Here is a 57,671-nt window from a genome sequence, read left to right on the forward strand (position 1 = left end):
TGATCGGCACGCCGGCGGGAAGGCCCTCCAGCGTCGCCACGAGTGCGGGACCGTGGGACTCCCCCGCGGTCAGCCAGCGCAACCTGCTCAACGGTCCTCTCCCGTCCCGCCGATGCGAGCCCCGTGCAGCCACTCGACCTTGTCGTACAGGTCGTCGACCGTGTAGGAGGACAGCATCGCGTTGCGGGCGGCGGCGTCGTCTCCGGACGGGTGGTAGAGCTGTTCACCCATGGCACGGGCCACCTGCTGCACCATGGCCGCACGCTCGTACCGCTCGGAGTTGTACTTCTCCAGGCGTTGCGGGATGTCCCCGGCGGCTTCGGCGAGCAGTCGGCCGATGAGGACGGCGTCCTCGAGAGCCATGCAGGCTCCCTGGGCCGCGTACTGGAGCATGGGGTGCGCGGCGTCACCGAGGAGGGTGACGCGGCCGTCCGTCCAGCGCTCGACCGGGTCGCGGTCGCACAGGACCCATTCCTTCCAGTCGGTACCCAGTTCCAGCAGTTGCCGGGCGGTGTCGCTCAGCGCGGGGAACTCCGACAGGACATGCGTCCGCTCGGCGGGCCTGCCGACCACGATGTCCCGTGCGCCGTCGTCACGGGTGGCGGCCAGGTTGAGAAACCTCCCCCTGCCGATGGGGTAGTGGACGAAGTGCCATTTGGGGCCGGCCCACAAGGTGACGGTGTTCCATCGCAGTTCCGGCGGAACCTGCTCCATGGGGATGACGGACCGGTAGATCGTGTGGCCGGACACACGCGGCGCGCCGTCGCCGACGAGTTGGCCCCGCACGGCGGAACGGATGCCGTCGGCGCCGATGAGCGCCGAGCCGGTGAAACGTCGCCCGGTGTCGGTGATCGCCGTGACGCTTTCCGAGTCCTGTTCGTACCAGGTCACGGAGCAGTTGGTGTTCAGCGTGATGTTCCGCTCCGCGGCGCAGCCGTCGAGGAGTGTCTGGTAGAGGTCGCCGCGGTGCACGACGGCGTACGGGTTCCCGAAGCGGGTGCGGTATGCGCCGGTGAGCGGCATGCTCGCGACCCGCTGCCCGGTGGTGCCGTCCATGAACCGCAACTCGTCGATGTGGACGGCGCTCTGCCGTGCCGCCACACCGACGCCGAGCTGGTCCAGGGCATGGAAGGCGTTCGGGCCCAGTTGGATGCCCGCACCCAGTTCGCCGAAGGTGTCCCTTCGTTCCAGTACGACGACCCGGTGGCCGTGGCGCGCGATGCTCAGTGCCGCCGCGAGGCCGCCGATTCCGCCCCCGGCAATGAGTACCTTCATCGTGATCCTTGTCGCTGTGGGGAAGTTGGCCGAGAGCGCGGGGGAAAGAGCCGCCGCAGCTCCTCGTGGAATCCTGGGAAGGTCTTTCCGACGCAGGACGGGTCGTCGAGCGTGATACCGGGAACGCGGAGTCCGAGGACGGAGAAGGCCATGCCGATGCGGTGATCGCGGCGGCAGGCGATGCGGGCGCCGGTGGGCGTGCCGGGGTGGACGGTGATCCAGTCGTGGCCCTCGTCGGTGTCCACGCCCAGGGCACGCAGGTTCTGCGTGACGGCGGCGATGCGGTCCGATTCCTTGAGCCGGGCGTGGGCGATGCCACGGATGGTGACGGGCGCGTCGGCGAGCGGTGCGATGGCCGCCAGTGTCATGAAGGTGTCGGAGATCTCTCCCATGTCGACGGAGATGCCTCCGCGCAGCGGGCCCTCGCCGGTGACGCTGGTGGCCGACTCCGTGACGTCCACCCGCGCTCCCAGCCGCCGCAGTACGTCGACGAAGCGCAGGTCGCCCTGGAGGCTGCCGTGGCCCAGGCCGGGCACGGTGACGGTGACGCCGGTGACCGCGGCGGCCGCGAAGACGTAGGACGCCGTGGAGGCATCCGGTTCGACGGTGAGGTCGAGGGCACCGTAGCCGCCAGGCCGGACTTCGATGACTCCCCCCGGCCGTTCGGTGGCCTTCGCACCGAACCTGCGCATCAGGGCCAGTGTCATGGCGATGTACGGGCGGCTGACCAGGCTGTCGGCGGTGACGGTCAGCGGTGCGCTCATCAACGGGGCCGCCATCAGCAGTCCGGACAGGAACTGGCTGCTGAGCGAGGACTCGACGGTGATCGCTCCGCCGTCGATCCCCTCGCTCTCCAGTGTCATGGGCAGTCCGCCGCCCGGATCCGTCGTCACCGTGGCGCCCAGAGCGGCCAGGGTGCCGGCCAGCGGGCCCAGGGGTCGCGCTCTGAGCTGGGCGCTGCCGTCGAAGGCGAACCGACCGTGGCCTGTGGCGGCGAAGGGCGGCAGGAAGCGAGCCGCGGTGCCGGCGTCCTCGCACCAGACGTCGGCCTCCCCCGTGGGGCCGCGCCCGGCCCCGGTGACCTCCCAGAACTCGTCGTCCTCCCCCGTCCGGACCTGGATGCTGAGTTCCTTGAGCGCCGTACGGAAGGCAACCGTGTCGGCACTGACGAGCGGGAGCCGCAGCCGGGAGGTGCCCACGGCCGCGGCGGCCAGCAGCAGGGCACGGTTGGTGATGCTCTTGGAGCCAGGGATACGGGCCCTCATGGAGTGTCCTCCAGCATGTGGGTTCCGGCTCAGCCGGTGAATGCGAGGCCGAGACGGGCCAGCTGGGCGGTGTCGTAGGCGCCCTCGGTGGTGGCCTCGACGTCGAAGACGTGCCGCTCGGTGGGCGGGTAGCCGATGAGTTCGGCCGCCCTGGCCGGGATGGGCGCGTCGGCGGCCTGCGCCGACTCCCACAGGAAGACGGCGCCCCACCGGTCCGTGCGCTCGTCCGAGATCCAGACCTTCAGGCGCAGCCCCCGGACCTGGGAGAACCGGTCCACTGCCTCGTCGCGCAGAAAGTCCCGCAGCGAGGCGATGGTCTGCTCTGACCGGTCGAGGTCCCACCACGCGATCACCGCACGCACGAGCGGAGCACCCCCTCGAACGCGTCGCCGACGATGCGCACACCGCCCTGGGTGAGCACGGACTCCGCATGGAACTGCATCGAGGTGAAGCCCGGCCCGCGCAGCGCGTGGACCTCCCCGGTGTCGCGGTCCCGGCTCGCCTCGACGGTCCCGAGGCCGGGCACCTCGAACTCGTCCGCCGCGCTGCGGGCCGCGAAGGTGTTGTAGAAGCCGACCTGCTCACGGGTGCCGAACAGGTCGATCTCCCGCTGGACACCCTGGTTGGGTTCGGGCCTGCGCACCAGTTCCAGACCGAGGAGGGTGCTGAGCACCTGGTGGCTCAGGCATACGGCGACGAAGGGCCGACGCTGGTCCAGGAGCGCGTGGATCGCGGACCGCAGATGGGTGATCTTGGGCTCGTGGACGGCTCGTGGATCACCAGGTCCCGGGCCCATGACGACGAGGTCGTGCTCGTCGAAGGAGTACGGCTCGTCGAAGCGCCGGACTGTCGGCTTCAGCCCCATGGCCCGCAGCTGGTGGCCGATCATGGAGGTGAACGTGTCCTCCGCGTCCACCACGAGGACCCGGCGGCCGGCCAGTTCGGGCCGTGCGCCCGTGCCGTGGGTGTGCTCGCCGATCCAGAACCCGGCGATGGAGCTGTTGCGCTGTTCGAGAGCCTGGCGCACGCGCGGGTGTTCGGCCAGGCGCGTGGAGCCCTCGGCGCCCAGGGCGGCGAGCAGGCCGGCCGCCTTGGCGCGGGTCTCGTCGACCTCCGAGGCCGGGTCGGAGTGCCGTACGAGAGTGGCGCCCACACCGATGCTCAGTCGGCCCGTGTCGTCGATGTCGGCGGTGCGGATGAGGATCGAGGAGTCGAGCGTGCGCCGTCCCCGCTCGTCCTGTCCCATCAGGGCGAGGACTCCGCTGTAGTAGCCGCGCCCGCGGGGCTCGTACCGGTGGATGACCCGGCAGGCGCTTTCCAGCGGACTGCCCGTCACCGTCGGTGCGAACAGGGTCTCCCGCAGGATCGTGCGGGGGTCGTGGTCGCTCCTGCCCTCGATGAAGTACTCGGTGTGCGCGAGCCGCGCCATCTCCTTGAGGTGCGGGCCCACCACTCGGGGAGCGGGGTCGCAGATCCGCGCCATCATCTTGAGTTCCTCGTCGACGACCATGTACAGCTCGTCGGCCTCCTTGCGGTCGGCGAGGAAGTCCATCACGCCGGGCAGGGTGGGGCCGGAGGGCGGATAGCGGTAGGTGCCGCTGACCGGGTTCATCACGGCCCTGCCCGCCTTCAGGCTCACGTGCCGCTCGGGGCTGGCGCCGACGAAGGTGCGGTCGCCGGTGTGCACGAGGAACGTCCAGTACGCGCCCTGCTCCCGCTCCAGCAGCCGTCGGAAGAACGCCAGGGCGCTGTGCACGGTGTAGTCGGTGATGTCGGCGACGAACGACCGCTTGATGACGAAGTTCGCGCCCTCGCCCGTGCCGATCTCGTCCGCGATCACCTTGCGGACGATCCCGGCGTATTCGTCGTCGTCCAGGTCGAAGGCGCCGCCACGGAGCACGACCGGCTCACCCGGCAGCCGCCGCAGGGCGTCGCCGACCGGGAGGGTGGCCTGCTCCCGCACGGTGATCGTGATCAGGGGTTCGCCGTCGTCGGCGCAGGCGTAGCCGCGCTCGGTGACCTGGCGGAAGGGGATGACCGCCAGGACGTCGTGGCGGGCCCCGGCGTCGGGATCGGGTGACTCGGTCAGGGGGATGTGCGCCACGGTGTCCACCGTGGCCGCCGTACCCGTCAGGACCTCCAGGGTGTCCGGGGCACCGGACTCGGGGCGGTACAGCAGCGCGAAGGCGGGCGACGGCCTCGGTCCCAGGACGCGGTCGAGCAGATCGGGCGCTGCACGGTCGGAGGCTGTACGGTCGGGCGCCGGATGGGAGTTGTCCACGGTCATCGGGCGAGCTCCTCGATCAAGGACTTCGTCGTGGTGACCAGGGCGCAGCGCTCTGCGGCGTAGTCGAGGGCCAGCCGGTGGTACGCCTCGGTGAAGTCGGCGACGGCGTCCGCCACCAGGAATGTCTCGATGTCGTTGGTGAAGGCCTCCACGGCGGTGGACAGCACCCCGATGTGGGCGTACACCCCGCAGAGGATCAGCTGGTCGCGTCCCTGGGCGCGCATCCTCTCCAGCAGGTCGGAGCGGAAGAACGCGCTGTAACGCCACTTGGTGAGCAGCCAGTTGTCCGGGCCCGGCGCGAGGGATTCCACGACCTCGCGGTCGGCGGGGTCGACGCGCATGCCCGGTCCCCAGAAGTCCTTGAGCAGTCCGCGCTGTTCCTCGGTCATACCGCCGGGCTGCGCGGTGTACGCGACGGGCATGCCGGAGGCGACCGCCTGTTCGCGCAGCCGGGTGGCGTTGCGCACGAGGTCGCCACCGGGCGCCTCGCCCTCGGGGAACTGCCGCAGGAAATAACGCTGCATGTCGTGGACGAGCAGGACCGCCCGGTCCGGATCGGCCTGCCATGCCGCCGTGTTGGCGGGCAGGTCGCCGGCCTGGGGCATCGGGTAGGGCTGGATGGGGGGTATGCCTGGCATGGTCTTCGTCTTCCTCGATTGCTCGGGTCGTCGGACAGCAGGGGTGGCGCCGCCGTCGACGGGGGCGCCGGACGCCGAGGCCGCACCGATCGGCGGCCGGCCGTCAGACGCCGAGGGTCGCGCCGCCGTCGACGGTGAGGCCGTGCATCGTGATGTGTGAGGCCTGGTCGGACAGGAGGAATGCGACGGCGTCGGCCACGTCCGAGGGGCGGGCCAGCTTTCCCAGGGGGATGCCGACGCGGTAGGCGGCGGGTGAGCCTTCGAGGGTCGCGGTGCGGCCGTGGCCGTCCTGCCACATGGACGTGAGCATCGGGGTCTCGGTGGAGCCGGGGGCGACCACGTTGCAGCGGATGCCGTATCGGGCGACTTCCAGGCCCAGGCACTTGGTGAACATGGTCGCCGCGGCCTTGGACGCCGCGTACGCGGCCATGTCCGTGCGGGCCGTGCCGGCCGCGTTCGAGGCGATGGTGACGAGGGCACCTGCGCGCCTCGGGACCATACGGTTGATCACTGCACGCGACAGGAAGAACACGCCGGTGGCGTTGACCGCGAACGTCGCCGCCCAGTCCTCGTCGGTGAGGTCCGTCGCCTTCCCGAGCCGCAGCACGCCCGCCCCGTTGACCAGCTGGTCGAGCGGACCCAGGGCGTCCTCGACGTCCGCGGCCAGGCGCTCGGCCCCGGCGCTCGTGGTGACGTCGGCGCAGAACGCCCTGACCCGCAGCCCCTCGGCGGCCAGTTTCGCGGCCACCCCGGTCAACCGGTCGCCGTCCTTGTCCACGGCGGCCACCGAGGCCCCGCGTTCAGCCAGGGTGCGCACGACCGCCGCACCGATCCCACCCGCTGCTCCGGTGACCAGCGCGATCTTTTCCCGCATGGTGAACAGTCCTCCTTGCCGGCGACTTCTCAGTGACTCGTGACTTTTCAGCGACGCCAGGCGGAGGCGATCTCGACGGCCTGGCCAGGATTGAGCCGCGGATCGCAGAAGCTCGTGTACTTGTCTCCGACCGAATTCAGGCGAGTGGGGTCGGAGACGCATTCCGTGACTGCGTCCGGGGTGGTTTCCAGGTGCAGTCCGCCGAGAATTCCACGGGCCTGTAGCACGGATTTCTGGAATTCTTGGACCTCACGCACGACGGTCTTCACGAAACGGGTCTTCAGTCCGTCCGGCCCGGCCTCGGTGTTGCCGTGCATCGGGTCGGACAGCCAGATCGCAGGGTGCCCGGCCTCGCGTACGGCGGCGACCAGGGCCGGAAGCACGCCCGGTGCCCTGCCGACACCCATGCGCGCGATGAGCGTCAGCCGCCCGGGGACGCGGTCGGGGTCCAGCCGCTCGCACAGGCGCAGCAGTTCCTCGGGCGTCATGCCCGGTCCGACCTTGCAGGCCACCGGGTTGCGTACGGCCGCCAGGAGCGCCACGTGGGCGCCGTCCACCTGCCGGGTGCGCTCGCCGATCCACGGCCAGTGCGTCGAGGTGAGCAGCAGGCTGCCGTCGTCCTGCCTGTGGGTCAGGGGCAGTTCGTAGTCGAGCAGAAGGGCCTCGTGGCTGGTCCACACGGGGGCCTGGGCGCGCGGGGCGCCGGCGGCCCAGCCGAGGTGTTCCATGACCCCCCGTGCGGCCTTGTGGCCGGTCAGCAAGCGCCGGGGGTCGGGCTGCCGCATCACCGGGTCGGGGTTCGGGTCGTTCACCATGTGCCCGCGGAAGACCGGAAGTTCGACGCCCTGGACCGTCTCGGTGGGCCTGGAGCGCGGCTTGGCGTACTGACCGGCGAGCCGGCCCACGCGCACCACGGGCACGCCCGTGCTGACGCGCATGACACCTGCCAGGAGATCAAGCACGGCCGCCTTGCGGGCGACGTCCACACGGCCGTTCTCCGCCCAGTCCTCGGCGCAGTCGCCGGCCTGGACGACCTGGGCGTGACCCTCGGCGACCGCCTTGAGGTGCTCGTGCAGCTGGGTCACGTCCGCGGCCTCGACGAGCGGCGGCAGCGCGCTCAGTTCCCGCCGGACCCGCTCCCTCTCAGGATGGCTCCGCCAGTCGGGCTGCTGGAGAGCGGGCAGCGATTCAATGTGAGCGAGCTCGCTGTTCAACACGGTTCCTCTCGTGGGGCGAAGAAGGATTTCTTCGGCTGAACTCGTGAGTTGCTTTCACCGATTGTGCGGAACTGGAGAATCTCCGTGAAGGGGGGAATCGCGACTTCGTCATGTTCCGCCGCTTCACGTTCCGGCGACCCGGGATGAATTCAAAAAAGCGCGTCCCGGTCCTGTGGCAATTCGCCACAGGACCGGGACGCCTGCGCCGGACGGGGGGCGCCGATCAGCTGGTGACTCCGCCGTCGACGACGAGGTCGTGGCCGACGACGAAGCTCGACTCGTCGGACGCCAGCCACAGCACCGCGGCGACGATCTCGTCGGTCGTGGCGACGCGGGCGATCGGCACCGTCGTGGCAAGGCGGGCCGCGCGGTCGGCGTCAGCCTCCCCGGGGCGCAGCGACATGCTGGTGTCCGTGGCGCCGGGGCTCACGGCGTTGATGCGCACGTTGTCCTTGATGTGGTCCAGGGCGGCGACCCGGGTGAGGGTGCTCACGGCCGCCTTGGACGCGGCGTAGGCGGCCATGCCGGGCCGGCGCCCGTGGTAGCCGATGTTGGACGCGGTGTTGACGATGACGCCGCCGCCGTGCGCCCTCATGTGTGCGATCTCCTGCTGCATGCCGATCAGGACGCCGTTCAGGTTGACGTCGAGAACGGACTGCCACACCGACAGGTCCAGGTCGGCGACCGGGGTCGGCTTGCCGAAGACGCCCGCGTTGTTGTGGGCGACGTGCAGGCCGCCGTGGCGCTCGACCGTGGTGCGCACCAGGCGCTCCATCTCCTCCGGCCGGGTGACGTCGGCCACGACGGCATCGGCGCTGCCGCCGTCCTCGCCGACGAGGCGCGCGGTCTCCTCGATGGACTCCGGCCGGGCTCCGGCCGCGATCACGGTGGCGCCCTCACGCGCGAAGGCCCTGGCGCTGGCCCGGCCGATACCGGATCCGGCTCCGGTGATGATGACGACCTTGTCCTTGAATCGGGCGGTCATGGGGGGTGCTCCTTGGCAAGTGTCGTTGCGGGTGGAAATTCAGGGTGCCGCGAGGCGGCGGGGACCCGGCGGGTTTCGGCCGCCGGGCTCGGGGCGGTGGGGCTTTCAGACGCCGTTCCCGGGCGGGCGAGGGCGCAGCAGGAAGAGCGCGCACACCGCTGCGGCGGCGAAGGCCACCGCAGCGACCGTGAAGGCGAAGCCGTAGCCGGACGTCACGGCGGACGCCGGACCCGTGCCGGTGTGTTCCAGGTCCGCGGTGTGTCCTGCGGCCAGTGTGACCAGGACGGCGAGGCCGATGGCGGGGCCGGCCTCCAGGGCGGTGTTGACCACGGCTCCGGCGAGACCCGCCTGGTCCTGCGGGACGTCGGCGGTCGCGGAGACGGTGGACCCGGCGAAGATCAGCGCGGCCCCGGCGGGGAAGAGCACGAGACCGGCCAGGACCGCGCCGACGTACGGCGTGTCCGTGCCGATCAGGCCCAGCGCCGCGAGCCCCAGACCGGCCAGCGCCAGTCCCGTGACCAGCACCACGCGCGGTCCGAAGCGCTGCACCAGCCTGCCCACGGACCCGCCGCTGACGACCAGGGTCAGCCCGAAGGGCAGGAACGCCGCCGACGTCTCCAGCGCGGAGTACCCCCGAACCTCCTGGAAGTACAGCGCGAGCATGAAGAAGATCGTGGTGATCCCGGCGGCACCCAGGAAGACCGCGAGCAGCGCCACCGCCCGTCGTGGCGCGGCGGGGAACGACAGCGGCAGGAGCGGCTGCTCCACGTGTGCCTCGGTGACGACGAAGCCCACCAGCAGCGCACCCCCGCCGAGCAGCGTGCCGAGCGCCACCGGGGAGGTCCAGCCGCGTTCCGGCGCCTCCACGAGGCCGTAGCCGAGCAGAGCGATCCCGGTGGTGACCAGGACGGCTCCGAGGACATCCAGCCGGCCGCCCCGGGGCGGCATGCCTTCGGGGATCAGCCGGGGTGCGGCGGCGAGGGTCACCACCGCCACGGCGACCGGCACGACGAACGCCCAGCGCCAGGAGTTCCACGAGGCCACCACTCCCGACAGCAGCATTCCGGCGGTCCCGCCGGACGCCGCGAGCCCGCCCCACACGGCCATCGCACGGGCATACCGCGCGGGCTCCCGGTGGACGACGCTGACCAGCGCCATCGCGGCCGGTACGGCGAGGGCGGCACCGGCCCCCTGGACGAAGCGCGCCGCCAGGAGCATCCACAGCCCTGTGGACAGCCCCGCAAGGGCCGAACTCGCGCCGAACACGAGGGTGCCGAGGAGGAACACCCGGCGGTTTCCGTACAGGTCGGACAGCCGGCCGCCCAGCAGCAGCAGGCCGCTGAACGACATGCCGTAGGAGGCTCCGAGCAGGGCGAGTTCGGCGCGGTCGAGCCCGAACTCCACCTGGATGTCGGGGAGGACGACGTTGAGCACGCTCATGGCGAGGATGAGCACGAACTGGACCGACGCCAGCAGGGCGAAGGCCGCGCCCGCACTGCTGTCGGGCACCGCGTCCTTGGCAGGCGTCGTGTCCCGTCCCGCGGGGATGTCTTGTTGCTGCACGGCTCGCCTCACGGCTGGTCGGGAAGGGTGATGGACTGCGAGTGCCGGAAGGTGTTCCGGGGGTCGTAGGCGGCCTTGATCCGCTGCAGCCGTGGGTAGTTGTCGCGGTAGTAGAGCGTGTACCAGGGCACGCCGGTGGTGTTGACCTTGGTGTCGGTGATGTCGGCGTCCGGGTAGTTGATGTAGCAGCCGTCCGTGGCCGCTCCCGGTACCGGATATCCGCCGCTGGCCGAGAAGACCTCGCCGTACACCTCACGCGTCCAGCCGATGTTGGCGCCGTCCTCGGCGGCGTTCGACCAGAAGCTCTGGAACAGCCCCTTGAAGAGCGAGTCCCGCTGCGCCGACGCGGTGTCGCCGGAGCCCACCGTATTGATCTTCCCACCGTACGAGAGCAGGACGACCATGGACCGGGGGTTCTGGTGGTCGGTGCGCGTCAGGTGCCGGTACATCGCCGTGGCCTGCGCCTCGGTGACGTTCTTGCGCAGGTAGGCGGACTTGTGATGGCCGCGCAGCGTCGGATCGGTCAGGGTCGGGTTGCTCGTGCCCAGCAGCTTCACCGAGTGCAGCCACGGAAGGTGCTGCGGTGTGAACAGGTCGGGCAGCGCGTTCAGTTCGCCGACCGGCTCGGACATCGGTCGTACGGCCGTGTCGGACAGCGAGGAGGTGATCTCGGTGAGGAAGTCGTCGAGCACCTTCTGCGCGTCGGGGACGGTGGCGTCGATCTGGGTGAGCAGGCCGATGCTGCCGTTCGCCTGGTGATTCATCATCAGGAAGCTGCACAGGGAGGCCGCGGCGGAGTCGGCGGAGCCGTTCTTCACATGCCAGGCGCCGAACTTCTGCACGAGGGACACGAAGGAAGCCTTGTCCAGCTCGCTCCAGGGCAGCGCGACGGCGCTGACCAGCACCTCCTTCGGGGGCTTCGGCAGCAGCGCAGCGGGGTCGGTGCCGGTGGCACCCGGGCTGCGGAACCAGTACCGCGTGATGACGCCGAAGTTGCCGCCGCCACCGCCGGTGTGCGCCCACCACAGGTCGCGGTGGGGGTCGTCGGCCTCGCGCGTGGCCACCACGCTGCGGGCCTTGCCGGCGGCGTCGACGACGACCACCTCGACCGCGTACAGGTGGTCGACCGTCAGGCCGTGCCGCCGGGACAGCATTCCGTAGCCGCCGCCGCTGATGTGACCGCCCGCGCCCACCGAGTAGCACATGCCACCGGGGATGGTGACGCCCCAGCCCTTGAACAGCGAGTCGTACACGTGGAGCAGCGTCGATCCCGCACCCACCTCGAAGGCCTTGAGGTCCTTGTCGTAGCCGACCGTGTCGAGCAGGGAGGTGTCGATGACCACCCGGACCTCGGGGTTGAAGACGAAGTCCGCATAGCAGTGGCCGCCGCTGCGCACCGAGATCCGCTTGTTGCCGTCCACGGCTTCCTGTACGGCCCGCACCACCTGCTCCGTGGTGCGCACCAGCCGCACGGAGTCGGGCCGGCCGACCCAGCGGGAGTTGTTGCCGACGACGAGGTCGGCGTAGCGGGGGTCGCCGGGGACGACGGTGACGGCGTCGGGGGCGGTTCCCGTGGCGGCGGTGGCGGCCGTCACCGCGGGGCCGGTCTCCAGGGTCGTGGCGGCTATCGCTACGGCCGTGCCGGCCAGGACGCTTCGTCTTTTCATGGAACTCGCGTTCTCTTTCTGTATCGGTGCAGGCTTATGGACTGGCTCAGTCGCCCCAGATCACGCCGAGGCCGAGATTCTCAGCGAATTCCACGGTGCGGTCGACCGACCACGATTCACCGACCGGCGCCGACTTTCCCAGTTCGGTCGAATAACCGGCCTGCGAGAAGAATCTCTCGAAACCACCAGGTGTGGTGACGACATAGAAACGCGCGGTCTCGCTCTCCACCAGATAGGAGTGCGGAATGCCGCGCGGCAGGAACAGCACGCCCGCGCCGTTGACGCTTTCCGTGCGGTCGCCGACGGTGAGGCGTACGTCCCCGCCCTCGATGATGAAGATCTCGTCCTCACGCGTATGCGTATGGCGCGGTGCACGTTCTCCCAGCACGGCGCTGAAGTGCGTGATTCCCAGGGCACCACCGGTCTCCTGGGCGGAGAGCTTCGTGGTGACCACCGACCCCTTCCCCCAGAGCCGGGACATCCCCTCACCGTCGCGGCGAATTACCGGCGACCGTCCGTCAAGCCCTGCGGTCAAGGTTCCTCCAGCACACTGCGATTACTCGGTCACCATTCCGTCGGGAGCCTCACACGCCACTGTCGCCGCCCGCAACGCGCGGGGCTTAGTTTGTCAGGTGTGACCCCGCGGCCGTCCGGAACACAGAAAGCATGGAAATTCAAGCCCGCCCGACATACTTTGTCAGGTCGCCGCGACGTGATCGCGCGGTAACTGTACCGTTATCGCGACATGGACAGAAAGCGTAATGTCGGGCCCTAGAATTACGGCCGTCCTTTACGTCTCATTCGGACGCTGGAGCGGAGGCAGCATTGACCACCCAGCCGCGCTCGAAACGCAGTGGCGCCCTGGAGCAGCTCGCAGCGGAGGGGGTCGGCCTCTGGCTGGACGACTACCACCGCGGCCGGCTGACCGACGGCAGCCTGGACAGACTCGTGGCCGACGGGCTGGTCGGGGGTGTCGTCTCCCGGCCCGCGGCCGTCGCACGCGCGATGTCGGACACCACCGCCTACCGGGATCAGCTGAACCGTCTCTCGAACGCGGTCGCCTCGGCCGAGGAACGCGTCTATGCGCTCATCGCGGAGGACGCCCGCGCGGCCTGCACCGCGCTGGAACCGGTGTTCCGGGCGACGGAGGGCATGCACGGCTGGGTCTCCCTCGGCATCGCGCCCCGACTCACGGCGGATGCCGACGCGATGCTCGACCACTCCAGGCAGCTCGCGGAGATGGTGGACCGCCCCAACGTACTGATCCGGATTCCTGCGACGGGCCGCGGACTTGCCGCCGCCGGTGAGCTGCTCGCCCACCGGGTCGGCGTGCACGTCACCTCGGTGTTCTCCGTGCAGCGGTATGCCCAGGCAGTGGACACGTACTTCCGCGGCCTGGAGCGTGCCACCGCCGACGGCCACGCCGCGGCCGCCGTCACCTCACTCGTCTCGCTGGACATCGGCCATCTGGACACCGGTGTCGACACGCTGCTGGACGGCTCGGTGGACCCCAGCGCCGCCGCGCTGCGCGGACAGGCCGGGCTGGCTACCGCGCGGCTCGTCTACCGCCGCTACGAGGAAAGCCTCGGCTGCTCCCATTGGCGTTCCCTGGTGGCCGACGGCGCCCGCCCGCAACGCCTGCTCTGGACTTCGGAGAACGCGCCGGAATCCCCTCGGGCCGCGCTGGACCGGATCGAGCGGCTCATCGCCTGGATGACCCTGCACGCCCTGCCCCAGGGGGCGCTCGACGCACTGGACCGCAGCCGGGGGTTCCACGGCGACACCCTCTCCGGTGAACACGGCTCGGCCTGTCGGGTGATGGACGCACTCGAACGGGCCGGCATCGTCGTCGACTCGCTCGCGCGCGACCTGGAGGCCGCGGCGGCCGAGAGGGAACGTGCCGCGTGGGACAGGCTCCTGACGATGATTCAGGCAGGCTGAGCCGTCGGTCGAGCAAACCGGGTGTGCAGCCCGCCCCGGCGTACGGTGCCGTCGTACCCCTGCGACGCCCCGTCGGCGGAGCACACTTGCACCAGGAAGTGCTCGACCGGGTCTCCCCTGTCGATGACGACGTGCCTCCTGAGCACCCGCAGTTGCCGCCCTGTCTCCGCGGCGATACGGTGCAGCCCGTCCAGATCCCCCCTGCTGCTGAAGTGAAGCAGGGCCCGGCCGTCCTTCGTCAGCCGGCGCGGCGCCTCGTCCACGTACCTGCGGTGTGCCGCGTACGCGGGATCCACATAGGCGCGTTCCAGGGGAGTGCCGAACCGGTAGCCCTCCGGTGCACGCACGTACGGTGAACTCCAGACGATCGTGTCGAAGAGCTGCCCGGCCGGCAGCTCTTCGAAGAGGTCGCTGTGCACGGCGCGGACCCGGTCGGCGACCCCGTGGCGCCGTGCGTTGAGCGCGGCGTTCGCCACCGCCTCCGCGTTGATGTCGGAGGCGACGACCCGCTCCCAGCCCGCGAGGGCGGCCGTCACAGCGACAACTCCGGTGCCGCAGCCGATCTCCAGGAACGCGCCGCGCCGCGGGCCGCGTACAGGATCGGAGAGGTCCAGCATGTCCAGGACTATCTCGGTGGTACCCGCGTGTACGGGGGCAAAGACCGTGTCGAGCAGGTCCCAGTGCCTTCCGCGCAGCGGGAAGACCTTCGGGCGGTGCTCCGGCCGCATGGAGTCACGGCTGCGTTCGAGCGAACGTAGATAACTCTTGATCTCGGACATCCCCCGACGGTCCCCTCCTCATTGCCGGGCACCGCCTTCGGCGTTCCCGGCCACCGCCCACATCCCCTTGTGCGCGGCCCCGGCTCGATCCTTCCGCGACATCCCGGACGAGCGACAGGTGGTCCAGCCACACAGTTGACGAGGGGCAGGGGTGCCTCGCCCACCACCCCGGGAGGGAGACCAGTGCGGCCACGCACGGTAAGCGCTTGCATCCGCGGGGCCACGAACTTAGGCTCTCTAAGGACTGGCTTGCTTGATCACAGGGGAATCAACGGGGGAAACGATGACAGCGGGGCCGTACCCGGACTCGCCGGACGTGATGTCCGTACTGGAACTGCTCGCCGCGGGGGCGCCGACAGCACGGTTCGAGGAACTGCTGCGGGCCGCCCAACGCGAGGAGGCTTCCGACGGCACCCGCGCGGAACTCGAACAGGCCGTCCGTCTGGCCTCACGTGTCCAGGCGCTGATAGGCCACGCGCAGCAGCGCGAAGCCGGCCTTGCCGCACTCGTCGACACGGCCCACGACCTCACCCTGGTGCACGGCATGAACCCGCTCCTGCACGAGATCGCACGACGGGCACGCCGACTGCTGAACTTCGACATGGCCTATGTCGGACTGCGCAACGCGGACGACGACGGCAAGGCCTCTTCCATCCGCGCGGCGGAGGGCGAGACCACGTCCCGCAGCGTGGGCCTGAAGACCTCCGAGGACTCCGGCCTCGGCAGCCTCGTCCAGCGGACCCGGGCGCCCGCCTGGAGCCCCGACTACCTGGCTGACAAGGACCTTCCGCACTCCCCTGACATCGATGCAGTCGTACGGGCCGAAGGCCTGCACGCCATCCTGGCGGTACCGCTCGGCCACGGCACAACGGTCTTCGGCACCCTCTACGGCGCCGACCGGAAGATACGGCACTTCACGCCGGACGAGATCAGCCTCATGCGCTCACTCGGCAAGCTGGCAGGCGTCGCCATCGAACGGGCGCGGCTGCTGGAGGACACCCGTGCCGAGGTGACCGAGCTGGAACTGGACACCTCCCGCGCCAGGAGCAGTCTCAACGTGCAACGCCGCGTCGAGGCCGCCTACATCCGGCTGATCGACCTGGTGCTCAGCGGCTGCGATCCGCAGACCCTCGCCGAAGCCGCGGCCAAGGAGCTGTCGGGGGCACTGGTCGTCAGGGACTGCGTCGGACGCACGCTCGTCGTGACCGGCACGCCGCTCGAGCCCGCCGAAGACGACGTCCTCAGATGGACCTATGACGCCCATGCGGCGGGCCGCCCCGTGCCCCTGCCTGAGGGCGGCTGGGTCGCGCCGGTCACGGCCGGCGGCGAGAACCTCGGTGCCATTCTGCTGGTCCCCGACGAACCGCTCACGGACGGCTTCGGAGTGCGGCTGCTGCAGCTCACCGCACGGGCGGTCGCACTCATCCTGCTGCTGCAGCGCACCTCGACCGTCGCCCACGACCAGATCCGTGACGAACTGTTGGATGAACTCCTCAGCGACATCAGGCCGCAGCCGCCCCAGCTGATCACGCGGGCACGCAGACTCGGCATCGCCATCGACGAACAGCATGTGATGGTGCTGGCACGGCCCGAGGGAGGTCCGGAGGGCCGCGCCGCCGCGTGGGCATCGTCGTACGCCCATCGGATGTCCGGACTCATGAAGGTCCGTGACGGCTGCGTGACGCTGCTGATCCCCGGCGAGGACCCCCTCGCCGCGGCCACCGCGGTGTCCGGGGAGCTCACGCCGCTCGTCGGCCATCCCGTCACGATCGGGGCGGCCGGACCCGTCTCGGGCCCGGGCCGCGTGGCGCAGACCCACCGCGAGGCCCTCAGCTGTCTGGACGCGCTCACCGAGCTGGGCAACCTCGGTTGCATCGCCACCCCTCAGCAGATGGGCTTCCTCGGCGTCCTGCTCTCCGAGACCCACGGCGTCGGCGACTACATCCAGTCCGTGATCGGACCCGTGCTCGACTACGACACCCAGCGCTTCACCGAGCTGACCCGCACCCTCGACGCCTATTTCGCCTCCTCCTCGAGCCCGACGCGCGCGGCCTCGGACCTGCATGTGCACCCCAACACGGTGTCCAGGCGGCTGGAGCGCATCGCCGAACTCCTCGGGGCCGACTGGCAGGATCCCGAACGAGCACTTGAGATCCAGCTCGCCCTACGGCTGCACCGCACCCGTCGAACCCTGCAGCACCGGCACGCGGCCGCGGGGTCGGTACGGGACACCGGCAGTCCTGGTCTGTAAGGGTCAGGCAGAGAGTTGACGCGCATAGAGAAGTCGCTCGTCCGACTCGTCCGCCAGCGCCGACACCGCGTGGGCGACGGAGGCCAGGGTCATGTGACGATGCCAGCCCCGGAACGAGCGCCCTTCGAAGTCCCGGACGCCCACCTCCTCGCCGATCTGCTTCTCATCCCGGGCGACCCGCTGCGCAAGCCGGGTCAGCCGCACGAGCTCACCGACCGGCGCCGTCGCCGAGGCCGCGAGCCACAGGGCCGCCGGGGCCTTCCCGCGTTCGTGCCACTCGCCGATCAGTAACAGCTCGGGCCCGGAACCCGGCCGAGGAAGTCGTACCCGGACCGCCGCCGCGAGCGTCGTACCCCGCACCGGCCCTCCGGCGGCCTCCACCGGACGGCGCAACCCCTGCACGGACTCCATGATGTGGCGGGCCGGGACCGCCCCTGCCCGGTACCCGGGCATCGCTCGGTCCGCCACGATCAGCCGGGCGCTCTCCTCCACCCGGGTGAGCAGGGGAATCCGAGCTTCGGCGAAGGGCCGGACAACGCCGCCGAGGTCCGTCACATGAGCGTCCAGCACGAGGGGACGCCTCGGCACCGCCCACCGGCCCAGGGCGGTCAGCGCCGTGGCAGTGGCGCACTCGTCCGGTGTCTCCGCCTCGGCCCGGTCGGGAATCTCCGCCCTACGACGCCTGCGCGCGTCCCCGAGCCAGGACTCGGGAAGATGCAGCCGCCACTGGACGGGGGCACTGGTCCCCTCGGTTGCTGCCCAGGCTCCGAAGGCCAGCTGGCCGTTGACCACTTGTCCACGCTCCGGGGCGAACTGCCGGTCCACCCCCACCGAGTGCTCGCCCGCCTTCGGAATGAACAGCGGTCGTACGACCCACGCCCTTGGCGCCAGCACCCGCGTGACATGGTCGGCGAGGGCTTCGCGTATGGGCGACCAGTCCCAGGTGGAGCTGCTGATGAAGTGGTGCAGACTCTGCTCGGCCGCAGCCCCGCCCGCGAGCGCGGCGATGTTCCGGATCGACTTACGTCCCTTCGCCGCCAGCAGCCCACTCAGATACTGTCGCGCCCTCAGCCGCTGGTCGCTCCGGCGCAGCGACGCGAAGAGCTCAGCACAGAGCTCGCCACCGGGATGGGTGACCTCGTGAGCCCCTTCTCGTATTCGGTCCCAGGAGACGACTTTCGCGTTCACGGTTCCCCCCGCTTGTCCACTTCACAACTCCTCCCTCCACACTGGCCGCCCACGTCCGGCGACGGGAGGTGCACCGGGCACACTCCTTGCGAGCGACGACGGTTGCCGAGCCACCCCCGGGGGCTCCCACCAACGACAGCCGCGAAATCGCCGCGGCACCCCTGTGTGGTGCGGCCACCTCACGGCCACCTCGCGACCGCCTGCCGAGGCCGAGGCTGCTGTGCCACGTCGGCAGCCTGGCCACCACACGGTTGGTCGTCCGTGTTCAGACAGCCGGAAGCGAGCGGAACATCAGCCTCCGGCGCGCCGCGCAACCGCGGCGACGAAGAGCCTCGCGGATACCGAAACCGGGCACAGGCACCAGCCTCAGCCCCACCACCTCCGTCTGATCCGCTAACCTGTCAGGGACCGCCCACAGCGACGGTCCAGACCCTTGCCCAACGGGGGTGACTGCTCACCCAGAGCATCCATCCACGTTTCACGCAAGGCCCCGCCTTCGTGGGATGTGTGGGAAATTCCGTCGCCGCAGGTCAAGCCTGATGGTGTGCGACGCCCCAAAACGCGGCAGCCCCGATTCCCAAACGTCTTTGCAGCGTTTTCGCAGCTCATGACGTGTGCACAGGGTGCAGTGCAGCGTTCGAATTGAATGCAACCTGTTCACCGGCGGCAAGGGCAGACAGAGCGCGGCTCGCGGCACACATCTGGCACCGCCCGAGTGAATGTCACCCTGCTCCTCCTGGACGACCAGGATCGCCTGATGCTGTGCGGTGGTTGCTGCGGCGGTTGGACGGTCCCGCAGACGCTGCTCGCTGCAGGCACTGAATTCGACGACGGGGCCGCCCAGTATCTCGCCGAGCGATTTCACATCTCGAACCCTCGCTTCGGATCCGTCTATGGAGTTCACGAAACGCGAGAGTCCGACTGCTGGAACATGACCAGCGTACTGTTTCTCGCGTTTACATCGTGAGGATCGACGCGGAAGAGTCGGACTCGTTTCAGACGATGTCTCCATCGCACACCCGGTGGAAAATCAGCGACCTGAGAGCTCGCCACCGCGATGTCTCACCTGAAGGCGTGGCCCTTCTGGCGTCCGGATACGTGGAAGGTTGGCTTCCCGACGGCCCCATCTCGCTCTATTGATCTGGAGTCCTCATGCCTCTGCACGCAATTGAGATCATCCTGACCCGGACCGTACGCGGAGTAGAACTGAAGGCCGCGCGACAGATCAGCGACATGCCGATGGCGTCATCGCACGACAGACGGAGCATCGCCGTTCTCGTGTCGGCACGCGACGAGGAAGTCGCCATCAAGAAAGTATGGAGTCGGCTTCAGGACTCGCTTCCCATTGACGTACTCTGCACTCTCTTCCCGGGTCCGGAAGGGTTGCTGCAGATGAGCATTCCCTTCGCTCCAGCAGTAAAGAGGAGAGTCCGCGCATGGGCGAAAACGTCAGGGAAGAGCACTGAGGAGTTCCTGATCCAAGCGATCAAAGATGCGTTGACACGTGATCGTTCTACGGAGGTAGCTCGTCAGGAATGTGCACTGAATTTCCTGCTCCATACTTGCTCTTGGCTGGATTCACCGCTGAGCGACACGGATCGCATCCCTGTTTCAAGACTGCCAGCGTCACTTAGAGACCTTGTCCGACGGATCTCCATTTCCGGAACACGCATCGTCTTCACCGACACCACCGGGCCGATCGCCTCGCTGATCAGCGAGGCGAGAGCTGAGGAATCTCGAAGACACGCTCGCGATTGCGGAATGCGAGCAGCGGAAGGTCGGCCCCTCATCCTTCATGCCGCACGACGAAGCGGTCCAGGAGAGGCCGATCGACGACGGGACCGGGGAAGACGGGGAACAGCATGAACCTGGCTGAGCCCCGCCCGCTGGTGTGTGGCGACAGGCAATGGGCCTGACCCGCCACGGTCGCCGCGGTGTTGGACCGGCTCTCGGCGCGTCATGGTGATCGGCTCGTTATGATCGAAGGTGCCGCGTCCGTGCCGATCACGCAGCGCACCTCTGGTACGAACGGAACGGACTCGGTGCGGCGTCACCGTTGCCACCCGGTGGACAGGCAGACCGCGCGGCTTACGAGGCCCAAGACGTGGCGGCTGGCGGGGCCCGAGCGGAACACTCGGATGCTGCTACAGGAACGCTCACAGCTGATCATCGCCTTTCTCGGCACCAGCCGGTCGCGATCGACCCGCTGGCCGAGCACACGACCCGGTTCGCCATGCTGCTGCAGCTGCTGCGACGCCGAGGCCGTCGAGGACGTGATCGCTGAGGGCGCCATCACTACGAGCTTCCCCGCGGCTCGCCCACGCAGGGTCTGCTGGACTTAACGCTGGCCAACTCACCAGGTCCGTCGAGGCGTTACCGGTTCCCTGACCTACCATGGCCGCATGAGTGAGCTGACCAGGATCTCCGCCCCCGACGGTGTCGTCCCCGCCAAGCAGTTCAGCCACGTGGTGGCGGCCACCGGCCGTTTCGTAGCCTTGGCTGGCCAGCTTGCCCTGGACGAGACCGGGAAGCTAGTCGGCGATGGTGACCCCGAGGCGCAGGCCCGTCAGGTGTTCGAGAATCTGAGGCGCTGCCTAGCCGCCGCGGGGGCAACCTTCGACGACGTCGTTAAACTCACCTATTTCGTCACAGACATGGCCTACATGGCGGCCATCCGCGCCGCCCGCTCCGAGTTCATATCCGATCAGCGACCGGCGTCGACGGTGGTCCAGGTCGCCGCACTGGCGGGGCCGGAGTTCCTCATGGAGATCGACGCGTTCGCGGTGGTGAGCAAGTCAACTTAAGGCACTGGCTCGTCAGCAAGGCGTAAGCCAGGAGACATACTCGACCAGCTCATGCGGGACATCGGCCATGGAACGATACGGAACCAACGGAGCCCCTTGGTCGCCGGGGTGACGAGTGAGATCACCATGCCAACGACGAGGGGCTCCGCCATGTCACCGACCCGCTGACCAGCCCATTCACCCCGGCAGCACAGGATGCAGCACAGGATGAAAGAGGCTCAGTGAGGGTGGGTGAGGAAGCCGCTCGTCAATGTTGCGACAGATGGAGGCGTAGGCTTCCCATGCCCATCAGCGGGAGTCTTCCTTACAGGGTGGACCGATGCGATGCACATGGCGTCGGGACAGCGGGACTCACATTTCGTGCAGCAGGAAGTCGTACACCGCCTGGCGGCCTGGATCGCTGGTGGTGTGGGTCTGCACCGAGTGGGACGCCCCGGGTCCGAGGCGCCCATCTGCTCCTGCAGTTCGGGGCACTGGAGCACACCTGCGCCGGTGCCCCGCTGGTCAACATCACCAGCCGGTACTGCTTGAAGAGCGGTGCGAGCTTGGTCAGGACGTGGTTCACCAGTGGTACGCCTGGCTGCCCCAGCCCGCCGGTGAGGAAGACCAGATCGCCCTTAGGCTCGTCGGCGTTGTCCGACACCGCGACCTATAGGTTCAGGCTGCCCGCGGTACCCCCACTGTGGTCCAGCGGCATGGCGAGGGTGGCGCAGGTGAACCCGTCCGGGCCAGGGCAGGATGCCTGCCCGTTCAACGCCCCGAGCATGTCCGGGCCCTCACGGGACGGTCAGGGCAGGCGTCAGCCCAGAGAGTCCACGTTGGAATGTAGAGGCGTTCGCGCGCACCACACCGGTCACGCGAGGGTTTGCCAGAGGCCGGAGGAGACACGGGCCCCGTAGCGGGCCCCGGCGGGAAGTGACGCACGAGTCTCGGCCAGCTTCGCGGCATTGTGCTCGACAGCCTGCTCCGGCTCCCAGGGCCGGGTTCCCAGGGCGAGCGCCCACAAAGGGGTGATGTGGGCACCGCGCAGTACCTTCGCCTCGTAGGCCGAGGTGCCCAGATGGAGGCGGCGCAGCCCGGAGCGGTAGGCGTGTTCGATCGGGGCGTAGTAGCCGAGCGTGAAGTATTCGGCGCCGTCGCGGAGCCGCTCGTAGTCGAATCCGACGGCCCTGCCGTAGATCGTGTCCCCGGCTTCATAGGCCAGGCAGAAGCCGACTACCTCCTCCTCGTCGGCGCAGGCGTACACGAAGCCGGTGTTTCCGGTGGCCTCGTTCTGGACCTTCAGCAGGTTAGCCATCGACTGCGGTGTGACCTCGAAGCCGTACCGGTTCTGCGTCTTGCTGAGCAGGACCCCGGTGATGGAGAGCAGTTCACTCAGAGGGCGGCGCCGGACCGTGTATCCGGTGCGGTCGAACCGCCGGCGGTCGCGCATGATCTGCCGTCGTCGTCCGGTGGCCTCAAGGTAGTCGTCGAACGAGTCGCCGGGCAGGTCGATGGCGCAGTCGCCGCGCAGCACCCGGGGAAGGGTCGACGCCCACGGGCGCAGCAGCTCCATGTCCGCATCGGCGAAGTAGAGCCACCATGACACGCCGCCGGCATCCTGCTCGGCCATGGTCTGCACCTGTTCGACGAGCAGCCCCATCGCGATCCCGCGCCGGCTCGCGTCCAGGGTGTCGTCCAGGAGGATGCGGCTCTGGTAGCCCCTGGTACCGCCGACGAGCAGGACCTCGCTGCCGTCGGGGACGGCGCCGGGAAACATCTCGGCCACGTTGTAGTGCTTGTTGGCGGGCCGGGGGGTGAGGAAGGTCGGGACGCCCGCGACAAGCCGGTCGTCTTCCCAGAGGGTGATGAACCGGCAACGTTGTTCCGGGTTCATCTTCTCCTGGAAGCGCAGCCACCCTGTCGTCATGTAGAAGGACTTGGGGGAGGCCAGCGCGTCCCAGGCCCCCGTGTCGAGGCTGTCCACGCTCTCGTACACGTGTATGCGCATCATCGTGCTCCCGAACCGGGCTGCTCGTTGAGTTCGTCCACCGTGGTCGCCAGCGTCGGCCGGATGAACGCCATGGCCCGCACGTCCGAGTGCCACCACCCGAAGGGCGAGCCCTGCGAGTACGTCATTCCGCCCAAGGCCCGGCTGATGTGCTGCAGGGCGTTCTCGGCCTGCTCGCTCACGGCCAGTTTGGCCAGACGGGCCATGTGCCCGAAGCTCTCGGCGGACTCACCGGTCTCCGTGGCGCGGAGGACTCCCTCGAAGGCCTGGTCGACCAGCCAGCCCGCGGCCTGTGCCTGTGCCCATTCCACCGACTCCAGGCCGGACCGCGTCCCGCCGCGGGTTCGCAGGCGTTCGGCGGCGGCTGCCACAGCGGCCCGGACGATGCCGACGAACGGCGCGAGGCGGCAGCCGATGGTCGGGCCGGACGCCATACGGTTGAGCAGGTCCTGGCGTCCGGGCCAGGTCACTCGCCGCACGGGGGCGTCGCTCAGCACGACGGCGTGGCTTCCCGACGCCGTCATGCCGTGGCCGTCCCAGGTGCGGCTGACGGAGACGCCGGGCAGGTGCTGCCGGTCCCGCAGATCGAGGACGAACAGATCCGGCCGGTCCTCGCCCTCCGGGACGGCGTTGGTCAGCATGAAGGCAACATGGTCCCAACCGCTGCCCGAGGACTTCTCCCCGGAGATCGACCAGTCGCCGTCCGGGCTCTGCTTCGCGCTGCTGCGAATCACCCCGTCCCGCTCCGAGAGCAGGACCCCCCACGCGCCCGCGCCGGACGCGAGCAGGCCGACGAACTCCTCACGTTGACGCAACCAGGTCGGGTCCGCCTCGTCCACGTGGAAATCGGCGAGCCAGCCGGTGACGAACATCGCGACCGGCTCCATGGAAAGGATCAGCGCGAGCGAGCTGTCACCGGCGGCGATCAGGCTGATGGCATGCGCGACAGCACGGGTGGACTGTGCGGTGGATGCCCACAGTCCGCCCATCGCCTCCGGAACCAGCAGCTGGTGGAAGCCGGTTGCCGCCACCGCGGCGAAGTCGTCTGCCGACAGTTCCCTGGCTCCGGAACGGCGCTCCGAAGCCAGGCGGTGCGCCAGGATCTCGACGTTCTCGAGCACACCGTTGGTGGACAAAGTCATGAGGCCTCCTCGGCCGGGACGAAAGGGAGCCTCATCAGGCCAGGCACCAGTCGAGTACGGCCATCGCGCTCGCCAGCTTCATCTGCGCCTGCGCCCAGGCGATCGACCGCGGCCCGTCCAGTACGGCGCCGGTGACCTCCTCACCGCGGCGGGCCGGCAGATCGTGCATGAACACGGCCTCGGGCCACCTCGCCATGAGGCGCTCGTCGACGGTGAAGGGCTGGAAGGTTGTGCGCCAGTCCGGATCGCTCTTCGTGGTGCCGGTGGTCTGCCACTGGGTGGTGTAGACGACGTCCACGCCGTCGCGGATGTCATCGACGTCGTGCACCTCGACGACGTTCGCGCCCGTCTGCTCCGCCGTCTTGTGGGCACGCGCGAGGACCGCGGGATCCAGCCCGTAGCCGGCGGGGGTGGCCAGGGTCATGGAGGCTCCGGGTATCAGTGCCAGGCCGTACGCCAGGGCCGCGGCCGTGTTGTTGCCCTCCCCGACGTAGGCGAGATGGAGTCCCTGCAGCGATCCGAAATGGCGGGCGAGTGTGGAGATGTCGCTGATTCCCTGGGTGGGGTGTTCCTCGCGTGCCATCGCGTTGACGACCGGGATGGACGCCGACCGAGCGAACTCCCTCAGGTCGTCCTCGCCTACGGCACTCCGCACCACCAGGGCGTCCAGCATGCCGCCCAGAATTCGGCCGGTGTCCGACAGGAGCTCGCCCGTGGCCAATTGCAGGTCGTTCGGGCCGAAGGCGATGACCGTTGCGCCGAGACGTGCGGCACCACTGGTGAACGCGGTGCGGGTACGGGTCGAGGTGTGGGTGAACAGTGTGCCCACCACGCGGTCGTGCAGGGGCCGCTCCTGGGGCCGCCGGTCCTCGTACCAGGCGCACGAACGGTGGACCAGTCCGAGCAGTTCTTCCGTGCTCAAGTCGTACAGGGAGATGAGGCTGCGCGGAGGACACGTTCTGGGGTCCAGCCGCACCGGCATCTGTTCTGTCATGGTTCCGTCTTCACCTTCCTCGGTGTGCGTCATGTGCCCCACCGTGCTCACGTGTGGGCCCGGCCGGGGTCGCCCAGGAGGTCGACGACGACCCCGAGGCCGGCCTCGGCTGCCTGGACCGCCACCTCCTGGCAGATCGCCACATCGAGAATCGCCATGCCGAAGGGATTGCTCACCACGAATCCGTCCCGTGGCCGGACCGCCTCCGCCCTGCCGAGCAGAACGTCCCCGTACCGCCTGGCCAGGGCGCGTCCCTCGGCGGTCGCGGTTCCGGGGTCGGCCACCACGTCGCCCGCCTGCATCACCGCCCCGAGGATGCGGCGCGGGTTGTCGCGGACGAGGTCGACGTCGTCCACGTAGATCGCCTCCGCCTCGCGGAAGACGGCGGGGAGCACATCGTCGAGCGAGACGTGCGCGACGAAAGCGCCGGACGCGAGCCAGTGCGGCGGGATGTACGGCTCCGATGAGACGGTCAGAGTGACGACCACGGGAGATGCCTTCACACAGGACTCCAGGTCCTGGTGCTCCGTCGCCTTCAGTTCCGGGCACTCGGCGCGGATCTGCCGGGCCAGGGCCGCCGTCCGGTTCGGGTCGATGTCGAACAGGTGGATCTCGCGGACCGCTGGAAAGTACTGGCCCAGGAGCCTGGCGTGCATGGCCGCGATGGTTCCGCACCCGATGATGCTCACCGCGTCGAAGCGCACAGGGCCGAGATGGCGCAGGGTCGACATGGTGTAGGCGGCGGTGCGCAGCGCGCTGATGTGACCGGCTTCGACCAGGGTGACCGGGCGTGCGGTCTCCGGATCGAACAGCACGCTGAAGCCGCCCGCGCGCTCGATGCCCAGGGACGGGTTGGTGACCGAGGCGTTGATCAGCTTCATGCCGTAGGCCGTGCCCGGTCCGTGTCGCACCGCGCCGAGCATGGCGACCGAACGGGTATAGGCCCCGGCCGAGTTCTCCCACGCCATGTAGCCCTCGGCGGGCAATTCGGAGTGGCCCTGGGTGTGTGCGCACACAGCGGACTCGACCACCGTGACAGGATCGATCTCGTCCAGGCAGCGCGTCACGGTGGCGCGGTCGAGGATCCTGATCTGGTCTGGCTTCACTTGAGCTGTTCCCCTCGCAGGTGTGGGACGGGCAGTGGTGCGCCGACGGCATCCGGCTGCGGGAGGACCGCGTTCAGGAAGGTCAGGCGATCGGCGATCTCGTTGTCCAGCTGGCTCTTGGTCGACCCCACTCCGTGGCCGGCGTGCTCCTCCACGCGCAGGAGCACCGGATGAGCCGAGGTCGAGGCGTGCCGCAGATGGGCGACGAGCTTCGCCGGCTGGAACGTGGTCACCCGGGGGTCGTGCAGGCCCATGGTGACCAGCACCGGCGGATACGGCGCCGTCGTGACACGGCGGCACACGTCGGACACCAGGAGGGCCGCAAGGCCCTCGGGAGTGGTCACGGTTCCGTACTCGGGGATGTTCGGCGGACCGTTCTCATGCATCTCGAGCCGCAGTGTGGTGGTGACCGGCACCCGCAGCACCACGGCGGCGAACCGGTCCGGGGAGCGCACCATGGCGCCCGCAGCGGTCAGCCCGCCGGCACTCGTGCCCTCGGCGGCCAGCCGGTCGGCAGACGTCCAGCCCGCCTCGACGAGATGGTCGGCGCAGTCCAGGAAGTCCTCGATGGTGCGCTCCTGCCCGGTTCCGTGACCGGCCCGCGCCCACCACTCGCCCCCCTCTCCGCCGCCGCGGACGTGGGCCACCGCCCACACCCGGCCCGCCGCGACCCACTCGACCACCGCCGCGTTGAACGCCGCCCGGAGGGTGATGCCGAAGAACCCGTAGGCGCTCAACAGAGCGGGCGCCGTGCCTTCCGGCAACTGGTCCACGCGGTGGACCACGGTCACGGGTACCTCGACCCCGTCCGACGCGACGACCGACACGGTGCTCGTCGTCACGTCCTGCCGTTCGACGCCGGAAGGCCGAACCCAGCCCGTGTCCGTGCATTCCGTCGAGTCGGCGGACACCCGTAGCAGACGCAGTGATCTCGTCCACGACGACAGACCGATCAGGCATTCCCCGGTCGCCGGGTCGTGTGCCCATTCGGTGACGCTGCCCAGGTGCGGAAGGCGGACGGTTTCGCGGTCGCCAAGGGGGCGTCGCACCCGGACGACCGTGGAGGAACCCCCTTCGAGACAGCGGAGCAGCAACGCTCCGTCCACCGCGCAGAAGTCCTCCACGACGGGGCCCTTGTCGAAGACGACGGTGAGCGGTGCGTCGTCGTCGGTCAGAGAACGGGCGACGATGCGTCCCCGGCCGTCCTCGCCCGGATCCAACACGTAGGCCTCGTCGCCTGCCACTTGCCAGGCGAGGGCCGCGTCGGACACCTGCTGCCACGGTCCCCCGGGCGCGTCCGCCGAGCGCACGTGAACCGAGCATGTGCGCTCACATCCGGGACGTATCCCCGCCACGAGCCACCGGCCGTCGTCGGAGAACGTCACCACCGGGGTGTCGTCGGGCCCGGTGGTGAGGTCGCCGATGTCGCCCAGCGGGCGGGTGGTGGCCTTGCCGTCCGCGCTGTCGATCTCACACAGCTCGGTCCGCACGTTCTGGTACTTCGCGGTGCCCGAATCGGCGCCGAGACGCTGGTAGACGAACCGGCGTGAGTCCGGGTGCCAGGAGATGCCGGGATGGCGCAGCCTGGTCATCCGGCCAGGGGCGGCACCCGGCACCGCCACGGGGAGCCACGTTCCCCGCACCACGTCGACGACGTACATCGTGGAGAGTTCGGAGCCGTTGGCGGAGACGCCGTAAGCCACGAAACGACCGTCCGGGGACGCGCTGTACCAGTCGATCGAGACATGGTGGGCCCCGTCCTCGGCGTGCCGCACGGCGGGATCGACCACGACGCGCTCCTCACCGTCCGGGCGGACCCGGGCGACGAGCCGGTGTGTCGGTGCGTCCACGTCGCGCCGGAGCAGGAACACCTGCCCACCGCCGTACTGCACGTTGACAATGTGGGCATCCGACGCGCTGAGACGAGCGCACAGCTCCCTGGCCTCCGCCTGCCCGGGCTGTGCCTTCAGGAAGTGCTCGAAGTGGCGGGACTGCTCCTCCAGCCAGGAGCCGAGTGCGTCGCCGTCCGTCTCCATCCACCGGTAGGGATCCACCACCGTGATCCCGTGATAGGTGTCGGTGACCGGATCCCGGCGCGCGACCGGCAGCTGGGGAATGTCGGGGTGGAGAAGATCAGTCACCGTTGCACCTCGACCCGGGCGCCGAGCCGGTCGCCGAGGGCGGCGGCGAGGGTCGGCAGATGTTCCGGAGCCCACATGCTGTAGTGATCACCCGGCACGGTGTCCACGGTCACGTCCAGTCCGGCGCGGAGCCAGGTCAGATGCGGGCTGTCGGCGCCCTCCGGCTGCGTTGCCGCCTGGATGAGCCGCACGGGGCCGTCGTACGGGCCACCTCGATAGCGCGCGATGGCGCGGAGGTTGGCGCCGTACAGGGCGCGCAGCCGCTCCCAGCTCTCGTACGAGATCTCCTCGGGAAGGACCCCGCGACGCCGGAGCTCGGTCAGTACCGAGGCGGCGTCCAGGAGCGGTGCACCGACTTCCGGCTGCCCGGGCTGCCCTGTGAGGTCCCGTATGATCCCGGCCAACACCTCACGGTCGGAGAGTTCCCTTCCAGCGGTTGCCGGATCGGGCAACTCCGCGTCGATCAGAACCAGTTGGGCGACCTCGGCGCCCTGGTCCGCAAGCTGGCGCGCCATCTCGAAGGCGATCAGGCCGCCCATGGACCAACCCCCCAGCAGATAGGGGCCTTCGGGCCGGATCGCCCGGACGGCGGCCAGGTAGGTCCGCGCCATGTCCTCGATCGTCCGGAGCGGCTCCTCCCCGTGTCCCAGACCGACGGCCTCGATCCCGTGGAACGGTGTCGACTCGGGCAGCAGTCGGGCGAGTTCGGCGTAACACATGGCGGTTCCGCCCACCGGGTGCACGCAGAAGAAGGGCGTGTCGGTGCCGGACTCCTTGATCGTCACCACGGGGGAACGGTGCGTCCGCTCGGTGCCGCCGGCCCCGATCAGCGCGGCCAGGCCACTTGGTGTCGGCCGGGCGAAGAACGACGACAGAGACACCTCGATGCCGAACCGCCGCGAGAGTGCGGTCGTCAGCCGGATGGCAAGGAACGAGTTGCCACCGCACTGGAAGAAGTCGTCGTCCGCCGTGACATCGGTACGGTCGAGCAAGCCCGCGAACAGGGCGCCGATCTCGGCCTCCACACCCGGACGCAGGGACCTGCGTGGCTTCGCCCCGGCCGCCGCGGGTGCCGCCTCGGCCGTGGCCAGCGCCTTTCGGTCGACCTTGCCGTTGGAGGTCAGCGGCAGTGCGGGCAACGTGTGGATCACCGTGGGGACCATGTAAGGCGGAAGAGCCGACTCAAGGCTGCGCCGCAGCGCCTCCACGTCGATCTCCTCGTGGGCCGGCACCACATGGGCGATCAGCGACTTGCCACCGGCGCCTGCCGACCGCACGGACGCGACGGCGTCCCGGACCGACGGGTCCTTGTTGAGAGCCGCGTCGATCTCACCCAGTTCGATCCGGAAGCCGTTGATCTTCACTTGGAAGTCGTCCCGACCGAGGAACTCGATCGTGCCGTCCGGCAGGACGCGGCCCTGGTCACCCGTCAGGTAGAGCCGCTCCCCGGTGACGGCGTCACGCACGAACCGCTCGGCGGTGCGCTCGGGGTCCCGCCAGTACCCGCGGGCGAGCCCCACTCCGCCGATGGCGATCTCGCCGGTGGCCCAGTGCGGGCGCGGTGCCCCCAGGTGGTCCAGGACGTACATGCGCTGGTTGGTCATCGCCCGGCCGTAGGGGATGCTGCGCCACTCCGGGGACACCTCGCCCACCCGGTGCATCACCGACCAGATCGATGCCTCGGTGGCGCCTCCCATGCTGATGACGTCCGCGTCCGGCCAGATCCGCCGGATGCGGTCGGGCAGCGTCACCGGAATCCAGTCACCGCTCATCATCACGGCACGCAGCGGAATCCGGGCGGCGGCCGGCGCCGGCTCGGCATGGTCGACGAGGATCTCCATCAGGGCGGGCACGCTGTTCCAGACGGTGACGCCTTCGGACAGTGCCGTCTGCGCCCAGCGGGCAGGATCACGCGACGAGCGGCGGTCGGGCAGCACGAGGGCCGCACCGGCGGAGAGGACCCCGAAGACGTCGTACACCGAGAGGTCGAAGCTCAGGGAGGACACGCCGAGAACCCGGTCCTCGGGGCCCAGCCCGATCAGATCCGACACGTCGCGCACGGTGTTGACGGCGCCCCGGTGATCCACCTCCACACCCTTCGGCAGGCCCGTGGACCCGGAGGTGAAGATCACGTATGCGGCGTCCCGAGGGGTCTGCCGCGGCTCGGCCGACGCCGCCACCGCGGTCGGTTCGACCCGGTCCACCAGCAGCTGTGTCACGCCGTCCCAGACGCTCTCCTCGACGCCGGCCCACGACTGGGTGAGGGCCACCTCCTTCGTCGCCTGGCCGAGCAGGTGGCGGATGCGCTGCGCGGGCAGTCCCGCGTCGATGGGAAGGTACGCGGCACCGGCTCGGAGGATGCCGAGCACCGCCGCGATCTGCTCCCACCCCTGGCGGGCGACGACGGGGACGAGGTCGCCCGGGCCGGCCCCGCGTTCGATCAGCCAGTTCGCCATCGTCTCGGCGCGTTCGGCCAGTTGGCCGTAGGTCAGCCTGGTGGGACCGTCAACGAGGGCCGTGCGGTGGGGCGCTTCCGCGGCACGCGAGAAGAAGGGGGTGTGGAGCAGACCGTTCGCGTCCAACGTGAGGTGGGACCGGGCCGCTTCGATCCGCGCGCTGCGCGGCAGATGCGCAGACGCGGCGAGGGGGGTCTCCCACGACGTCTCCTCGGCCAGCGATTCGAGCAGGCGGGTGAACCCCTCGAACGCGGTCCCCAGGAATCCCTCGGGGAAGGCGGCGTCCACGGTGTCCCAGTTGGCGACGAGTGCCCCGCCGTACTCGTACACCTGGTGGTCCAGGTAGACCTGCGGAGTCTGCAGACCGCTGTCGATGACACGGGCGTCGAAGGGCAGGTCGTCCAGGAAGGACGTGTCCACATCGAGCACACTCGCGAAGACGACCGGGAACACGGCGCGCTGGGACCAGCCCTGGACACGTGCAGCCTCGCGTGCCACGCGTACACCGTCCACATCACCGTGCTGCAGATCCTGCAGCAGGCGGGCCTGAACGGTACGGCAGCGCTCGGCGAAGGCCGCCGCGCCCCGGCAGTCCACCTCGAGCGGCAGCGTGCTGCTCAGGTTGCCGACCACACGCTCGGCACCGGGGACCTCCGGGAGCCGCCAGGACGACAACACGTTCAGGGTGAACCAGGGCGTCTTGGCCCAGTGCGCCAGAACCTCGGCGAACACGGTGAGCAGGGCGGCACTGGGCGTCACCCCCGCCCTGGCCGCGTGCCGCTTGAACGCGGCCCACTGCGCGGGCTCCAGCCTCGCCACCCGGCGGGTGAAGCGACCCGCCCGCGCCGGTATCCGGTTGCTGACCGGCAGTTCGGGAGCCGGCGGCAGCTCGCGCAGACGCTCCTTCCAGTAGTCCCAGGAGGCCCGCGCGGACCCCACGCGTCCTTCGAGCATCGCCGTGACGTAGTCGCGATACGTGAGCTCGCCATGCTTCGGGGCGGCGGCGGGGTCGCGGTACAGCGCCAGCCAGTCGTCGAGCAGGGCGTGCTCCGAATACCCGTCCGCTGCGAGCAGCCCGAGAGAGAGGTGTACGCGGTGTACCTCGTCGTCCAGCACATGGACCACGACCTCCAGCTGCGGGGCGCGCTCGGGCGACGGGCCCTCGGCGGCCATGCGCCGCGACACCGCCTCGGTGATCCGGTCGATCTCCTCGGCTCCGCGACCGCGCAGGTCCTCGACTGCCAGCGCGGTCCGCCCCGTGGGCAGCACCTTCTGTCGCCCGTCGTTCCCGATCACGAGGCGAAGGACGTCATGACGTTCGACGAGCCGCCGCAACGCCTCCTCGGCCCGGTCCAGATCGAGGCCGGCGCACTCGACCGCGAGGTAGATGTGAGCCCGCACCCCGCCCAGTTCGAACCCGTCGGTGCGCCCCACCCAGTAGGCCTGCTGCAGGGGGGTCAGCTCGAACGCGTCGTTCCGTTCCGCCGTGTTCCCGCGTGGCGTGTGCTCCTCGATCCGGACCGGCTCGGCCCACGTGGCCTGCTTGACGAACTCGGCCAGCCGCCGCACCGTGGGGTGGCGGAACAGGTCGGCCAGTGACACCCGCACGCCGAGCCGCCGTTGAACCGCCACGACCAGGCGGGCCGCCAGGACGGAGTGGCCGCCCAGCTCCATGAAAGTCCGCTCCAGAGGGACCCGGGAGAGGCCGAGGTTGTCAGCCCAGAGTTCCGCGAGCACGGTTTCCAGTTCGGTCTTGGGCGTCTCGTCGGCGTCACCGCCCACGAGGTCCCGTTCGGTGACCGCCGGCAGGGCCTTGCGGTCGACCTTTCCGCTCGCGCCGACGGGAAGCGCGTCAAGGACCACATAGGCGGTGGGCCTCATGTGCTTGGGAAGACGGGCCTCGGTGTGGTCGCGCAGCGCGCCGAATTCCACCGCGCGGCCGTTGTGGAGCGAGGTGTACGCGGCCAGGCGCCTGTCCGTGACGTCGCCGGCATGCGCGTACGCGACGACGACGCAGTCGTGGACATCCGGATGTTCGCGGACGATCCGCTCGATCTCGTCGACCTCGATCCGCAGGCCCCTGACCTTGACGGTCAGGTCGATACGGCCCAGGAACTCCAACGAACCGTCCGGACGCCAGCGGACCTTGTCCCCGGTGCGGTACATCGACGCCCCCTTCGTACCGGCGAAGGGGTCCGGCACGAACTTCGCGGCCGTCAGGTCCGGCCGCCCCAGATAGCCCCGCCCGACTCCGATACCGCCGATGTGCAGCTCGCCGGGCACACCCACCGGCATGACCTCGCCGTGCTCGTCGAGGACGTACGCCGAAATGCCGGGGACGGGGCGTCCTATCGGCACGATCGCGGGCAGGTCGGGAGACCACTTGCGTACGACGAGATGGCACTGGTCGTCACTGCACTCCGTGGATCCGTACGTGTTGAGGATCGGCACGTCGGGGCAGATCTCGAACCAGAGCCGGACCAGGTCCTCGGGCAGGGCGTCTCCGGTCGGAACCATCCAGCGCAGGGCGGGCAGCGGCGCCTGCGCGGCACGGTCGGAGCCCGGCAGGACCGCGACCAGGGACCGCAGCATGGCCGGGACCAACTGGACGACGGTGATGCCGAGACGGTCCAGCACGTCGACGAGGCCGAGCGGGTCCGTCGCCTCCTCGTCGTCGACGACCTGGACCCGGGCACCCCGCAGCAGCGGGGCGAGGCACTGCCACACCACGATGTCGAAACAGGGCGGAGCGGTCTGTGCCACGACGTCGTCGGACCCGATGGCCAGGTCGTTGAGCTTGGCCTCCATGTGCGCGACCATGCCCTGGTTCTCGACCATGGCGCCCTTCGGCTTCCCCGTCGAACCCGAGGTGAACATGAGGTAGGCCAGCGCGTCGCGCGAGCAGCAGGGGCCGGCCTGAGCGGCCACCGGGGAGTCCGTCTCGTCGAGGCCCGACGACCGGGCGTCTATAACGGCCGGTGAACCGTCGAGCCGGTTCATGACGTCGTCGAGGACTGGGGCATGGCGGTCGCAGGAGATCACGGCCACGCACCCGGCCTCGCGCATCACCCGCGCGTGGTGCTCGCTCGGCCGAGCGGGATCGAGCAGCACGAAGGCGGCGCCCGCGCGCAGCACGCTCAGCATGGCGACGACGAAGTCGGCACCTCTGTCGAGCAGGACGGCCACGGTACGGTCCCGTCCGGCGCCCGCGGCTCGCAGGGCCGTCGCGATCCGTATCGAACGCGCCTGCACCTGCGCGTAGTCGAGGGTTCCGGTGCGGTCCGTGACCGCCGGGCTGTGAGGTGTGCTGCGCACCTGCTGGTCGAACAGCCGCGTGAAGCACTCCTGCCGGGGCTCCACTCCGCTGCCGAGGCTCCACGTGCGCAGCAGACGCCCACGCTGGTCGCCGGTGAGCAACGGGAGGCGGCCGGCGGCCAGACTCGGATCAGCGACGGCGGCCGCCAGCATCACCTTCAGCTCGTCCGCGAGTCCGCGAGCGGTGGCCGGCCCCAAGGCGTTCACCACCAGGTCGAGTCGGCACTCGACCGCAGCTCCGTCGGTGAGCACGTCCAGGACGGCCGAGGGGCAGTCGCCGTCGCCGTTCCCTGCGACGGGCCTGGAGTCGCCGTCGCAGTTCCAGCGGAACGCGACCCGTACGCCGTCCGGCTGCTCCCGGTCCCCGGCGCTCGTCGTCTCTTCGGCGTCCACTGCGCGCACCAACTCCGCGAACGGGGCGTGCGGCGAATACGTCGCGCACACGACACGCGCGTTCGTGCCGGTGGTCTCGTCCCGGGTTGTCATGTGCGTGAACACGTCGGGCGCCTCCAGATGACGGGCGACGAGCGTGGCCCACGCGGCCTGCAGGACGGAACCGGGCCACGTACCGAGCCGCAGAGCGGTCTCGGACAACGCCTGCACCGTCGACGGTTCCAGGACGAAATGATGATGGTCGCGATCGATACAACTGGTCATGCGTACTCCCCTGTCATCGGCCGGGCCTGCGGCCGTCCTCCCCGTGTGACCACCTGCAGCGTGTCCGCGCGCCTCTCCTGCAAGGCAGGCAGCCGAGCGTCAGGCAGGGACGCGATCGACTGAAGGACCAACGACTGCCCGGTGGATGTGTCCGTCGCGGTGTGGGCCGCCCCGCTCGCCATACCTGTGAGCACGAGGACACTGCGGGCGCCGCAGTGTTCGGCCGCGAGAACATCGCTCGTGCTGTCTCCGACGACCACCAGTGAGTGGGGTTCGACGCCGAGCCGACGAGCGGCCAGCACGAGCATGAAGGGATCCGGCTTGCCGATCACGAGAGCCCTTGCACCGGTGGACCGTTCGAGCGCGGCCACCATGGCGCCGGCTCCGGGAGCGGTCTCCTCGTCAGAGGCCGGATAGGCGCTGTCGGCGTTGGTGGCGAGCAGTCGGGCTCCTTGCCGGACGGCGGTGTGGGCAGCCCGCAGCCGGCCGTACGACAACTCGCGGTCGAGGCCCACGACGACGACGTCCGCCCGCGCGCCCGGCTCGGGTTCGACCACGTCCAGGCCGGGACAGGCCCGGCGCAGCTCCGCTGTGATCGCCGGCGGCCCGAGCACCATGGCCGCCTTCGGCGCATCCGGCTCCATGGCCACCCGGGCAGCGACGGCGAAGGCCGAAGTGATCACCTCGTCCTCGCGCGCCGCGAAGCCCATCGAGGACAGTACGGCCGCCCGCTCCGCCCTGGTCAGGGTCGCGTCGTTCGTCACGAAGACGACGCGGTGACCTTCAGCCCGCAGCCGCGCGACAGCCTCGACGGCCCCGTCGATCGGAACGGACTCGTAGTAGAGCGTGCCGTCCAGGTCCAGCACGAAGTCGGTCACTGGGCCATCTCCGGCACAGAGCCGGCGGCCGAGAGCACCGCCGTGTCCTCCGGTGCCGCCGCCGACCGTGCGTGGCGGGCCCTGAGCTCCTGCTGGTTGTCGAGTGCCAGACGCACCACGGCAGGCCCCAGACGGCGCTGGATCGCCTCGGTCAGTTCCTCGCGTCCGCCCTGGAAACCGGGGTTGAGGTGGTCGAGGGACGACCACTGCGGGTTGATCCCGGCCGCGTGGAGCCGCTCTTCGACGGCTCTGTCCGAGAGCCCTGGGTCGAACGCGGTCAGGAGCGCCCCCGCGCTGGCGACGATCTCGGCGTGCTTCGGGTACGCGTACGTGTGCTCCCAGCCGAGACAGCCGAAGGCGATGCGTACGGTGCAGTCGGTGAAACCGTTCGAGACCCCGGGTGACAGGCAGACCCGCGCCGTGTTGAGGAAGTGCCTGGTCACGTCGGTGCTGTCGGTGATCTCCCGGCCGTCCGGGGTGAGCAGACCGGCCATGCCGTTACCGCTCACCAGGACCGAGTGGGCCGCCTTCGGGTGGTGGGCCACCGTCAGGAGCGGTTCGACGGGAGTGAACCCCAGCGCCGACGCGACGTTCTCGTTGATCTCGTCGAGCAGGCGGGCGACCAGTTCTGCACGGGCCGCGCACTCGGCGATATTCCCCTCGAGGTATTCCGCCGGAGCTCGCAGCGCCGCCAGGGCCATGGCCTTGGCGATGTGCGGCACGGTGATCGAGGTGGCCATCGTGTAGTAGTTCATGCGCTCGATCAGATACTGAGGACCGCACCCCCAGCCGATCCGGATGTTGGCCAGCCCATACGCCTTGGAACCGCCGTTGATGGTCACCACGCGCTGACTCATGTCCGGCATGCCGGCGAGATGGGCGGAGCTGCGCCCCGTGAATTCAGTGCCCCGGAATATCGCATCTTCGAGGACCACCAGATCGCGTTGCTCCACGAACTCCGCTATTTCAGCGAGCTCGCTTTCCTCATATACCGCACCGGTGTAACTCGGGCTGAACAGGATGAGCCCCTTCGGACGGCGCACCTCTCCTGTATCAACGCGCCGACGGTAGAACTCCTCCAGGTCCCCGCGGGTGAACTTGTAGTCGTTTGACCGTCGCGTCACGACCGTTTCGAGATGTACGGAACTGATGTCCGCCCACATGTTCACGGCCTGGTAGTAACCCTGCGGCACCAGGAATACGTCGCCGGGATCGCCGACCGCGTGGAAGAAGGCGAGGAAGAGCCTGGTGTTGCCGCTGTCGATGCACAGGTTCGACGCAGCGTCGTCCGGGATGCCGGCAGCCTGGAAGGTGGCTGTCAGCTCCTCCTCGAAAGCGGGGAAACGCCGCAGGTAGAGGTAGTTGTCCAGCGATGACTCGGTCGTGTCGAGCAGGGCGCGGACACCGGCCGCCACCACGGAGTGGTGCGGCCTGCGCACTCCCTCACCGTGAGCGAGCGAGATGACATCGGGATTCATCCACCCGCCACCGCCCTCCTGGTCGTCGGCGGCGCTGATGGCGTCCCGAGCTCGAATGAAGGAATTGATGGCACGGTGAGACCGGTCCTGCTTTGCCAGCAGGTGCTCTTTAGCAGACGTCGTCACTCGGATCGACTCCTTGGAAATTTGGTACGGAAAGTCGGTCTCGGATCTGCCGCCGCCCTTGACCCTACATGCGGCGCGGTTTTTCTTTCAAGCCTTGTATAAGGCACTTCGATGCAAATATGGTGGGCGACGCTTTCCGTAGAAAGAACGTACGTGTACCACACACTCGAAGGGGAATGTAATGACTTCAGCATACAAATGGGAATGCTGGCGGTGTGGGGGTTTTTTCGCCGCGGACGAGATCCGCTACCTCTGTCCGGCATGCCCGAACGGATCGCCGGTCACCATGGTTCCCGACTACGACGCGGCAGGGCGCGGCCGACCGGTCGGCGAACTCCTCGGCGCCGAGTTCTCGATGTGGCGTTACCGGTTTCTCCTACCCATATCGGATGGCCGGCCGGTGCACCCGCTCGAGAGCGGTTACGGCGTCGGAGGCACTCCCCTGGTCGATGCCCCGCGACTCGCCGCGGAGTTCGGCGTGGGCCGACTGTGGGTCAAGGACGAGGGGCGCAACCCCACCGCCTCGTTGAAGGACCGGGCCAGTGCGCTGGTGGTCGCGTCCGCCGCACGCGCCGGCCAGAAGGTGGTGTGCACCGCGTCCTCGGGCAACGCCGCCGCCGCTCTCGCCGGCTGCTGCGCTGCGGCCGGTATCCGGTGCGTGGTGTTCGTCCCCGGTGACACGGCACCGGCCAAGATCCGGCAGCTCCTTGCCTACGGCGCGCAGGTCTTCGCCGTCCGGGACGGGTACGAGGCGGCCGTTCGGCTGAGCTACCAGGCGGCGGACCACTTCGGCTGGCTGTGTCGCAGCACGGCGTACAACCCGCTGACCGCCGAGGGAAAGAAGACGGCGGCGCTGGAGATCGTCGAACAGCTCGGGTTCCGCGCTCCGTCCGTGGTGCTCGTACCCGCCGGGGACGGGAACATCCTCACCGGGCTGTACCGCGGATTCGTCGACGCGATGCGTCTGGGCTGGACCCAGGCCGTGCCCCGGTTGGTGGCCGTGCAGTCGGCGCAGTCGGCCGCCCTGCATCGAGCTTGGCGGCTCGGCCTCGACGACGTGGAGCCCCATGACGCCTCGAGTATCGCGGAGAGCATCAACGTTGCGGAGCCGCAGGACGGTTTCCGCGCACTGCGCGTGCTGCGGGAGACCGGCGGAGACGTGCTCAGTGTGCCGGACAGCGCCCTCGGAACCGCCGTAAGGCGACTCGCCCAGGGCTCGGGGGTCTTCGCGGAACCCTCGGCGGCCATCACCCTGGCAGGGCTCGGGGAGTTGCGGGAGCGCCGCGTGCTGACGGACGACGACGAGGTGGTGCTCATCAGCACGGGCAGTGGACTGAAGCACGCCGCTCCCGGAGCACCCGACGACCCGGAAGTGATCACGGTCGACGCGGACCTGGTGGCAGTCGAGAGAGCCATGGGGATGACAGAGGCCGGCCGCTGAGGTCCATTTCCGTGAGGCGGCGCACCGCATGGCGGTCGTCATGCGACACCGACCGTGTTGGTGCGTTCGCCGACCTCGGAGGAGAGAGAGGGAACGAGGGGGTGCGCCACTGACAGGTGGAACTCGCCGTCCAGGCTGAGCCCGGCCGCATTCGCGATCACCCGCATGGGGCCTTCCGGGCCAGGGCCCAGGGCGCTGAGAACGGCTGCGGCCCCGGGGAAGTCCGCGCTGGACCGACATCGGGTCGGGGTCACCACGCAGGTCATCCCCGCCCGCAGCGCCGCCTGCAGACCGACGGCACTGTCCTCGATCACCAGGCAGCGGGAGGGATCGGACCTCACGAGCGCCGCGGCCTGCAGATAGACATCCGGAGCCGGCTTCTTGGTCTCGACGCTGTCTCCGGCCACGATGACGGTCGCGACCGCCAGTTCGTCGCCGAGCGCATGCCGGACCACCGATCGGACCGAGCGCGCCGATCCCGAGGAGGCGACCGCCAGTGCCCAGCCGGACTCGACGGCCTCCCGGGCGAGCCGGCGCACACCGACGCGTACGTCCACTTCTCCGCGCTCGACCATCCCCAGATAGATGTCCGTTTTGAGTGCGTGCCAGGTCCGGACGAGGGCCTGCCACGCACTGTCGCTGGAGGGAAGGTCGACGGCCGCTCGGAAGCCGGCGTCGTGCCGCAGGCTGGCCAGACGTTCCTTCCCCCCGGAGATGGCCAGTTTCCTGGCGTAGTCCTCCGGCGTCCACTGCCAGGGAACATCCAGCCGACGCCACATCTCATTGAACGCCCGCAGATGGCCGGTCTGTTCGGCATCGACCAGGACACCGTCGCAGTCCAGGATCAATGCTCTACGCACGACCGCCCCTTACTGCCGAGCGCTTCGACGAAGTCGGCGACAACCGCTTCCGCCTCTTTGGAGAACTGCTGCAGGAGGTCAAGGGGCTCCGCGCCCGGCGCCGGCTCGGCCGCGCCCAGGGCACTGCGGAAGACGGCCTTCAGCGCACTGGAGACGTTGACCTTCGCGATGCCGCAGTCGACGGCCCGACGCAGCGTCCTGTCGTCGAGCCCGCTGCCACCGTGCAGGACCAGGGGGAGCCCGGTGCGTTCCGCGAGTGCGGCGATCCCCTCGAAGTCCAGGGCCACGGGCGCAGCGGAAAGACCGTGCAGTGTGCCGGCCGACGGGCTGAAGCAGCTGACTCCGGTGCGTTCCAGGAAGTCCACCGAGCGACTGATGTCGACCACGGCAGACCGCCTTCCGGCGTCCCGCACGGATCCGATCGGATCGATCTCGCCCTCGATGTCGAACCCGTAGTCGGCCCCCCGCGCCACCAGCCGGCGCGTCAGCCGCACAGCGGTCTCGAAGTCCATGGACGAGGCGTCGAACAGAGCGGAGTCCCACCCCGCCTCCATGCAGGAGGTGATGAGGTCGGGATCAGCGCAGTGGTCCAGGTGGAGCACCGCCTGAACCTGCCGCTGCGCCACCAGCGCCGCGAAGAGCTGCCGCAGCCGACGCGGCCCCCAAGCACGCAGGGTGCGCGTCGAAACCTGCACCACCACGGGCGACGAGAGCCGCTCGCCGGCAGCGAGAACAGCATCCATCCCCACTGCGTCGAAAACGTTGCAAGCCGGTACTGCGTAGCCGCCGAGTTTTGCCGAACGCAAAACGGAACCCAGCACTAATCTGGACATGCGACCCGAATCCCCCAAAAAGCAGAAAGCAGTTACAGGAATATCCAGGGGAGCTGCACCAACGTGCGCCGCATCCCGGTCAATCCGCTGACAGCAATTCCAGAGATTGCACTGGAGGGCCATCGCAAATCCACTGGGAAGGGGTGTGACGATCGTCACACTCACTATCGTCCCCCCGGTATGCCAGTGATGCTAACTTGAGCACCGTAAGCGGCCGACCTGCGAGGTTTCATGCAACCTCTGCGCCGCTCACGGGGGCTCCATGATCATTTTTTCCATTCTTTTAATGACCCTTTGGTTTATCAAAAGGCTTGGCGTTTGCTAACGCGATGGCCAATCTGCGCTTTCGCAAATCTCTGAATGGGGGGAATCGGATGAAGACAGCCTTCTTCATCGAGAGCAACATGACGGGCTACGGCCCTGAAGGTGTACGACTCACCAAAGAAAAGGGATATCGAGCCCATTTTGTCGCCCGTGACCCGTCGGAGTACGAAAAGGTGCATCCGAATCCGGTCACTCTGGCTGATTCCCACAGCGTGGTCGACACGTACGACCTGGTGAAACTCATGCACTTCTTCGCCGACCAGGCGCCGGACGCCGTCATCGCGTTCGACGACTACAGGCTGGTGCAGGCCGCCGTGATCGCGGAGCGGCTCGGTCTCCCGCACGCCTCGGCGGACGGCTTGTTGAACTGCCACTTCAAGGACCGCGCGCGCAGTCTCACCAAGGGGATCGGGCACTCGGTGGCAGCCGTGCGTGTACCCCTGGACGATCCGGGGGAGACCTCGGGCGTCGGCTACCCGTGCGTGGTGAAGCCCGTCGACGACAGCGGAAGCACTGGTGTCCGGGTCTGCTGGAACGACGAGCAGTACCTCGCGGCCCTGCACAGGATGGCCGCGCATCCGGTCAACCTCCGCAGTTACCGGTGCGCTCCGTACGCCCTGGTCGAGGAGTTCGTCGACGGACCGGAGTTCACGGCCGAGCTCATCTGGGACGACGGTGCCGACGCCTGGCGGTTGCTCGGCTTCACCAAGAAGCTGATGGCGGAGCTGCCTTTCCGGGTCGAACTCGGGGCGATGTTCCCGTATCACTTCGACTCGGTGGCGGACGACGAGCGCGTCGCGCGCGTCGTCGTCCAGTGGCTCGACGCAGTGGGGCACCGACGTGGCGCGGCGCACGTGGAGTTCAAGCTCGTCGACGGTGTCCCGGCACTGATCGAGATCAATCCGCGCCTGGGCGGTGACCAGATCCGGGAGCTGATGCGACTGACCATCGGCCAGGACTCGATCGACCTGTACACACGCCTCTACCTGGGGCTCCCGCCGGCGGCAGCGTCTCCCGACGCGCGGGGTGGATACGCCACGAGTCTCTATCTGACGCCCCGGCGCACCGGGTTGGTCACCTCCGTGACACCGCCGCCCCTGCTTCCTGCCGGAATCATCCGCAGCACCTTCGCCTCGGAGCCCGTGCAGATGAACGGGGTCGCCGACAATGACGACCGCCTCGGATACGCCATCTCATGGGCCGATGAATTCGGCACCTCACTGGCAATAGCCGAGGATTATCTATCCTCCGTCGAAGTCCGGTATGCGCAGTAGAAGGTGAACATACTGCGCTCTGGTCCATCACACGGCAAGGAATCACCTGGGGAGGATTCTTGTTGCACGACTCCATCGTGGACTGTATCGGCGGCACTCCGATGGTCCGACTGAGCCGCCTTTTTCCGACGGGCCCTCGAGTGTACGCCAAGCTTGAGCTGCTCAATCCGGCCGGCAGCGTCAAGGACCGGACTGCCCGGTACATCATCGAGACGGGCCTTCGAGAAGGAGTTCTCTATCCCGGCGCACATGTCGTGGAGAGCACTTCGGGGAATTTTGGCGTCGCCCTCGCGATGATGGCCAGGATATATGGCCTGCGCCTCACCCTGGTGGTCGACCCGCACATCACGAAGAGCAACTACTCAATCATCAAGAGCTACGGTGCGCAGGTCGAGATGGTGGGCGGACCGACGACGGAGGGCGGATACCTCCCGGCTCGTATCGCTCGGGTGAAGGAGATCCTGGCCCGTGATTCCGGCGCGGTATGGATCAACCAGTACGCCAACACGCTGGGTCCTGAAGCCCATTACCGGGGAACCGCGGACGAGATATCCAGGGACCTGCAAGGACCGATCGACTATCTCGTCGTGGCGGTGAGCACCACGGGTACCTTGAATGGGCTCGCACGTAGGCTGAAGGAACGGGACAATCACCTCGAGGTCATCGCCGTGGACGCGGTCGGATCGGTGGTTTTCGGAAATCCTCCCGGGCCCCGACGACTGCCCGGAATCGGCTCCAGCAGGGTGCCGGAACTGCTCGACATGAACCTCATCGACCGCGTGGTGGAGGTGACCGACGACGAGTCGATCACAGCCTGTCACGAAATCCTGGACAGGGAGGCGATTTTCGCCGGCGGATCTTCCGGATCGGTCATCGCGGCCATCAAGAAGATTCTCCCTGAGATACCCTCTTCGTCCTCCGTCGTCACCCTTTTCCCGGACCGGGGAGACCGGTACATCGATGTGGTGTACGGGGCCGAAGCGCCGTCCCTTTTGATGGATTCCATCGACACGCCTGCCCACGGCTGGACTCCGCTGATAGGCGCGAGGGCGGGCTCATGAGCGACGCCGGCCTCAGGGCGCAGCCCGGCGCCCACGATGCGAACTGCGTGGTGCTCATCGGCGCCAGCCCGTTCGGCAGCCGGGCCATCACCCGGCTCGGCATGTCGTACGTCCTGGTGTGTGACCCCGACGAGGATCCCACCCCCGCGGCCGACGGCGCTGCGGCCGTGCACCGGGTCGCGTACCGGACCGATCCGGGCGCTGTGCGTGCGTTGCCCAGGCCGGCCGGCGTCCGGGCGGTCGTGGCCTTCACCGAGCTCGGCCTGCTTCCCGCCGCCGAACTCGCCGAGTTGTGGTCGGTCAGCGGCGTCCCCGTCTCCGCAGTCCGCGGCTCACGGGACAAATTGCGGATGCGCAGCCGGCTGGCCCGGGCCGGGCACCCGCTGCCGTGCGGGCGCCTTCAGCATGTGAGCGACGTCGATTCCTCGGCGTACCCAGTGATCGTCAAGCCCGTCTCCGGCGTCGCCGGCCTGGGGGTCCACCTGGTGGCCAACGCCCGCGACCTGCGCGTGGTACTGCTGTCCACCAAGGAGCCCCTGATGTGGGAGCGGTATGCCGTCGGCCAGGAGCTGTCGGTGGAGACCATCACCCAGGGCGGACGCCACTCGGTGCTCGGCATCACCCGGAAGCTGACCACCGGGGCACCCCACTTCGTGGAACACGCCCATCTCGCGCCCGCCGCTCTCACCCCGGATGAGGAACGCGCGGTCGCCGAGACGGTGGGCGACTGCCTGGACGCCATCGGACTCACCGTCGGACCAGCCCATACGGAAGTCGTGCTCGGTACGGACGGCATCACGGTCATCGAGACACACACCCGGCCCGGGGGAGGCAGGATCCCGCTGATCACCGAGCTCGTGACCGGACTCGACCAGTACGAACTCGCGGTCCGGGCCGTCTGCGGACTCGCACTGCCCGAGGTCGTCTCGCCCTCGAAGTCGGCCGGTGTCCGTTTCTTCTCCGGAGAGCCGGGCGTGGTCACGACGATCACCGGCCTGGACGACGCCCGACAACTCCAGGGCGTGGTCGAAGTAGGCCTGGAACTCGCCCGCGGCGAAGCGATCCGCGTCTGGGAGAACAACCTGGACCGCGCCGGGTTCGTCGTCTGCGAGGGCCGCACCCACGGTGAGGTCGAAGAGCGCCTGGACCGCGCCGTCTCGGCCATCCGCCTTGTCACCCAGTGACAACCGACCGCACTGAACAGTCAAGAGTCACCACATTTCCGGCCTTTCGCTAGGAGCGCCCATGAAGGACACCCATCTACTGGTCATCGGTGCCGGCAACGTCGGCACGCACACCCTGGATCTGCTGGCACGTCGACCCGATGCACCACGCGTCACGCTCGCCGGACGGGACGAGGAGCACCTGATCCGGCAGGTGAACCTGTCCCGCATGGTCGCCGCACAACTGGGCCACACACCTCGGCTCGATCACGTCGTCATGGACGTCGATGACATCGACCGGACGGCCGCGACCCTCGCCGAGCTGAGCCCCGACATCGTGTTCAGCACGGTCAGCCTGCAGGCGTGGTGGGTGATCAACGAGCTTCCGAAGGACCTGCTGACCCGGCTCGACGAGGCGGAGATCGGGCCCTGGCTGCCGATGCAGCTCACTCTGATCCACAAGGTGATGCAGGCGGTGAAGGCGAGCGGCATCGACACACAGGTCGTCAATGCCGCGCTGCCCGACGCCACCCACGCCATCCTCGACAAGGTGGGCCTGGCTCCCACGATCGGCATCGGCAACGTCGCCAACATCGTGCCGGCACTCCGCCACGCCGCGGCCGACCAGCTGGGCAAGCGCCCGGACCAGGTCGATCTGCGGGTGGTGATGGAGGCGTTCGTCAGCCACCGGGTGCCGCGCACCGGCGACGCCGGGGACGCTCCGTATCGCCTCAGCGTGCTGGAGAACGGCAGTGACGTCACGGAACGGGTGGACGTGGAGGGCCTGTTGCAGGCGGTCTCGACCCGGTACCGGCGTCTGGGCGGTGTGCGCGGTGCGGTCCTGACCGCCGCGTCGGCGGTGACGGTGATCGAAGCACTGACCTCGACGGAACCGCGCCTGGTCCACGCTCCCGGCCCCGACGCGCTCATCGGCGGTTATCCGGTGGCCGTGTCGGCCAAGGGCCTGGACGTCCAACTGCCCGACGGCCTCTCGCTGGCGGAGGCGCTCGACATCAACAAGAAGGCGCTGTGGCACGACGGCATCGCCGAGATCCGTGACGACGGCAGCGTCCGCTACAGCGACCCGCACATGGACATTGTGAAGAGCCTGATCGGCTACGACGTCCGGGAGATGAAGCTCGCGGACTCCCAGGCCTGCGCCCGTGAACTCGCGGCGAAGTACAGCGAGTTCAAGAAGAGCCAGGGGTCATGAAGAAGATCCTCGTTCTGGGGGGCTCGATATTCCTGGGGCGGGCCGTCGCGACGGCGGCCCTGCGCCGGGGCCATGAGGTCACCACGTTCAACCGGGGTCGGTCGGGCTCCGACGTCGAGGGCGTCGAGGTGACCCGGGGAGACCGTGACAACGAAGGCGATCTCGAACGCCTCGTCGCCGGCCGACACTGGGACGCGGTGATCGACACCTGCGGATTCGTGCCCCGTTCCGTCTCCGCGGGCGCCCGGGTGCTGTCTTCGCACGCGGATCACTACGTGTTCGTGTCATCGGTCAGTGCCTTCCAGGACTGGCCCGCCCGCCCCATTGACGAAGCGTCACCGCGCTGGGAGTGCCCCTCGGACGCGGACGAGTCGGGCGGCACGTACGGTCCCCTCAAGGCAGGCTGCGAACGCGCCGTGCGCGAGCACTTCGACGCCACGGTGAGCATTGTCAGCCCGGGCATCATCGTGGGCCCCGGCGAGAACGTGGGCCGTCTGCCCTGGTGGCTGCGCCGGATCGCGGCCGGCGGGACACTCGCGCCGCACCCGGGCGACCGGGAGATCCAGCTCATGGATGTCCGGGATCTCGCCGAGTTCATCCTTGCCCGGGTCGAGCGGCCGTCCGAATGCGACCTGCTGGTGACCGCGCCCGCCGGCCGGGCCACCTTCGCGGAGTGGCTCGCGCTGTGCGCGAAGGCGACCGGCGCGAACCCGGAACTCGTCTGGATGGACGAGGAGTTCCTGCTGGAGCAGCAGGTGACTCCATGGTCCGAACTGCCGTTGTGGGCACCCTTGCGAGCCGACTGGCGGCACGCGTGGTCCGTGTCGAGCGACGCGGCGGTCGCGATGGGACTGACCTGTCGTCCACTGGCGGACACGGTCGTCGACACGTGGGAGTGGCTGCGCGGCACGCCCGGGTTCCAGGGGAAACCGAAGATCGGCATGGACTCCGAGAAGGAACGCCGACTCCTCGCCGCTTGGCGTGGAAAAGGACCAGGAAGCGAGGAAGCGGCACGGTGAGCATCGACCTGCTCTACATCGAGGTCAACCTGACCGGATACGGCACCCACGGGATCCGACGGGCTCAGGAACAGGGACTGACGACCGCCCTGGTCTGCCGGGACCCCCGGGAGTACGCGCGTCTCGATCCGGACCCGACCGAACTGGTGGACCGGTTGGAGCGCGTGGACACCTACGACACCTCCCAACTCATGAGGGCGTGCCTCGGCCTGGAGCCGCGCGCGGTCATCGCGTACGACGACTACCGCCTGTTCCAGGCCGCCGTCGTCGCGAACGGTCTGGGTCTTCCGGGCCCCGATCCCGCTGGCATCCTCACCTGTCGCTACAAGGACCTCACCCGCAAGGCCACAGCCGGTATCGGTCGTGACGTCAGGCATGTCGTGGTCCCTGTGGACAAGACGGTGACCAGCTCTCCGCTCGGCTACCCCTGCGTCGTCAAACCGGTCGACGACAGCTCCAGCGCCGGAGTGCGTGTCTGCCGTTCCGACGAGGACTTCCAGGCAGCCGTGGGCGGAGCGATCGACCACAGCACACACGGCCGTGGCTACCGCTGCCTCGACGCCGTACTGGTCGAGGAGTACGTGGAAGGGCCGGAGTACAGCGCCGAACTGCTCTGGGACAACCAGGCAGGGAGCTGGCGGCTCCTGGGCTTCGCCGAGACGGTGCTGAGCCGGCCGCCGAAGTGCAAGGAACTCGCGCACGTCTTCCCCGCCCGCCTGGACCCCGAGACGGAGCAGCTCGCCGAGAAGACCGTCCTGAAGTGGCTGGAGAGCACGGGGCACCGCGGCACGGCGGCACACGTCGAATTCAAGATCGATCACGAGGGACGCCCCGCCCTCATGGAGATCAACCCCAGGCTCGGCGGCGGCGACATCCGTCTCCTCATCGAAGCGAGCACGGGCCTCGACGTGGTGGACCTCTACCAGCAGCTGTGGCTCGGACGCCCGGTGGCGCTGCCCGACCGCCCCTGGAACGGAGTCGCCCACTCCGTGATTCGTTACCTGACCCCGCCCGGAGACGGTGTGGTGCGGCACATCGGCAGACCACAGACCCTGGACGACGCCGTCATCGCCCACGAGATCCAGGACATCGGTCCCGACGGAGTGACCGCGACCGACACCTCACGCCTCGGCTGGGTCGTCACCCTGCACGAGGACGCCGAGCGGGCCGTCGCCGCGGCGGACGGGTTCCACACTTCGCTGGTCTTCGAGTGACACACATCCATTCCCATCCCGACCTTCTGGGGAGGTGCCCGCTGGTGCGCCCGACAGACGCAACGAACGCACATCGGCTCGATCGAGTGGGCGAGACCCGACGGACATGCCGGCCGGCCTTGGACACGGTGACCGACGACAGCACCCCTGGATGGCCCCGATGAGCCGGGCGGTGCACGCGGCCGTGATCGGCGCGGGGCTGGGCGGGATGCTGACCGCCTTCTGTCTGGCTCGGCGAGGTGTCCGGGTGACCGTCTTCGAACGGGACGACTCGGCGGTGCCCGACACTCCGGCCGCGGCGGGGAACTGGCCGCGTACCGGCGTGCCGCACCTGCACCAGACGCATGGCTTCCTCGGCGCCTTCCACTCGACGCTGCGGGACGAACTTCCCGACCTGCTGGAGCAGTTGCTCGCCTTCGGTGTCGAGGCCCGCGACTTCGGGAAGATCGCTGCGGACCACGGCTTCAGTCCCGAAGCCGGCGCCGACGTCGCGGTGCTGCTGGCTCGGCGCAGCACGGTCGAGCAGGTGCTGCGCCGGGCGATGACGAGGGAAAAGGGAATCACGCTGCGCGTCGGCGCCGGCGTGGACGAGATCCTCGTCGGGCGAGGAAGAGTCCGGGGTGTGCGCACCTCGGGACACGACCTCGACGCCGACATCGTGATCGACGCCTCCGGCCGGCGGGCGGCACCCTGGGCCTCCTGGTACGACCCCGTGGGCGACAACCGCGGTGAGCTGGCCTACATCACGCGCATGTACCGGCTCGCCGACGGAGCCGAGCCCGGGCCGCTTTCCCGGGTGAGTGGTGCCGGCGTCATCGGCGACGGCTACCACACGGTGATCAACGTCCACGACAACCGTACGTTCTCCGCGGTCCTGGCCTGCTCACCGCATGATCGCGAGCTGTTGCGCGCACGGGACGCCCGGCTCTTCGAACTGCTCATGGAGTGGATACCGAAGACCGGTCCCTGGGTCGAGGAAGGCAGGGCCGTGCCCCTCTCTCCGCCGCGGGTCATGTCGAACATGCGCAACACCGCGCGGCGGATCTCCGGCAAGGCTCCGCAGGGCTTCTTCGCCGTGGGGGACGCACTCGTCACCACGGATCCGAGCCGCGGTTTCGGTGCCTCCATGGCCGCCGTCGGCTCGGTGTGGCTGGCCGAGGCGATCGCCGGCGACCACCGCGACATCGACGCGGCCCGCGAGGCCTATCTCGCGCGGCTCACTCCTTGGGCGCTCGACTGGTACGAGGACACAGTGGCCCACACCGCCACCCGGGCGAAGCGGTGGTCCGCGCTGCTGGCCGGGGAACGTGTCCCCGTCACCATCCCCGTCCCCGAGCCGGTGCCCGCTTTCGTCACCTTTCAGCTGCCGTCCGCCCATGAGGAGGAGTGGTGGCACAAGCGGCGCTACAGCCAGCTGATGGAAACCCCCGCCTCTCTGACGCGGCGATGGGGCGGGGACAGGACAGAAGCCAGGCCGGAAGGGCTCCAGGTCTACATGACGGACGTACCGACCCGGGCGGAAGTCGTCGACTACATGGAGGAGTTGACGGCAGCGCACGGTACGCCGCCGTACGCCGTCAAGGGCAGGCAGGGGGATCCCCGGTGACGCTGGGGCATGTGCGGTCGGTCAACGTCAGCCGCGCCAAGGCGGCGACGTTCAAGGGGCCTCGGTCGACGACCGGCATCGACAAGCGTTCCGTGCTCTCCGCTGTCGCGGTGACGCGCAACGGGTTGCACGGAGACGAGCAGGCGGACCTGCTGCACCATGGCGGGTACGACCAGGCGTTGTACGCCTACGCCGCGGAGGACCACGACTGGTGGGCAGCCCAGCTGGGCTGCCTGCGCCCTGACGGCGCATTCGGCGAGAACCTCACGACGGTCGGCTTCGACGTCAACGCCGCCGTGATCGGTGAGTGCTGGCGTATCGGTGACACCTTGCTTCAGGTCACGTCCCCGCGCATCCCCTGCCGCATGTTCGCCGGCTGGATGGGTGAGGACCACTGGATGAAGCGGTTCGCGCACGCGGCGCGCCCCGGAGCCTACCTACGTGTCGTCCAAGTCGGATCGATCTCGGCGAACGACGGGATCCAGCTGGTCGACCGGCCCGCCGAGAGCCTGACGCTGGCCGAGGCGATCAACGCCTACTACGGCGACTGGGAGCTGCTGCCCCGGCTCCTCGCCGCTCCCGCGCTCGCCACGCGCTGGCGTGAGATGGCCACGGAACGCCAACGGTCCGGCAAGCTGCAGCGGCTTCCCGACCGGAAGCCGGACGACGAACACCAGTAACTTTCCATGCCGTGTGCGAGGAAGCGTAATGCGTGTACTGATGATCGGGCTCAACAGTGGCTATCGCCGACTGGTTGACAACAACTCAGACCTCGAACTCTATGTCATAGAAGAAAAGGAGATCATCGAGGCCAATACCGCCGCCTTCGCGGCTCCGTGGATAAAAGAGGTGCGAGCCGGCGGATATCAGCAGTGCGATGAGGCCACGCAGACGGCACGCAAGTGGCAGAAGGATGTCGGGTTCGATGCGGTGGTACCGGGCATGGAATACGCCGTACCCACGGCATTCGGGCTGGCCCGGGAGTGGGGACTCGGTGAGCCAGGTGCCGTCGCCACCGATGTCTGCACCGACAAGCTGCTGCTCCGGCGACTCGCGCATACAGCGGACATCCCGCAGCCCAGATTCGCCGAGGCCACCTGCGCGGACGATGCGAAGAGTTTCTTCGAGGGCCGGCCGATCGTTCTGAAGCCTTCCAACCGTCGCGCCTCGGTGGGGGTGATACGAGTCGACAGGACGGAGGACATCGAGTCCGCCTGGCAGGAGACGACCCTCGCCGGGGAAGGATCCCGCACGGTCGGCAGGGACCTCTCCTGGAGGTTTCAGTGCGAGGAGTACGTCGACGGCCCGGAGATCTCCGTGGAGAGCGTCGTCTTCGAGCGTGAAGTCCTTTTCGACAACATCACGGCGAAGCAGACCGTGGGCGGGCGCTACTTCACCGAGGTCGGACACGTCGCTCCGGCCCGGGTGGACGACCAGGAGCGCCGCCTGATCCTTGCGCAGGTGCACCGCCTGCTGACCGCCATGGACGCGGTTTCCGGCGTCTTCCATTCGGAGTGGCGTGTCAACCGGGGCGTCCCGTACCTGGTCGAGTGCGCGGCCCGGCCTCCGGGAGACCTCATCCCCGAACTGATCAGGCGGAGCCAGGGAGTTGACCTCTACGACGCCTTCGTCGGGGTCCTCGCCGGCCGCCGCCCCGATCTCCGCCCCGCGCGGGCGTCGGTGGCATCAGTGCAGTTCTTCCGCCCGCCGGCCGGGAGGTTCGTGCGGCTGCGCGGGGAGGACGCGCTGGCTGCCTCCCGGTGGGTTTTCGACCATGAGGTGAATCTCCGCGCGGGGCAGGACACCCCCAGCTTCGCCAATTCCTGGCAACGGGCCGGTTATTACGCGCTTGAGTGCCCGGACCACGCTGCCCTGGAACGAGAGACGCGCGCACTGGAACAGCGTCTGGAGTTCATCGTCGACTAACACGGGATCGGAATCAGTGAACCTTTTCGTTGTACACCGCCTAGTGAAGGGAGAGCCCGCCATGGGAATTTCAGTCCGGAAACGGACCGAAGGAGGCGAGACGATTCCTCGCCCCAGCAGACCGCAACAGATACTGCTGTTCGCGCTCCTCATCAACGCGACGGGCAGCGGCCTCTATGTGGCCAGCGCGCCGGTATACCTCACCCGAGAGGTGGGACTGAGCGACTATCAGGCCGGTCTGGGTTTCACCATCGGCTCCGGAATAGCGCTGGCACTGATGGCCCACTTCGGGTACCTCTGCGACCGCATCGGCGCCAAGCGGACGTACGTCCTCTCGTGCCTCTTCTACGCCGTCGCCATGGTGGCCTTCACCACCATCGACGACATGCTGGGCTTCACAGTCGTCGCAACGGCCACCGGGATCACCTCCGGAGCCAGCGCTGTGGCCCGCCCCGCGCTGGTACGCCAGATGTCCGAGGGCCACCTTCGTTGGTTCCGCACACGCAATCGCGTGGTGAACAACCTGGGCATGGCACTGGGTGCCGGCGGTGCCATCGCCGCTCTGAAGGTCGACACCTCGTCGGCCTTCGAGGTGATCTACCTGGCGAACGCGGCCTCCTTCGTCATCTGCGCGGCGTTCGTGATGCTGGCGACCAGGTCGGCAGGCGGAGTGGTCGAGGCCCGGCCGTCCTCGCGCAAGTGGGTGGCGGTCCGGGACCGGCAGTTCATCCGTGGCACCGTGCTGAACGGCATCATCGCCCTGCAGTATCCGCTCCTCACGTTCGCCATGCCGCTGTGGGCCATCGACAGGATCGGTGCGCCGGCATGGGTGGCCTCCGGCTATGTCCTGTTGAACACGGTGTCCATCGTCGTGATCCAGAGCAGGCTCAGCCGGGGCATACGGTCGCTTCCCCTGGCCGGGCGGGCCATGCGGCGCAGCGGTCTGATCTTCACCGTCAACGTGGTCCTCGTGGCGTTGTCGCCACTGCTGCCGACCGCGCTGGCAGCCGTGATCCTCGTGCTGTCGGTTCTCGTCCACAGCGTGGGTGAGGCTCTGCACGCCGGCGCCTCGCAGGAGGTGTACTACGGCATGGCGACCAACGAGTCGCAGGCGGAATACGCGGGCGTCTTCTGGATCGGGCAGGGTCTCGCCCTCACCGTCGGACCGGTTCTGCTGGCCTATGTGTGCCTGGGGATGGGAATTCCGGGATGGCTGGTGCTGGGCGCCGTGTTCCTGGTCACCGGCCTTCTGTCGCCCCGCATCCTCATGGCGGGCGCGGGCCGGCCCGTCGAGACGGCCGCCTCCGTCGAGGAGCCCGCGTCCCACACCGAGGTGACCGGCACCCGCGTCCAGGCAGAGACCGCACCGGAAGGGATGACGGCATGATCCATCGCCAACGCCCCCTGCTCATCGGGGTGGACCGCTATGTCCTGCGGGCATGCGCCAGGCGCGACGTCCCCGCTGTCCTCGTCTACGGTCCGAACTGGCGTGACAGCGGACTTCCGAGCCTTCCGGACGGCGTCACCCCCGTCTTCACGGAGGACGAGCGCAGCCCGGAGGCGGTGCTCTCGGCACTCACCCGGGCCGGGCTGGCCGGGGAGCAGTTCGCGTCGGTGACCACCACGAACGAATTCGCCCTGGTGAACGCAGCCTTGCTCGCACAGTACCTTGGCTGCCCCGGGCTCTCGCCGTCGGTGGCAGTCCGTTTCCGCGACAAGTTCGTTCAGAAGCAGGTGGTGCAGGCGAGCGGCATCCGCACCGCCCGGTCGATCGTCCTGGACGACCTCCATGACGACATCCCCGACGAGTTGCCCTTCTCCTGCGGTGTCATCAAGCCGGTGACAGGGGCCGCAACACGTCAGACCGCGACCGTGCGCAGCGCGGACGACCTACGCGAGGCTGTACTCCATTTCCGGTCGCAGGGCGGCGCGGCGCGTACCTTTGTGGTGGAGGAGTTCCAGCAGGGGGACGAGTGGCTGGTGGACGGCGTGGTACACCACGGAGAGGTCCTCTTCTCGTCGGTCGCCGAGTACACCCAGCCCTGCCTGAGCACGGTCGAGTCTCAAGCCCCGCTGCAGATACGTCGGTTCGACCCCGCCGCGGAGGCCTGGACGTACCGGCTGGCGGAGCCCTTGGTCCGCGCGTCGTTGGAGGCGCTGGGCCTGACCGACGGCATCTTCCACATGGAGTTGTTCCACCATCGGGGCGAGGTGTTCTTCAGTGAGTGTGCCGCGCGCCGGGGCGGCGCCCTTGTACACGAGCAGATCGAGTGCAAGTTCGGCATCGACCTCGGTGACGCCGCCTTGTCGCTGGCGGTCGGGGAACGGCCGGAGCTGACGATCGCGGAACGTGCGGGAATCGTGGGCAGCACCTACATCACGTCGCCCCCGGGTGTCCTGTTCGCCGTGCCGTCCCATGCCGAGGTCATGGGCCTTCCCGATGTCGAATACGCCGTGCTGTCCCAGTCCGTCGGTGCCTCTCTGCCGGCGTCGATCTCCGACACCACGAAGCGCATCGGGCAGGTCATGCTCAGGACGGCGACGCTTGAGGAGTTCTACAAGCGCTCCGAAGAAACCCTGAGCTGGTTCGGCGAGCGCATCACAGTGGTGCCTTCCGGGCTGAGGGTCGGCGAGCTGAGGGCGCTGCAGCCTGCCTTGGGTGGCGACAACGCGCTCCTGGCGGACTACCTCAGGGACGACCGTTAGCCGGTGGAGCCGGTGGGAGCGACCGCCGCGCCGCCTTCACACCGGTGGATCGAGGCACGCGCCAGGTGACACGGCCGGGAATGTCCCGACCTCACTCCACGGACTCGGCGGATGCCCTGTCATCCGTCGCGTCCAGGGCCGGCCGAGTCCTGCGGGTGTCGACGGCACGGGAGACCGCCGGCTGGAGGAACGCGAGGGCCAGGCAGACGCCCGCCATGGTCGTCCACAGGGCCGTGACACCGGCTCGCTGAAGGAGTTCGGTGCCGACGATCGGCGCGACGACCGCCGCAACGCCCCAACTGAGGCCGTAGACCGCCATGTAGCGGCCCGAATGGTGCTCAGGGGCCAGCTCCGCCACGATGGCGTAGGCGCGTCCGACAAGCACGAGGTCACCGGCGCTCCACACGACCGTCGCGACGACATGGGCCGGCAGACCGTGCGCACACGCGTATCCGATGAGGCCGAGGGCCATGAGGCCGTATCCCAGGGCGAACGCTACTGGCACCGGCAGCATGGCCACTCTGGTCGCGCGGACCAGCGGCTGGCCGGCCACCAGCGTGACCGCCGACGCGGTGGTGAGAAGTCCGGCGTCGGCTGCCTGCAGGCCGCGGTCCACCAGAGCCAGCGGGAGCAGCATCATCACCTGCAGACAGACGATGGCCATGAGGGTTCCGCAGCCGAGCATGAGCAGCAGAGCGGGGTCACGCCAGGGAGAGACGCCCCGCTGCGGCCCCTGCGCCGTCCGGGCCGGCGTCGGCCGTCTGGCCGGCAGCATCAGGTGCACGACCGCTGCGCAGATCGAACAGGTCAGCGCGTCCACGACGAACATCCAGCGGAGGTCCCATCGCCCCAGCACCGCGGCGAGCAGCCCGGCCGCCATGCCGGCTGCGGCGAGGGCGGCGTTCAGCAGGCTGTATGCCCGTACGCGTTCGTCGGCTGCCACCAGGTCTGCGATCATCGCCTGACTCGGGGGCTCGTACAGCTCGAATGCCAGTCCCAGCAGAATGGCGAACACCGTCACGACGACCAGGCTGTCGGCCGCCGCGATGCCCAACTGTGCCAGGGCACACGCGGTCAGTCCCACGACGATGGTCCGGCGCTGCCCCAAGTGGTCGGCGAGACGTCCGCCTGCAAGCCGGGAGGGAATGGTGGCCAGGCCGAACGCCGCGGAGATGACGCCCGCGACGGCAGCGTTCGCTCCGAAGCGGGTCGTGATCAGGACAGTGAGAAAGCTCAGAGAGAAGGCTCCCAGCCGATTGACCGCCCGTGCGGCGACGAGTAGGCGCACCTCACGGGGTAGCGGCTGTCGGGGCTGCCAGATCGGCATACGAATCCCGTCTGTGACTGGTGAATAGGATAATGCAAGTGACGAGAAACTAGAACTAAAGAGGTGACTGGTCAAGTGATGTTCGACAGTCACGTGGCGACGCTGCTCAGTGTGGCCGTGTCGCTCGTGAACGATTTGACGGACGGATCCCGCGGAGGCAAGCCCTATGTCGCACCCGGGGACGAGCAGCTGATTTCCGCAGTAGCCCGGGTGCTGCCGTCCGTCTCAGATCCACAGGAGATCGACCATGAGCAGGCCCTCAGCCTGGCGACCGCGGCCCAACAGATGCGGCTCGTGTTCGTGGCGGTGGACGACGAGCGCCTCGACGACGCGGCCGAGGCCGTGAACACACTGCTGCGCACCACGGGCACCCGTCCGCAGTTGGACCGTGTTCCAGGAGAACCGTGGCAGGTGCATTTCCACGGTTACGACGATTCCGACGCGGTGGGGTGGAGCGCAGGGTGTGCCGCCGCTCTGGCCCTGGCCATCGGCAGTGATCTCGCCGGCCGCCTCGGCGTATGCGGGGCGTCGCGGTGCGACCGGGTATACGTCGACGGATCGCGGAACTCCGCACGCCAGTTCTGCTCCCTGGCATGCCAGAACCGCGTCAAGGCCGCGGCGTACCGTGCGCGCGGATCTCATTGACGACGGACGTCCGCCATCCCACCCAGTGGCCCGGACTGGCGTCCTCACCCGATTCAAAGTGCGGCCGCGCACACATCCCGCGCATTCGTTGTCGGCGGGTGCCGTGCCAACAGCCCCGTGATGCCCACGTACGGCTCGCTACTCGACATCCCGGGGGCCCCGCTCCCTCGTCAGCCAGGCCCGAAAGGTAGCCACCTCATGACCACATCCACTTCCGCCACCCTTGACGCACAGACCCTCCGGAAGGCTTACGGCCAGTTCCCCACCGGAGTCGTGGCGATTGCTGCACAAGTGGATGGTGAGCCTCTCGGACTGGCAGCGAGCACATTCGTGCCCGTGTCCCTCGATCCTCCGCTGGTCGCCTTCTGCATCCAGAACACGTCATCGACCTGGCCTCGGCTCGCCGGTGCGGCCCGGCTAGGCGTCAGCGTGTTGGGGTCAGATCACAGTGGTGCTGCTCGTTCCCTGGGCAGCAAGGCCAGCAACCGATTCGCCGGCCTTACCACCAAAACGACTTGCGAAGGTGCTCTATTCATCGAAGGCGCCACCGCCTGGCTGGACACCTGTATACAAGAGACGGTGCCAGCGGGCGACCATACGATCGTGCTCCTGCAAGTGCACGGACTGACCGTCCGTGCACAGGTGAGCCCGATCGTCTTCCATGCCAGCACTTTCTGGAATTTGGCCGCAACATCCTGCTGAGCCGACCGTCAGTTCTTGGCTGAGAAGTACTGCATCCAGCACTTGGGGCTCGACCGGCGTCACGACCAGGACGCAGACGTCTCTTGTTCCCCTGCAGGTCAGGCCCCACTTTCTTCGAGTTCATGGCGCAGGTCGTCCAAGGGGCGGCTGTCGGCCAGCCGTCAGGTGATCCGGCCATTCGCCTGGCTCTGCGTCACCGCGAACGCAACCTTCGACAGCGAGCGGAACGGAAGGGACAGTCGGCCTTCCACCGTCAGAGTGCCGTCCGTGTGGACGGGGGACCTGTCCCCGAGTGGTGGACACCTCTGAGCCCGGCCCCGCCAGGGGCCGGGAAGGAGGGATCTCTTATGGTGATGAAGGTCTACTCGCCCGAGTTCAAGGCGGACGCTGTCGCGCTGTACCTGTCGGACCCAAGCCACACCTTCGAGGGCATCGGCAAGGATCTGGGGATCAGCCGGGAGACGCTGCGCAACTGGGTCCGGGCCGAGCGGGCCCGCCACGGCGGGGGCAGCACGACGAGCACGAGCACGGAGAAGAACACGGTGGATTCCCCGCCGACGGCCGAGGAGCTTCAGGCCGAGAACGAGGCCCTGCGCCGGGAGCTGGCGGCCGCGCGCAAGGAGATGCAGAAACTGGCCACCGAGCGCGACATCCTGCGCAAGGCGACGAAGTTTTTCGCACAAGAGATGACCTGGTGAACCGCTAATGCGGAAGTTCGGCATCGCCGGGCTGCGGCTACGCAAGCGCGCCGGAACAGGTCCGGCTGCGGGGCGGCGGACGGTTCGGGCACGCTTCACATTGTCTGGTCGGGGCTGCATACGTTCAATCTGGACAAACCCCTCCAGCGCATGAGCCTGTACCGGACCGTGCTGGCCGAAGGCATGCGCGACGACCTGTGCCGCTTCCTCAACTCCGACGCCCCTTCCGGTTCGCGAGCTTGAATTCCGCAAAGGCGCACAGGCTCGCTTCTACCAGCGTCTAGAAATCACCTGCCCGCACGGACCCCACGGTGTCCGCATCCGCGTCGACGAGACCAAGGAAGACCGGGAAATCGACCCCTCCACCAAGCGAATTCGATTCAATCGCACCGAACACCTGCGCCAAATCGCACCCGAAACGCCGGCAGGGCGGCGCCTGAAGGGGTTCCGACAGGACAGTGAGTCCCAGCATTCCCGGTTCGACCAGTCATATCCACACGAGCGCGTCCCCGCATACGGCGCAAAGGCGGCCCTCCTCATCTACATCGGCTACGCGTGGGTGAGCAACTCCGTCGCCCGCTGCGTCGCGCGCATCACCGGACGCCGCGCCACCTGACACACAGCCGGGGCCCGGCCTCAGCA

42 protein-coding genes and 3 pseudogenes are annotated in these 57,671 nt (G+C 68.8%); 19 read left to right on the plus strand and 26 right to left on the minus strand.

What is annotated here, in order from left to right:
* The 12 genes and pseudogenes from ABZT06_RS44040 to ABZT06_RS44095 form a co-directional block, all read right to left on the minus strand.
* Positions 1 to 133, minus strand: a pseudogene (locus ABZT06_RS44040) (chorismate synthase); the annotation flags it as partial.
* Positions 88 to 1,275: a 3-hydroxybenzoate 6-monooxygenase gene (locus ABZT06_RS44045; RefSeq protein ID WP_355754050.1), complete on the minus strand. Its 1,188-nt coding sequence runs from the start codon at positions 1,273 to 1,275 to the stop codon at positions 88 to 90. The pseudogene ABZT06_RS44040 and the gene ABZT06_RS44045, both read right to left, overlap by 46 nt.
* Positions 1,272 to 2,540 carry a 3-phosphoshikimate 1-carboxyvinyltransferase gene (aroA, locus tag ABZT06_RS44050; RefSeq protein WP_355754052.1) on the minus strand — a complete coding sequence of 423 codons (1,269 nt, stop codon included), beginning with the start codon at positions 2,538 to 2,540 and terminating at the stop codon, positions 1,272 to 1,274. Before aroA ends, ABZT06_RS44045 begins: the two co-directional genes overlap by 4 nt.
* A gap of 29 nt (positions 2,541 to 2,569) precedes the next feature.
* Positions 2,570 to 2,902, minus strand: coding sequence for a hypothetical protein (locus ABZT06_RS44055; protein ID WP_355754054.1), 333 nt, complete (start codon positions 2,900 to 2,902; stop codon positions 2,570 to 2,572).
* Positions 2,890 to 4,827 (minus strand): anthranilate synthase family protein, encoded by a 1,938-nt coding sequence (locus tag ABZT06_RS44060; protein WP_355754056.1) that lies wholly within the window; start codon positions 4,825 to 4,827, stop codon positions 2,890 to 2,892. Before ABZT06_RS44060 ends, ABZT06_RS44055 begins: the two co-directional genes overlap by 13 nt.
* On the minus strand, positions 4,824 to 5,465 hold the full coding sequence (locus ABZT06_RS44065) for an isochorismatase family protein (protein ID WP_355754058.1): 642 nt from the start codon (positions 5,463 to 5,465) through the stop codon (positions 4,824 to 4,826). Before ABZT06_RS44065 ends, ABZT06_RS44060 begins: the two co-directional genes overlap by 4 nt.
* Positions 5,466 to 5,568: 103 nt before the next feature.
* Positions 5,569 to 6,339, minus strand: a complete 771-nt coding sequence (locus ABZT06_RS44070; protein ID WP_355754061.1) for a 2,3-dihydro-2,3-dihydroxybenzoate dehydrogenase — start codon at positions 6,337 to 6,339, stop codon at positions 5,569 to 5,571.
* Between the two features lie 47 nt (positions 6,340 to 6,386).
* Entirely contained in the window at positions 6,387 to 7,553 is a 1,167-nt protein-coding gene (locus tag ABZT06_RS44075) for a 3-deoxy-7-phosphoheptulonate synthase (protein WP_355754063.1), read from the minus strand.
* A 226-nt stretch (positions 7,554 to 7,779) separates the two neighbouring features.
* A complete protein-coding gene (locus tag ABZT06_RS44080) occupies positions 7,780 to 8,541 on the minus strand; it encodes a glucose 1-dehydrogenase (RefSeq protein ID WP_355754065.1) in 762 nt (253 codons plus the stop codon).
* 105 nt (positions 8,542 to 8,646) lie between these two features.
* Positions 8,647 to 10,104 (minus strand): MFS transporter, encoded by a 1,458-nt coding sequence (locus tag ABZT06_RS44085; protein ID WP_355754067.1) that lies wholly within the window; start codon positions 10,102 to 10,104, stop codon positions 8,647 to 8,649.
* 8 nt (positions 10,105 to 10,112) lie between these two features.
* Complete coding sequence (locus tag ABZT06_RS44090) at positions 10,113 to 11,771, minus strand: FAD-binding protein (RefSeq protein WP_355754069.1); 1,659 nt, start codon at positions 11,769 to 11,771, stop codon at positions 10,113 to 10,115.
* 46 nt (positions 11,772 to 11,817) lie between these two features.
* Entirely contained in the window at positions 11,818 to 12,225 is a 408-nt protein-coding gene (locus tag ABZT06_RS44095; RefSeq protein ID WP_355754071.1) for a cupin domain-containing protein, read from the minus strand.
* Between the two features lie 371 nt (positions 12,226 to 12,596).
* Here ABZT06_RS44095 and ABZT06_RS44100 point away from each other — a divergent pair, with 371 nt between their 5' ends.
* A complete protein-coding gene (locus ABZT06_RS44100; protein ID WP_355754074.1) occupies positions 12,597 to 13,712 on the plus strand; it encodes a transaldolase family protein in 1,116 nt (371 codons plus the stop codon).
* Here ABZT06_RS44100 and ABZT06_RS44105 read toward each other — a convergent pair.
* Positions 13,700 to 14,491 (minus strand): class I SAM-dependent methyltransferase, encoded by a 792-nt coding sequence (locus tag ABZT06_RS44105; RefSeq protein WP_355754075.1) that lies wholly within the window; start codon positions 14,489 to 14,491, stop codon positions 13,700 to 13,702. The two genes, ABZT06_RS44100 and ABZT06_RS44105, sit on opposite strands and share 13 nt — an antisense overlap.
* Before the next feature lie 283 nt (positions 14,492 to 14,774).
* On the opposite strand from ABZT06_RS44105, the gene ABZT06_RS44110 reads away from it, so the two are divergent.
* Positions 14,775 to 16,742, plus strand: a complete 1,968-nt coding sequence (locus tag ABZT06_RS44110; RefSeq protein ID WP_355754077.1) for a helix-turn-helix domain-containing protein — start codon at positions 14,775 to 14,777, stop codon at positions 16,740 to 16,742.
* A 3-nt stretch (positions 16,743 to 16,745) separates the two neighbouring features.
* On the opposite strand, the gene ABZT06_RS44115 is transcribed toward ABZT06_RS44110, so the two are convergent.
* Positions 16,746 to 17,930, minus strand: coding sequence for a transposase (locus ABZT06_RS44115; protein WP_355754079.1), 1,185 nt, complete (start codon positions 17,928 to 17,930; stop codon positions 16,746 to 16,748).
* Positions 17,931 to 18,645: 715 nt separating this feature from the next.
* Here ABZT06_RS44115 and ABZT06_RS44120 point away from each other — a divergent pair.
* Both ABZT06_RS44120 and ABZT06_RS44125 read left to right on the plus strand, forming a co-directional pair.
* Positions 18,646 to 18,897 carry a hypothetical protein gene (locus ABZT06_RS44120; RefSeq protein WP_355754081.1) on the plus strand — a complete coding sequence of 84 codons (252 nt, stop codon included), beginning with the start codon at positions 18,646 to 18,648 and terminating at the stop codon, positions 18,895 to 18,897.
* A gap of 1,435 nt (positions 18,898 to 20,332) precedes the next feature.
* Positions 20,333 to 20,734 (plus strand): RidA family protein, encoded by a 402-nt coding sequence (locus tag ABZT06_RS44125; protein WP_355754084.1) that lies wholly within the window; start codon positions 20,333 to 20,335, stop codon positions 20,732 to 20,734.
* 24 nt (positions 20,735 to 20,758) lie between these two features.
* Here the strand turns inward: ABZT06_RS44125 and ABZT06_RS44130 are convergent.
* From ABZT06_RS44130 to ABZT06_RS44170, 9 genes and pseudogenes are all read right to left on the minus strand, one after another.
* Positions 20,759 to 20,862 (minus strand): annotated as a pseudogene (locus tag ABZT06_RS44130) (IS5/IS1182 family transposase); the annotation flags it as partial.
* Positions 20,863 to 21,587: 725 nt separating this feature from the next.
* A complete protein-coding gene (locus ABZT06_RS44135) occupies positions 21,588 to 22,724 on the minus strand; it encodes a GNAT family N-acetyltransferase (protein ID WP_355754086.1) in 1,137 nt (378 codons plus the stop codon).
* Entirely contained in the window at positions 22,724 to 23,866 is a 1,143-nt protein-coding gene (locus ABZT06_RS44140) for an acyl-CoA dehydrogenase family protein (RefSeq protein WP_355754089.1), read from the minus strand. Before ABZT06_RS44140 ends, ABZT06_RS44135 begins: the two co-directional genes overlap by 1 nt.
* Before the next feature lie 34 nt (positions 23,867 to 23,900).
* A complete protein-coding gene (locus tag ABZT06_RS44145; protein WP_355754091.1) occupies positions 23,901 to 24,860 on the minus strand; it encodes an ornithine carbamoyltransferase in 960 nt (319 codons plus the stop codon).
* A 47-nt stretch (positions 24,861 to 24,907) separates the two neighbouring features.
* Positions 24,908 to 25,966 (minus strand): hypothetical protein, encoded by a 1,059-nt coding sequence (locus ABZT06_RS44150; protein ID WP_355754093.1) that lies wholly within the window; start codon positions 25,964 to 25,966, stop codon positions 24,908 to 24,910.
* On the minus strand, positions 25,963 to 28,107 hold the full coding sequence (locus tag ABZT06_RS44155; RefSeq protein WP_355754095.1) for a prolyl oligopeptidase family serine peptidase: 2,145 nt from the start codon (positions 28,105 to 28,107) through the stop codon (positions 25,963 to 25,965). Before ABZT06_RS44155 ends, ABZT06_RS44150 begins: the two co-directional genes overlap by 4 nt.
* Entirely contained in the window at positions 28,104 to 34,535 is a 6,432-nt protein-coding gene (locus tag ABZT06_RS44160; RefSeq protein WP_355754097.1) for an amino acid adenylation domain-containing protein, read from the minus strand. The genes ABZT06_RS44155 and ABZT06_RS44160 overlap by 4 nt, the downstream gene beginning before the upstream one ends.
* Positions 34,532 to 35,413, minus strand: a complete 882-nt coding sequence (locus ABZT06_RS44165) for an HAD-IIA family hydrolase (RefSeq protein WP_355754099.1) — start codon at positions 35,411 to 35,413, stop codon at positions 34,532 to 34,534. The genes ABZT06_RS44160 and ABZT06_RS44165 overlap by 4 nt, the downstream gene beginning before the upstream one ends.
* Complete coding sequence (locus ABZT06_RS44170; protein ID WP_355754101.1) at positions 35,410 to 36,891, minus strand: pyridoxal phosphate-dependent aminotransferase; 1,482 nt, start codon at positions 36,889 to 36,891, stop codon at positions 35,410 to 35,412. Before ABZT06_RS44170 ends, ABZT06_RS44165 begins: the two co-directional genes overlap by 4 nt.
* Before the next feature lie 412 nt (positions 36,892 to 37,303).
* Here ABZT06_RS44170 and thrC point away from each other — a divergent pair, with 412 nt between their 5' ends.
* Positions 37,304 to 38,458, plus strand: coding sequence for a threonine synthase (gene thrC, locus ABZT06_RS44175; protein ID WP_355754103.1), 1,155 nt, complete (start codon positions 37,304 to 37,306; stop codon positions 38,456 to 38,458).
* Positions 38,459 to 38,496: 38 nt separating this feature from the next.
* Here thrC and ABZT06_RS44180 read toward each other — a convergent pair whose 3' ends face one another.
* Both ABZT06_RS44180 and ABZT06_RS44185 read right to left on the minus strand, forming a co-directional pair.
* Positions 38,497 to 39,318, minus strand: a complete 822-nt coding sequence (locus ABZT06_RS44180) for an HAD-IA family hydrolase (RefSeq protein WP_355754105.1) — start codon at positions 39,316 to 39,318, stop codon at positions 38,497 to 38,499.
* Entirely contained in the window at positions 39,303 to 40,310 is a 1,008-nt protein-coding gene (locus tag ABZT06_RS44185; RefSeq protein WP_355754107.1) for a class II fructose-bisphosphate aldolase, read from the minus strand. Before ABZT06_RS44185 ends, ABZT06_RS44180 begins: the two co-directional genes overlap by 16 nt.
* Before the next feature lie 215 nt (positions 40,311 to 40,525).
* On the opposite strand from ABZT06_RS44185, the gene ABZT06_RS44190 reads away from it, so the two are divergent.
* From ABZT06_RS44190 to ABZT06_RS44240, 11 genes are all read left to right on the plus strand, one after another.
* Complete coding sequence (locus ABZT06_RS44190) at positions 40,526 to 41,749, plus strand: ATP-grasp domain-containing protein (protein WP_355754110.1); 1,224 nt, start codon at positions 40,526 to 40,528, stop codon at positions 41,747 to 41,749.
* A 62-nt stretch (positions 41,750 to 41,811) separates the two neighbouring features.
* Positions 41,812 to 42,810, plus strand: coding sequence for a 2,3-diaminopropionate biosynthesis protein SbnA (sbnA, locus tag ABZT06_RS44195; protein ID WP_355754112.1), 999 nt, complete (start codon positions 41,812 to 41,814; stop codon positions 42,808 to 42,810).
* On the plus strand, positions 42,807 to 43,994 hold the full coding sequence (locus ABZT06_RS44200) for an ATP-grasp domain-containing protein (RefSeq protein WP_355754114.1): 1,188 nt from the start codon (positions 42,807 to 42,809) through the stop codon (positions 43,992 to 43,994). Before sbnA ends, ABZT06_RS44200 begins: the two co-directional genes overlap by 4 nt.
* A gap of 61 nt (positions 43,995 to 44,055) precedes the next feature.
* On the plus strand, positions 44,056 to 45,186 hold the full coding sequence (locus tag ABZT06_RS44205) for a saccharopine dehydrogenase NADP-binding domain-containing protein (RefSeq protein ID WP_355754116.1): 1,131 nt from the start codon (positions 44,056 to 44,058) through the stop codon (positions 45,184 to 45,186).
* Positions 45,183 to 46,205 (plus strand): NAD-dependent epimerase/dehydratase family protein, encoded by a 1,023-nt coding sequence (locus ABZT06_RS44210; RefSeq protein ID WP_355754118.1) that lies wholly within the window; start codon positions 45,183 to 45,185, stop codon positions 46,203 to 46,205. The genes ABZT06_RS44205 and ABZT06_RS44210 overlap by 4 nt, the downstream gene beginning before the upstream one ends.
* Positions 46,202 to 47,419: an ATP-grasp domain-containing protein gene (locus ABZT06_RS44215; RefSeq protein WP_355754120.1), complete on the plus strand. Its 1,218-nt coding sequence runs from the start codon at positions 46,202 to 46,204 to the stop codon at positions 47,417 to 47,419. Before ABZT06_RS44210 ends, ABZT06_RS44215 begins: the two co-directional genes overlap by 4 nt.
* Positions 47,420 to 47,570: 151 nt before the next feature.
* Positions 47,571 to 49,025, plus strand: a complete 1,455-nt coding sequence (locus ABZT06_RS44220) for an FAD-dependent oxidoreductase (protein ID WP_355754122.1) — start codon at positions 47,571 to 47,573, stop codon at positions 49,023 to 49,025.
* Positions 49,022 to 49,705 carry an MOSC domain-containing protein gene (locus tag ABZT06_RS44225; RefSeq protein ID WP_355754124.1) on the plus strand — a complete coding sequence of 228 codons (684 nt, stop codon included), beginning with the start codon at positions 49,022 to 49,024 and terminating at the stop codon, positions 49,703 to 49,705. Before ABZT06_RS44220 ends, ABZT06_RS44225 begins: the two co-directional genes overlap by 4 nt.
* 28 nt (positions 49,706 to 49,733) lie before the next feature.
* On the plus strand, positions 49,734 to 50,951 hold the full coding sequence (locus ABZT06_RS44230; RefSeq protein ID WP_355754126.1) for an ATP-grasp domain-containing protein: 1,218 nt from the start codon (positions 49,734 to 49,736) through the stop codon (positions 50,949 to 50,951).
* A 61-nt stretch (positions 50,952 to 51,012) separates the two neighbouring features.
* Complete coding sequence (locus ABZT06_RS44235; RefSeq protein ID WP_355754128.1) at positions 51,013 to 52,338, plus strand: MFS transporter; 1,326 nt, start codon at positions 51,013 to 51,015, stop codon at positions 52,336 to 52,338.
* Positions 52,335 to 53,657 (plus strand): ATP-grasp domain-containing protein, encoded by a 1,323-nt coding sequence (locus tag ABZT06_RS44240; RefSeq protein ID WP_355754130.1) that lies wholly within the window; start codon positions 52,335 to 52,337, stop codon positions 53,655 to 53,657. The genes ABZT06_RS44235 and ABZT06_RS44240 overlap by 4 nt, the downstream gene beginning before the upstream one ends.
* A 91-nt stretch (positions 53,658 to 53,748) precedes the next feature.
* On the opposite strand, the gene ABZT06_RS44245 is transcribed toward ABZT06_RS44240, so the two are convergent.
* Positions 53,749 to 54,984 carry an MFS transporter gene (locus ABZT06_RS44245; protein ID WP_355754133.1) on the minus strand — a complete coding sequence of 412 codons (1,236 nt, stop codon included), beginning with the start codon at positions 54,982 to 54,984 and terminating at the stop codon, positions 53,749 to 53,751.
* 93 nt (positions 54,985 to 55,077) lie between these two features.
* Here ABZT06_RS44245 and ABZT06_RS44250 point away from each other — a divergent pair, with 93 nt between their 5' ends.
* From ABZT06_RS44250 to ABZT06_RS44260, 3 genes and pseudogenes are all read left to right on the plus strand, one after another.
* Positions 55,078 to 55,629, plus strand: a complete 552-nt coding sequence (locus ABZT06_RS44250; protein ID WP_355754136.1) for a CGNR zinc finger domain-containing protein — start codon at positions 55,078 to 55,080, stop codon at positions 55,627 to 55,629.
* A 198-nt stretch (positions 55,630 to 55,827) separates the two neighbouring features.
* The gene (locus ABZT06_RS44255; RefSeq protein ID WP_355754138.1) at positions 55,828 to 56,331 is read left to right on the plus strand and encodes a flavin reductase family protein; all 504 of its coding nucleotides are present in this window, start codon (positions 55,828 to 55,830) and stop codon (positions 56,329 to 56,331) included.
* A 347-nt stretch (positions 56,332 to 56,678) separates the two neighbouring features.
* Positions 56,679 to 57,008, plus strand: a pseudogene (locus ABZT06_RS44260) (transposase); the annotation flags it as partial.
* Positions 57,009 to 57,671 lie beyond the last annotated feature (663 nt).

This window comes from Streptomyces sp. NPDC005483 (assembly GCF_040606035.1).
In the GTDB taxonomy this organism is placed as follows: domain Bacteria; phylum Actinomycetota; class Actinomycetes; order Streptomycetales; family Streptomycetaceae; genus Streptomyces.

Bases quoted from the DNA above. Each gene is read 5' to 3' on its own strand.
- ABZT06_RS44135 (WP_355754086.1), bottom strand. From the start codon at position 22,724: ATGCGCATACACGTGTACGAGAGCGTGGACAGCCTCGACACGGGGGCC.
- ABZT06_RS44235 (WP_355754128.1), top strand. From the start codon at position 51,013: ATGGGAATTTCAGTCCGGAAACGGACCGAAGGAGGCGAGACGATTCCT.
- ABZT06_RS44140 (WP_355754089.1), bottom strand. From the start codon at position 23,866: ATGACTTTGTCCACCAACGGTGTGCTCGAGAACGTCGAGATCCTGGCG.
- ABZT06_RS44070 (WP_355754061.1), bottom strand. From the start codon at position 6,339: ATGCGGGAAAAGATCGCGCTGGTCACCGGAGCAGCGGGTGGGATCGGT.
- ABZT06_RS44080 (WP_355754065.1), bottom strand. From the start codon at position 8,541: ATGACCGCCCGATTCAAGGACAAGGTCGTCATCATCACCGGAGCCGGA.
- ABZT06_RS44220 (WP_355754122.1), top strand. From the start codon at position 47,571: ATGGCCCCGATGAGCCGGGCGGTGCACGCGGCCGTGATCGGCGCGGGG.
- ABZT06_RS44205 (WP_355754116.1), top strand. From the start codon at position 44,056: ATGAAGGACACCCATCTACTGGTCATCGGTGCCGGCAACGTCGGCACG.
- ABZT06_RS44170 (WP_355754101.1), bottom strand. From the start codon at position 36,891: ATGAATCCCGATGTCATCTCGCTCGCTCACGGTGAGGGAGTGCGCAGG.
- ABZT06_RS44145 (WP_355754091.1), bottom strand. From the start codon at position 24,860: ATGACAGAACAGATGCCGGTGCGGCTGGACCCCAGAACGTGTCCTCCG.
- ABZT06_RS44160 (WP_355754097.1), bottom strand. From the start codon at position 34,535: ATGACCAGTTGTATCGATCGCGACCATCATCATTTCGTCCTGGAACCG.
- ABZT06_RS44090 (WP_355754069.1), bottom strand. From the start codon at position 11,771: ATGAAAAGACGAAGCGTCCTGGCCGGCACGGCCGTAGCGATAGCCGCC.
- ABZT06_RS44105 (WP_355754075.1), bottom strand. From the start codon at position 14,491: ATGTCCGAGATCAAGAGTTATCTACGTTCGCTCGAACGCAGCCGTGAC.
- ABZT06_RS44245 (WP_355754133.1), bottom strand. From the start codon at position 54,984: ATGCCGATCTGGCAGCCCCGACAGCCGCTACCCCGTGAGGTGCGCCTA.
- ABZT06_RS44230 (WP_355754126.1), top strand. From the start codon at position 49,734: ATGCGTGTACTGATGATCGGGCTCAACAGTGGCTATCGCCGACTGGTT.
- thrC (WP_355754103.1), top strand. From the start codon at position 37,304: ATGGTTCCCGACTACGACGCGGCAGGGCGCGGCCGACCGGTCGGCGAA.
- ABZT06_RS44200 (WP_355754114.1), top strand. From the start codon at position 42,807: ATGAGCGACGCCGGCCTCAGGGCGCAGCCCGGCGCCCACGATGCGAAC.
- ABZT06_RS44110 (WP_355754077.1), top strand. From the start codon at position 14,775: ATGACAGCGGGGCCGTACCCGGACTCGCCGGACGTGATGTCCGTACTG.
- ABZT06_RS44065 (WP_355754058.1), bottom strand. From the start codon at position 5,465: ATGCCAGGCATACCCCCCATCCAGCCCTACCCGATGCCCCAGGCCGGC.
- ABZT06_RS44060 (WP_355754056.1), bottom strand. From the start codon at position 4,827: ATGACCGTGGACAACTCCCATCCGGCGCCCGACCGTACAGCCTCCGAC.
- aroA (WP_355754052.1), bottom strand. From the start codon at position 2,540: ATGAGGGCCCGTATCCCTGGCTCCAAGAGCATCACCAACCGTGCCCTG.
- ABZT06_RS44210 (WP_355754118.1), top strand. From the start codon at position 45,183: ATGAAGAAGATCCTCGTTCTGGGGGGCTCGATATTCCTGGGGCGGGCC.
- ABZT06_RS44240 (WP_355754130.1), top strand. From the start codon at position 52,335: ATGATCCATCGCCAACGCCCCCTGCTCATCGGGGTGGACCGCTATGTC.
- ABZT06_RS44255 (WP_355754138.1), top strand. From the start codon at position 55,828: ATGACCACATCCACTTCCGCCACCCTTGACGCACAGACCCTCCGGAAG.
- ABZT06_RS44125 (WP_355754084.1), top strand. From the start codon at position 20,333: ATGAGTGAGCTGACCAGGATCTCCGCCCCCGACGGTGTCGTCCCCGCC.
- ABZT06_RS44190 (WP_355754110.1), top strand. From the start codon at position 40,526: ATGAAGACAGCCTTCTTCATCGAGAGCAACATGACGGGCTACGGCCCT.
- ABZT06_RS44045 (WP_355754050.1), bottom strand. From the start codon at position 1,275: ATGAAGGTACTCATTGCCGGGGGCGGAATCGGCGGCCTCGCGGCGGCA.